This is a genomic window from Actinomadura parmotrematis, assembly GCF_019458805.1.
In the GTDB taxonomy this organism is placed as follows: Bacteria; Actinomycetota; Actinomycetes; order Streptosporangiales; family Streptosporangiaceae; genus Spirillospora; species Spirillospora parmotrematis.
In genome coordinates this window covers 54,767-109,849 of sequence record NZ_JAIBOA010000022.1, presented here as the reverse complement: position 1 = coordinate 109,849, position 55,083 = coordinate 54,767, and the positions used below count along the sequence as shown (strand labels likewise).

The window sequence follows — 55,083 nt, the reverse complement described above, 5'->3', positions numbered from 1 at the left end:
GGTGAGCTTCGTGCCCTCCAGGTCGCGGAACACGGCCCGCACGGGCATCCCGTCGCCGTCCACGGTCACCAGGACGTTCTGCAGGTGCGGCTCCAGGACCACGCCGTGGTCGAGGAAGGCCCGCAGGACGGGCCGGGCGACGAGCCGCACGTACCGCTCCCACCACGCCTGCGCGCCGTCGGCGGAGGCCAGCGCGGGCAGTTCCGGCAGCAGCGTCCCGTAGGGGTCGGCGAGCGCCGCCGACAGCAGCGGCGTGCCCGGCAGGCCCCGCACGCCCTCGCGCAGGATGACGCCGAGGCCCTCGTGCAGGCGCCGGTCGGCGAGCGCGACGCTGCGGTAGGCGGGCTCGGCGAGCAGCGTGCAGTCCTCGAAGCGGGCGAAGACCGGGCCGAGCAGCCGGTCCAGCGCGACCGCGCCGGCCAGCTCGTACCAGGCGTTCTTGCGGACGCAGTTGGTGATCCGCACGTCCAGGCTGAACTTGCAGAACACGTCGGCGTCCGGCAGGTAGGCGGTCCGCACCGACGACGTCGGCGCCGCCTCGGGCCCGCACGGGCCGAGGTCGTGGACGATCCCGGCGGCGACGGCGCGCCGGTAGACCGGCAGGTCGGCCAGCAGCGCGAGCTGCCAGGGGTGGGCGGGCAGCAGCGCGTGCCCGGCGCGCAGGTGCTCGGGCAGCGGCGGCGCGCCGAGCCGCGCGAACGCCCGCGGGTCGCCCTCCTCCACGACGGCGTCCGCGCGGACGGCGAGCCAGTGCGGCTTGAAGCGGGCGCGGGTCTCGGGCGAGTAGGGCAGCCAGTCGGCGGGGTCGCCCTGGCGGGCCTTCGGGGACGGGTGGAACCGGTGCCCGGCGAGCAGCGACTGCTCGGACTCGATGTAGGGGTCGCCGCCGGGGACGTCGGGGCGGGCCTCCAGCAGCGCGGCGAGGGTGCGGCGGCTGCCCGCGACCTGCGCCAGGAACTCGGGGTTGGCGTGCCCGGCGGCCAGCTCCAGCTCCCCGGCGACCAGGTCGGCGAGCCGCTCCCAGCCGGCCTCGATCCAGCCGTCGTCGCGCCGCTCCTCGAACGGCGCGGTGATCCGGTAGGTCGGGCCCGCGGGCGGGCGGGCCAGCCCGGTGCGCAGCGCGACGCCGACCCGCGGCAGCCGCATCAGCAGCCGCGGGCCGTCCACCCACAGCTGCTGCTCGGGCGCGCAGACCTCGCGGACGAGGCAGTTGAGGAGCGCGGTGGCGGTGGCGTCGTCGGCCGACAGGGCGCGACTGGTCAGGAGCACGATCCGTCCCGTGGGTAGTCGAGGCGCAGGTAGTTGGGGCACGGCGGCCCGTAGTGCTTATTGACGTCGGCGGCGCCGGTGCGGTCCTTGCCGACGAGCGTCCCCGCGGTGACCATGGCCTTGGCCGGCAGGGCGGCCGCGTCCAGGGTGCGGGCGCGCAGGAGCGCGTCGCCGGGGCCGAGCAGGCCGTCCAGCCGGTCGCGGATCATGGCGAGGCCGCGGCGGCGCGGCAGCAGGCCGCGCGCGGCGAGGCCCTCGGCGAGGGCGGCCGCGCCGAGGTGCAGGGTGATCGTGGTGAACACGCGGGCCATCGCCTCGGGGTCGCGGGCGCGCATCCGCTCGTCGGCGAACGCGGGGTCGGCCCCGGGGAGGGCGGCGGCGAGCCGGACCGGATCGACCATGGCCCCGTCATTGTCCTTGAGGAGCAGCCGGAGGTCACCGTCCCGCAGGACGAGCGCGACGTTCTGCTGGTGCGCCTCCAGCACGATCCCGTACCGGAACAGCGCGACGCCGAAGCCGAGCAGCGCGTCCAGGTAGGCGCCGAACAGCTCCTCGACGTCCCAGCGCTCGATGACGGCGCCGCCCTCGGGGTCCTCGGCGAGCAGCGCCGCGACCGGCACGACCTCGGCGCCCGCCAGCCCGGCGGGGAAGCGCCGCACCAGGTAGCCGAGCAGCGGGGAGCCGGCGTGCCCCCAGGTCTGCTCGTCGGCGAGCAGGACGGGCAGGCCGGGCTCGGCGGCGAGGACGCGGCGCAGCAGCCTTTCGGCGAGCGCGCCGTCCGGCAGCGTGCGCGGGACGATCGTGCGCTTGTTGCGCAGGCCGAGGGTGCTGGTCGGCAGCGGCGTCTTCAGGTGCGTGAAGGGCGCGGCGGCGACCGTCCGCATCGACAGCGTGGGGGAGACGTGCAGGTAGGACGCGGGCACCAGGTGCTCGCGGACGTGCGGCGCCATCAGCGGGTGCACGGGGAACAGGACGTCGCCGGGGTCGTCGGCCTCGGGCCACCAGAGCGGCGGCGTGCCCGCCGACGTGACCCGCTCGCGCGGGATCCGCGCCCAGCGCATCTCGAACGACGGCGCGAACTCGGGCGCGTAGCGTTCCAGGTCGTCGCGGGTCAGCCCGGCCCGGCCGAGGCTCGTCGGGTAGACGGGGTGGCCGTTGAACGCCGCGAGCGTGTCGTAGAACGTGCCAGGCCCTTTGCGCGGCCGTCCCGCCAGCCGCGCGAGCGTTCGGGGGCGGATCTCCTCGTGCACGCGCGCGGCAGCGAGCGCCTCGCGGCACTCGGTCTCGAACCCCGCGACGTCGTCGCGGGGGTCGGCGAGGCGGCGGACGGCGCCCAGCACCACGTCCAGGGTCAGGCCCGCATCGGGCGCCACCACCTGCGCGGCCAGGAACCCCGGGCCGGTCAGCGGGACCGGCGTCCCGAACAGGTCGAGGACGCCGCCGTCCGCGCGGCTGCGCAGACCGCCGTAGTCCTCGCGCAGCAGCGCGTCGACGACCCGCGCCGCGAGCGCGCCCTCCTCACCGGGATCGGTCACACGATCACCCATTCGCGGGCGGACCAGAAGCGGGCGATGGCGGCGTCGACGGCGGCGGCGTCCGGGCCGATCGCGCGGACCGAGCCGAGGTAGTCGCGGTTGGTGCCGGTGAGCTCGGCGGCCGTGCCGACGGCGCGCTGCGGCAGATAGGACAGGCGGACGCCGCCGTCGGTCAGCTCCACCGCCCCCGGCGCCGCCGCCAGCGTCCCGGACGCCGTCGCGAGGCGCGGCTCGACGACGGCGTGCAGGCCCGGCGGCGGGACGGGCGCGGGCAGCGGCTCGCCGAGGTGGACGCGCAGGATGTGCTCGAACAGCGGGACGCCGAGCAGGTCGGCGAGCAGGAAGTCGGCGTGGTCGCCGACCGCCCGGTAGTTGACCTCGATGAGCCGGGCCCGGCCCCCGTGCACGACGAACTCGGTGTGGCAGGCCCCGAACCCGACGCCGAGCGCCGCGAGCTGGGCGAGGACGGCGTCCGTCCCCGGCGGGGGCGGCGCCCACTCCATGCGCTCCTCGACGAAGCGCGGCGGCGGCGAGATCCGCGTCCGGAACGAGCCGAGGACGCGCAGCTCGCGGCCGTCCCCGAGGGTCTCCAGGGTGTGCAGGTCGCCGGGCAGGTACTCCTCGGCGACGAGCGCGCCGCCGCGCCGCGCGGCGATCTCGGCGCGGCGGGCGGCGAGCTCGGCGGCGTCCGCGACGAGGTAGACGTCCTCGCTCGCCACGCCCTCGCGGGGCTTCAGCACGAGCGGGTAGGGCGCGTCCGCCGGGACGTGCGCGGCGTCGGCGCTGAACACCGGGTCGAGGGCGGCGAGGTGGCGCCGCATCAGGCCCTTGTCCTTGGTGCGGGTCGCGGCCTTCCAGTCCTTGCCGGGCAGCCCGAGGTAGTCGGCGGCGAGCGCGACGGGCGCCTGGAGCCAGTCGCTGTTGGTGAACAGCGCGCTCCCCGGGGCGACCCGCGGGATGATCCGCCGGTAGTCGGTGACGTCGCAGGTCTCGACCCGCCCGCCGAACACCGCGGCGTGCTCGTCGGGGTGGTCGGTGAGGACCGTGACGTCCAGCCCGAGCGCCGCGGCGGCGGGGAGGAAGCCGCGCGTCACCGCGTCCGTGGCCTTGCCGGCGACGAGGGCGAGCGCGGCGGGCAACGGCCACTCCTTGCGGGTGAGGTAAGGCTTGCCTAAGTGTCGATCAGCATAGTGGCCGGGCGCTCCGCCCCGTGCAAGAACGATGGCACCGCGTGTCCCCGCGCGTCACCCGATCGGCCAGGATGGGCCGCATGGACCGCCGCACCGGGGACGCCGGCCCCGATCTCGCCGCCCGCTGGACCGCCCTCGCCGGGGAGCAGACCCGGCACATCGGGGAGGCCCTGGACGCCCGCTACGCCGAGCCGCACCGCCGCTACCACACCCGCGCCCACCTGGCCGCCGTCCTCGACCTGGTGGACGAGCTCGCCGGGCACGCCGACGACGCCGACGCCGTCCGCCTCGCCGCCTGGTTCCACGACGCCGTCTACGACCCGCAGCGCGGCGACAACGAGGAGCGCAGCGCCCGCCTCGCCGCCCGCATGCTCGGCGACACCGACCTGCCCGCCGCGTCCGTCGAGGAGGTCGTCCGGCTGGTCGAGCTGACCGCCACCCACGACCCCGCGGACGGCGACCGCAACGGCGCGGTGCTCTGCGACGCCGACCTGGGCGTGCTCGGCGCCGACCCCGCCGGGTACGCCGCCTACGCGGCCGCCGTCCGCGAGGAGTACGCCTTCGTCCCCGAGGAGATCTTCCGGGCGGGCCGGGCCGAGGTGCTCACCAACCTGCTGGCGCTGCCGGCCCTGTTCCACACCCCGCAGGCGCGCGACCGCTTCGAGGCCGCGGCCCGCCGTAACATGGAAACCGAGCTCACGCTCCTGAGGGCTTGAACTTGCGGCGGCGCAGCCCCGCGCCGGTCAGCCGGGCCAGCAGCTCCTGGCAGCCGACCTGCTGCGCGCCGAGCGCCACCGCCGCCTGGTAGAGCTCCTCGGGGACGTCGTAGTGGTCGCGCTCGAACGCCCGGGGCGGCATCCCGAGGTCGGCCGCGAACGCGTGCAGCTCGGCGAACGACGCGTCACTGACCATGTGCGACCACACCCGGCCGCGCGCGGGCCAGAGCGGCGGGTCGATCAGGATCATGTCGGCTCCCGGGGACGAGGGCGGCGGGTCCTTTACAGTGCCAGACGGACGGACGTGCGAAGGAGCATGCCAGGTGGACGTGGCCGGATACATCGAGGACGACCGGGAGCGGTTCCTCGCCGCGCTCAAGGAGTGGCTGGCGATCCCGTCGGTCTCCGGCGACCCGGCGCGGGCGGGCGACGTGCGCCGCTCCGCCGAGTGGCTCGCCGCCTACCTGCGCGGGCAGGGCTGGCCGACGGTCGAGGTCTGGGAGACCGGCGGGCTGCCCGCCGTGTTCGCCGAATGGCCGGCCGCCGACCCCGCCGCGCCGTCCGTCGTCGTCTACGGGCACCACGACGTGCAGCCCGTCGAGCCGCTGGAGGAGTGGGACACCGACCCGTTCGAGCCGGTCGAGCGCGACGGCCGCCTCTACGGGCGCGGCACCTCCGACGACAAGGGCCAGGTGTTCTTCCACACCCTCGGCGTGCGCGCCGGGATGGCCGCCTCCGGCGCCGCCGCGCCGCCCGTCACGGTCAAGCTGCTGGTGGAGGGCGAGGAGGAGTCGGGGTCGGTGCACTTCGCCGAGCTGCTCCGCGCCCACCGCGACCGGCTCGCCTGCGACGCCGTCGTCATCAGCGACACCACCATGTGGAGCGCGGACGTCCCGTCCATGTGCACCGGCATGCGCGGCCTCACCGAGGCCGAGCTGACGCTGCACGGCCCCGACACCGACCTGCACTCGGGGTCGTTCGGCGGCGCCGTCCCGAACCCCCTGCACGCGATGGCGGCCCTGCTCGCCGCCCTGCACGACGAGCAGGGCCGCGTCACGCTGCCCGGCTTCTACGACGACGTGATCCCGCTGACCGGCGAGGAGCGCGAGCTGTTCGCGCGGCTGCCGTTCGACGAGGCGTCCTGGCTGGAGACCGCCGGGAACAGCCTCGCCGCCGCGGGCGAGGCCGGCTACACCACCCTGGAGCGCATCTGGGCGCGCCCGACCGCCGAGGTCAACGGCATGTGGGGCGGCCACACCGGGCCCGGCGGCAAGACGATCGTGCCGCGCTCGGCGCACGCCAAGCTGTCGTTCCGCCTGGTCGCCGGGCAGGACCCGGTGAAGGTCCAGGCCCAGTTCGAGAAGTGGGTCGAGGCCAACACCCCGCCCGGCGTCCGCGCCCAGGTGACGATCCCCGGCGGCGGCGTCCGCCCGTGCTTCTCGCCGATCGACTCGCCCGGCGTGGCGGCCGCCCGCCGCGCCATGGAGCGCGCCTTCGGCACCGAGGTGCTGTTCACCCGCGAGGGCGGCAGCGGCCCCGAGGCCGATCTCGCCGACATTCTGGACGCACCGCTCGTCTTCGTCGCGGTCGGCCTGAACGACGACCGGATCCACGCGCCGAATGAGAAGGTCGAGACGCGGCTGCTGCTCAAGGGCGCCGAAGCCGCCGCCTACCTCTGGGACGAACTGTCCGAAGCCCTGCGCTAAGGAGCACACCGCACGTGACCGAACCCCCGCTCGAATGGCTGGCCCTGGCCCGCGGCACCCTGGACCGGGCCGCCGAACTGCGCCGCGACGAGGCGTTCCTCGCCTCCGCCTGGACCGACCCGCGGACCCGCGTGCTGGTCGTCGAGCGGGGCAAGGCCCTCGTCTCCGACGGCGACGCCCCCGCGCTCGCGCTGCTGCCGCCCGCGCAGGCCCCGGCGGGCGAGCGCTGGCTGATGGGCCAGGACGCGTCCGGCGCCGCCTACTTCACGGTGCCGGCGCCGCTCCCGGCCGTCGAGGGCACCCGGCCCGCCGGGCTCCGCGAGGTCGGCGCCCTGCTGGACGACCTGGAGTCGGGCCTGCTCACCCAGTCCGTCGCGCTGGAGCACTGGCACGCCACCCACGGGCACTGCCCGCGCTGCGGCGCCCCGACCGAGGTCCGCGCCGCCGGGCACGTCCGGCGCTGCCCGCAGGACGGCGCCGAGCAGTTCCCCCGCCTCGACCCGGCCGTGATCATGCTGGTCCAGGACGACGACGGCAACGTGCTGCTCGCCCGCGGCCCGCAGTGGCCCGCCGACCGCCGCTCCATCCTCGCCGGGTTCGTCGAGCCCGGCGAGTCCCTGGAGCAGGCCGTCGCCCGCGAGGTCAAGGAGGAGGTCGGGATCCCGGTCCAGGACGTCCACTACCTGGGCAGCCAGCCGTGGCCGCTGCCGCAGAGCCTCATGCTCGGCTTCTTCGCCCGCACCCCCGGCTCCCGGCCCCCGCTCTACCCCGACGACGACGAGATCACCGACGCCGCCTGGTACAGCCGCGACGAGCTGCGCGCCGCCGTGGACGCCGGCGACATCGTCGCCCCCGGCCCCCTGTCGATCGCCGCCCAGCTCATCATGCGCTGGTTCGGCGGCCCGCTACCGAAGATGCCGGCGTTCTAGACGTGCGGAAGGGCCGCGCCGATATCGGCGCGGCCCTTCCGCACGTCCGGGGGAGCGTCAGACGCCGAGGAGGCGCTTCACTTCCTTCGCGCTGGGGTTGGTCAGCACGTGGCGGCCCGCCTCGGGGGTCTCCAGGACGACCGTCGGCACCGTCTGGTTGCCGCCGTTGACGCTCATCACGAAGTCGGCGGCGGCCGGGTCGCGCTCGATGTCGACCTCGACCATCTCGATGCCGTCCCGGGCGAGCTGGCTCTTCAGGCGGCGGCAGAAGCCGCACCAGGTGGTGGTGTACATGGTCAGCTCGCGCTTGGGGGTCGCGGTCTGGTCCGCGGTCGGCGTCGCCATGGGTGCGTCGTCTCCCTGGATTGTCGAAAGGTCGAAGGGCAGCGATCACAAGAACAGCGGCGGGCGCCGGGACATTCCGCCGCCGTCCACAAGCGCGGGGATCGGCGGATCCGGTCGGGCGCGGCTGCCAAGATGGGGGGATGGACGCTGAGGGGGTGCTGGCCGGGCTCGATCCGGAGCAGCGCGCGGTGGCCGAGGCCGTGCGGGGACCGGTCTGCGTGCTCGCCGGCGCCGGCACGGGCAAGACCAGGGCGATCACGCACCGGATCGCCTACGCGACGCTGACCGGCGTGGTCGCCCCGCAGCGGGTGCTCGCCGTGACGTTCACCACCCGCGCCGCCGGCGAGCTGCGCGGCCGGCTGCGCCGCCTCGGCGCGCCCGGCGTGCAGGCCCGCACCTTCCACGCCGCCGCGCTGCGGCAGCTCTCCTACTTCTGGCCGCGGGTGATCGGCGGCGATCCGCCGCGCATCCTGGAGTCCAAGATCGGCCTGGTCGCGGACGCCGCCAAGGCGTGCCGGCTGTCGTTCGGCCGCACCGAGCTGCGCGACGTCGCCGCCGAGATCGAGTGGGCCAAGGCCACCCAGCACCGCCCCGAGGAGTACGCGGCCGCCGTCACCCGCGCCGCCCGCAAGACCCCCGCCGACGTCGTGGACGTCGCCCGCGTCTACGTCATGTACGAGGAGCTGCGCCGCGAGCGCAACCTGCTCGACTTCGAGGGCATGCTGGAGCTCACCGCCGCCGTCCTCACCGAGCACCGCGAGGTCGCCCAGCAGGTCCGCGAGCAGTACCGGTACTTCGTCGTCGACGAGTTCCAGGACGTCAACCCGCTGCAGAAGATGCTGCTGGACGCCTGGCTCGGCGACCGCGACGACCTCTGCGTCGTCGGCGACCCCCACCAGACGATCTACTCCTTCACCGGCGCGACCCCCTCCTACCTGCTGGACTTCACCCGCGACCACCCCGGCGCCAAGGTCGTGAAGCTGGTCCGCGACTACCGGTCCACGCCGCAGGTCGTCGGCCTCGCCAACAACGTGATCGGGCAGGCCCGGGGCGAGGCCGCCCGGCGGCACCGGCTGGAGCTCGTCGCGCAGCGCCCCGCCGGGCCCGAGCCGGAGTTCACCGAGTACGACGACGAGGTCGCCGAGGCCGACGACGTCGCGCGCCGCGCCCGCAAGCTCATCGAGGAGGGCGTCCCGGCCCGCGAGATCGCGGTGCTGTTCCGGATCAACGCCCAGTCGCAGACCTACGAGTCGGCGTTCGCCGCCGCCGGCGTCCCCTACGTGCTGCGCGGCGCCGAGCGGTTCTTCGAGCGCGCCGAGGTCCGCGAGGCCGTCGTCCGGCTGCGCGGCGCGGCCCGCGCGGGCGCCGACGCCGAGACCGACGGCACCGGCTTGATACTGACGGTGCGGCACGTCCTGTCGGGCGCGGGGTTCACCGACGCGCCGCCCGAGGGCACCGGCGCCGTCCGCGCCCGCTGGGAGTCGCTCGCCGCGCTCGCCCAGCTCGCCGAGGACATGGCGATCGAGAACCCGGGGGCGGGCCTGCCGGAGTTCGTCGCCGAGCTGGAGGAGCGCGCCGCCCTCCAGCACGCCCCGCCGCTGGAGGGCGTCACCCTCGCCTCGCTGCACTCGGCCAAGGGCCTGGAATGGGACGCGGTGTTCCTCACCGGCCTCGTCGAGGGCACCCTGCCGATCATCTACGCCGAGACGCCCGAGCAGGTCGAGGAGGAGCGGCGGCTGCTGTACGTCGGCGTCACCCGCGCCCGCGTCCACCTCGCCCTGTCGTGGGCGCTGTCGCGGTCGCCGGGCGGCGCCCGCAAGCGGCGCCCGTCGCGGTTCCTGGACGGGGTGACGGCGAAGACGTCCACGGCGACGCCCGCGCGGTTCGACCGGTCGCAGCGCCGCCCCGCCAAGAGCGGCCCGCAGCCCTGCCGCGTCTGCGGGCGGCCGCTCACCGCCGCCGTCGAGCGCAAGCTCGGGCACTGCGAGAGCTGCCCGATCGAGCTCGACGAGGCGCTGCTCGCCGCGCTGCGGGACTGGCGCGCCGCGACCGCCGCCGAGCAGAAGGTCCCCGCCTACGTGGTGTTCACCGACGCGACCCTCCAGGCGATCGCCGAGCGCAACCCCGGCAGCGCCGAGGACCTCGCCCGCATCTCCGGCGTCGGCCGCGCCAAGCTGGCGCGCTACGGGGAGGCCGTCCTCGCGCTCTGCACCGGCTGACCGGGGGTGAGAGCGCGCTCACACCCCCGCCGTTTGGCAGGATGACCTCCGTGAAGGAGTCTCTGAAGGCACTGCTGGATCTGCTGGATCTGGAGCAGATCGAGAACGACATCTTCCGCGGCCGCAGCCCCGAGGACCGCCAGCAGCGCGTCTTCGGCGGGCAGGTCGCGGGCCAGGCGCTCGTCGCCGCGGGCCGCACCGTCCCGGTGAACCGGCCCGTGCACTCGCTGCACGCCTACTTCATCCGCCCGGGCGACCCGCTCGTCCCGATCGTCTACACCGTCGACCGGGTCCGCGACGGGCGGTCCTTCACCACCCGGCGCGTCCTCGCCATCCAGCACGGCAAGGCGATCTTCAGCCTGTCGGCGTCGTTCCAGGTCGAGGAGGGCGGCGTCGCCCACCACGCGGCGATGCCGGACGCGCCCGCGCCCGAGACGCTGCCGACGCAGCGCGAGCGGCTGCTGCCGCTGTTCGGGGAGCGGTTCGCCGAGGAGTTCACCAGCCGCCGCCCCATCGACGTCCGGCACGCCACCCCCCTCACCTGGGAGGCGGCGAAGGACCCCGCGCTCACCACGCCCGAGTCCAAGGTCTGGCTGAAGGTCGACGGCGAGCTGCCCGACGACCCGCTGCTGCACGTGTGCCTGATGACCTACGCCTCGGACATGACGCTGCTCGACACCGTCCTGCTGAACCACGGCCTGGCCTGGGGCGACAAGCGCACCATGGGCGCGAGCCTGGACCACGCCATGTGGTTCCACAAGCCGTTCCGCGTCGACGACTGGCTGCTGTACGCGCAGGACACCCCGTTCGCCGGCGGCGGCCGCGGCCTCGCCCACGGCCAGGTCTTCACCCGGGAGGGCGACCTGGTCGTCTCGGTCATGCAGGAGGGCCTCGTCCGCGTCGTCGACGCATGATCCACCGGCGCCCCGGGGAGGAAGATCGTTACTCGGGGTGAGCGGAGGGTCGCGGTGGAGGACGGCGCGCGGGCGGCGGGGTTCCCGCCGATCGGGTCCTACGGGTTCCTGTCGGACTGCCGGACGGCGGCGCTGACGGCGCCCGACGGCGCGGTGGAGTGGATGTGCGCGCCGCGGTTCGACGGGCCGTCGGTGTTCAACCGCATCCTCGACCGCGGCCTCGGCGGCTCGTTCACCCTCGCCGTCGAGGGCGCCGGGCCGCCCGAGCGCGCCTACACCCGCGACGGCCTGGTGCTGGAGAGCCGCTGGCGGGGACGGCACGGCACGGCCGCCGCCGCCGACTTCCTCGCCGTCCGCTACGACGACGACGGCGGCATCCGCCCGGTCGGCGCGCTGGTGCGGATCGTGCGCTGCGAGCAGGGCGAGGTCACCGTCCGCGGCCGCGTCGCCGCCCGCCCCGACCACGCGCGCCGCGCCCCCGTCTGGCGCGCCCGCGACGAGGGCCTGCTGGAGGCCGACGCCGGCCTGCGCCTCACCGGCCTGCCCCGGCCCGCCGTCGGCGGCCACGGCGACCCGGAGATCACCGCCGAGCTCGCCGAGGGCGGGACCGCCGTCCTGATCCTGGACTACGCCGGCGCCTGGACCGACCCGCGCGCCGCCGACGACCTCCTCGCCGGCACGCTGGACGCCTGGCGGCGCTGGTCGGCGCGCAGCGACCGCTACGACGGGTACGCCGCCGACCGGGTCCGGTTCAGCGCGATCGTGCTGCGCGGCCTCATCCACAGCGAGAGCGGCGCCCTCATCGCCGCGCCCACCACCTCGCTGCCCGAGTGGATCGGCGGCGAGCGCAACTGGGACTACCGCTACGCCTGGCACCGGGACGCCGCCCTCGCCCTGCTGGTCCTCATGCGGCTCGGGCACCGCGAGGAGGCCGCCCGCTACCTGCGGTTCCTGCTCGGCAGCCCCGCCATGGACGGCGACCGGCTGAAGCCGATGCTGACCCTGGACGGCGGCACCCGCGTCGAGGAGGAGATCCTCGGCCACCTGTCCGGCTACGCCCGCTCGGCGCCCGTCCGCATCGGCAACAAGGCGTTCGACCAGTTCCAGATCGACGTCTACGGGCAGGTCCTGGACGCCGCCCTGGTCTACCAACAGGTCGAGGGCGACCTCACCCGCGAGCAGCTCGGCCGGCTGTTCCGCGTGGTGGACGCCCTGGTCCGCGTCCGCCACGAGCCCGACGACGGCCTCTGGGAGGCCCGCACCGACGGATCGCGCTGGACGAGCTCGACCATGTACGCCTGGGTCTGCCTGGACCGCGGCGTCCGCCTCGCCGAGCTGACCGGCGACGACCGGCCGCCGCTGGAGGAGTGGCGCCGCGCCCGCGACGACGTCCACGCCGAGCTGCTGCGGGAGGGCTGGGACGAGGAGCAGGGCGCGTTCGTCCAGGCGTACGGCTCGACGGCCCTGGACGCCTCGCTGATCCGGCTGCCGCTGCTGCACGTCCTGCCCGGACCCGACCCGCGCGTGGTGTCCACCCTGGACCGCATCGACGCCCGCCTCGGCGACGGCCCGCTCGTCCACCGCTACGACACCGGCGAGACCGACGACGGGCTGGACGGCCCCGAGGGTGCCTTCCTGCTCTGCTCGTTCGACATGGCCGCCGCGCTCGTCCTCGCGGGCCGCGCGGACGAGGCCCGCGACCGGTTCGAGGCGCTCTGCGCCCGCGCCGGCGACCTCGGCCTGTACGCCGAGGAGATGGACGCCGGGGGCGCCATGCTGGGAAACTACCCGCAGGCGTTCACCCACCTCGCGCTCATCGAGGCGGCGCTGAACATCGACCAGGCCGGCGACGGCGAGGCGCTGCACCGCTGGGCGTCGCGCGGCGGGCACTGACCCGCCGCCGGGGAAGCGGCGAAGTTCCGTGCAGAATTCCACAAAGTCGCAGGTCAAAAATATCTTGCCGATCTCAGTCGGCTCCCCGTACGCTCAACCCAAGCGATGACACGGCCGGTCGCGGGCGGATCTTCGATCCGCCCGGCCGACGGCCCCGAAGCCAGAGAGGTGGTGTCCAGTCCGGTGATCAGCATGATGACGAAATCGCAGCGGTCCTGGACGGCCGCCTGCTCCGGCGTGTCCGTGATCTCCCTCTGCCCGCAGCCCGCCCCGCTGGGTCTCAAGCCCGGCGCGCCGGCGTCCGGCGGCAGTGGCCACGGCGCCCACGGCGGCACCGCGCTGCTCGGCACCTTCCTCGGCAAGGGCGACCTGCGAGGAACGTGGCGTCTGCGCGGCGGCATGCCCGTCGAGCAGCTGTCCGAGGACGCGCAGGGGCGCAGTGCCATCGCCGAAACCGGTGACGGCGCGATCGCCCACGTCCCGGCCACGACCAACGCTTACGAGCCGGCCGACATGGCCCTGGCCCACGTGCGGGAGTCGGGTCCGTACCCCTGGTGGCAACCGGTGTAGCACAGCACCGGCACAGCCCCCAGGCCGCGGATCCGAAACCGGATTCGCGGCCTTTCTCATTTCCACCACCACACCGACGCACCCGTTGAGATCCAACGAAGGGAACAAGGGTGACTGTGATGCAGGGGGCTCTCGCCGCGAGCGAGCTGGACCTCACCCTTCCGTGCCGGACCGACCCCGAGCTGTTCTTCGCCGAGGCGCCCGCCGACGTCGAGCTCGCCAAGGCGCTCTGCCTGGAGTGCCCTCTCCGCCAGGAGTGCCTCGCCGGCGCGCTGGAGCGCCGGGAGCCCTGGGGCGTCTGGGGCGGCGAGCTGTTCGTCCGCGGCGTCGTCGTGCCGCGCAAGCGGCCCCGCGGCCGCCCGCGCAAGCACCCGCTGCCCGGCGACGTGACCGTGTGAACGACGCGATGACCAGCACCGTCCCGGCCGCCGGCCGGACCGACCCGGGGGCCGCGGGCCCCGCCCAGGGGACGCGCCCCCGGGTCACCGAGGAGATCATGATGAGATCGCTCGACCAGGAACCGTCCGGGGAGCGAATACCGGAGGCGGAGCTGCGGCACGCCGTCGCCCGCGTCCGGGCGCTCCGCCGGGCCCGCAGGGACGCGCGGACGCGGGCCGCCCGCGTCCGGCGCGCCCTGCTGCTGGGCCCGTCCGCGCCGGGGGAGGTCTTCGTCCCGCGGCAGCGCGGGCGCTGACCTCCACCGTGCACGATCCGGCCCGCCCCCGCCAGGGGGCGGGCCGGCACCAAGACCACGCGACCGGCGGGTCGCAGGTGCCGCCCGTCCTTTCCGGGATGGTTCGACGGGGGCCGCGCACCTCCCCGCCGGTCCACCCGTGCCCCGGCCCTCACCACCCGGGGCACGACGAGAGCGGGGCCGCGCACCTCATCAGCGCGCGGCCCCGCTCGTCACGTCCGGGACGGGACGGTCAGCCCGCCGATCCGGCGGCGTCCGGCTCGTCCTCGTCGGCGAAGCCGGGGATCCACTTGACCGACTCGGCGCGGGCGGGGATCTCGCACTCCAGCTGGCAGAGCACGCCGGTGCCCGCCGACAGCACCCGGTGCACGATCACGTAGTCGGGCGGCAGGTTGAGCTGGCGCACCACGTTGGTCGGCCGCAGGTCGGTGACGCGGGCGGCCATGTCGCGCAGCCACTCGCGGTTGAACTTGAACGAGTCGGTGACGAACGGCTCGGTGATCGGCGCGAGGAACGCCTGCAGCGACTCGGCGTCGATGTCGACGCCCGCGCGGATGAAGTCCTCGTCGCGGAGGGCCTGCTCGACCTCGTCGATGTCGGCGAGCGTGCCGATGTGCAGCAGCCGCCCCATCCGGTGCAGGAACTCGGGCCGGATGCGGTCGACGGCGCCGAAGTCCAGGACGCCGAGCCGGCCGTCGTCCAGCAGCCGGAAGTTGCCGGGGTGCGGGTCGCCGTGCAGCAGGCCCGACCGCTTCGGGCCCGACAGCAGGAACCGGCAGTACAGCAGCGCCGCGCGGTTCCGGGTCTCCTGGTCGCCGTCGCTGATGATCTTCGAGAGCGGGACGCCGTCGATCCACTCGGTGACCAGCACGTTCCCGGCCTGCGCGACGACCTCGGGGATGTAGAAGTCGGGGTCGTCGGCCGGGTAGGCGGCGCGGACGTCGCGCTGGGAGTCGGCCTCGATCGTGTAGTCGAGCTCCTCGACGACCCGCTCCTTCAGCTCGGCCAGCATCGCCTTGACGTCGAGGCCCGGCATGAGCACCCCGAACAGCCGGCCGAGCCGGGCGAGCTGGTTGAAGTCGCTGATCAGGGCCTTGCCGGCGCCCGGGTACTGGACTTTCACCGCGACCTGGCGGCCGTCCGCCCAGACCGCCCGGTGCACCTGGCCGATGGACGCGGCCGCGGCGGGCCGGTCGTCGAAGGAGGCGAACCGGTCCCGCCAGTCCGGGCCGAGGCCCTCGGCCAGCACCTTGTGCACGGCCGAGACGGGCAGCGGCGGCGCCGCCTCCTGGAGCTTGGTGAGGGTCGCCCGGTAGGGGCCGGCGATCTCCGGCGGCAGCGCCGCCTCGAAGATCGACAGCATCTGGCCGAGCTTCATCGCGCCGCCCTTGAGCTCGCCGAGCACCTTGAAGAGCTGCTCGGCGGTGCGCGTCTGGATCTCCATGGCCACCGCCTCGGCGGGCCGCCCGAACGTCCTTTTCCCGACGCCCAGGGCGGTGCGCCCGGCGAACCCGAGCGGGAGGGACGCCAGCTTCGCGGACCGCGTCACCGCGCGGCGGGGAAGATCGCTCACAGGTTCCATTGTCGGCCATGCGGGATCGTTACCGCTACAACGATCGTGAAGTGTCCCACGTCCACAACCGGCTGTACGGCGCCTGCCTGCGGGTTCGTGGTAAGTGTGCGCTTTCTCACCCTCGGTGGCGGGCCGCCGCGGACCGGGCCGGTAGCGTGCGGGCCATGCCCGACACCGAATCCGCCCCCGCTCCGCTGCTGGTCGAGCGCCGCGACGACGGGACCGCCGTGGTCACCCTCAACGACCCGGCCCGGCGCAACGCCATGGCCGACGAGATGACCGCCGCCTGGAAGGACGCCATGGCGGCGCTCCGCGCCGACGCGGACCTGCGCTGCGTCGTCGTGACGGGCGCCGGGACGGCGTTCACCTCCGGCGGCGACCTGTCGTGGCTCGCCGACACCAGCGCGGTCGCCGTCCCGCCGCTCCGCGACCGGATGCTGGAGTTCTACCGGACGTGGCTGGCGATCCGGGACCTGGAGGTGCCGACGATCGCGGCCGTCAACGGCCACGCCGTCGGCGCCGGGTTCGCGCTCGCGCTCGCCTGCGACCTGCGCTACGCGGCCGAGGACGCCAAGATGCTCGTCCCCTTCACCGCCCTCGGCCTGCACCCGGGCATGGCCACCACCTGGCTGCTGCCCGAGGTCGCCGGGCTGCCGGTCGCCCGCGAGCTGCTGTTCACCGGCCGCGCCGTCACCGGCACCGAGGCGGCCGCGCTCGGCCTGGTCAACCGCGCCGTCCCGCGCGGCCAGGTGCTGGACACGGCCCTGGAGGCGGCCGGGCAGATCGCGCGGTGCGCGCCCGTCGCCACCCGGCTCACCAAGGTCGCCCTGGCGGGCGGCGGCCACGCCGACGTCGAGGCCGCGCTCCGCTGGGAGTCGCTCGCGCAGCCCGTCACCATGTCCACCCGGGACATGGTCGAGGGGCTCGCGGCGCAGCGCGAGAAGCGCCGGCCCCGCTTCACCGGCGACTGACGCCCCGGCCGGTCCCCGCGGCCTCAGCGGGCGAGCGCCTTGCCCCTGGTGGCGACGCTCCGCGCCGACCGCGTCGCCTTCTCGGTGTGCGCGGCGCGCTTCGCCCGCATGCCGCCGATCTTGGAGACGGCGACCGACACCACGACCGGCGCCGCCACCTCCACCACCCGCGCCAGCGTGCGCGCGGGGACGCCGAAGCGGGCCGCGGCCCTGGTGATGGCCGGCCGGAGGGCGCGGCTCGCGGCCCGCCCCGCGAGGGCGCCGCCGACGCCCCCGGCCAGCCGCCCGGCGAGCCCGGCGGACGCCTTCCGGTCCGTTGCGGTCCTGTTCTCGCTCACTTTGGTTTCCTTCCGGAATTCGATTGTGACGGTACGTACCCGCGCCTATGCGAAGTGAAGCGGAGAGGGGTCCTGGTGAAGGGCTGACCGGTGGGGTGGAAAGGGGGTGGTGTTTTAGTGGAAGGGCAATGCGCAAAGGTAAAAACATCCGTGCTGACCTGGGAAAACGGCAAACGCCCCCTGTGGCGGGGACAAATTTTTGGGTACGGTTCGAGCGTGCCCCCTAACGTTGAGGTCCGCCGCAGCAGCAGGCGTCGGCGGACGGTGTCCGCCTACCGGGACGGGGACAAGGTCGTCGTGATGTTGCCGTCCCGGTTGAGCAAGGCCGAAGAGGAACGCTGGATCGCCACCCTCTTGGAGCGCCTCGCCGAACGCGAGCGCCGCCGCAGGCCGAGCGACGCCGACCTGGAGACCCGCGCCCGCGAGCTGTCGCGCCGCTACCTGGCGGGCGGCCCGCAGCCGGCGAGCGTCCGCTGGGTGGACAACCAGCGCACCCGCTGGGGGTCGTGCACGCCCGACGACGCCACCATCCGGCTGTCCACCCGGCTGCGCGGGATGCCGGCCTGGGTCGTCGACTACGTGCTGGTGCACGAGCTCGCCCACCTGGAGATCCCCGGGCACGGCGCCGACTTCTGGGCCCTGGTCGGCAACTACCCGAAGACCGAGCGCGCCCGCGGCTACCTGGAGGGCGTCGCCGCCGCGGCGCACCTGCCGATGGCCGAGGACGGCGACCTCGCCCACGGCGATCTCGACCACGGCGATCTCGACCACGACGGCCTCGATCACGACGGTCTCGACCGGGGCGACCTGCAGCCCGCGGGCGGGCTGCGGCACGAGGCCGCCGGGTGACCGAGGCCCGCTGGGTCGCGGTCCTGTCCATCCCCGAGGGCGGTTCCGCCGCGCCGCCGGGCACCGGCCCCGACGCGTTCCGCCTCGCCCTGCTGGAGGACGCCTACGAGGTCGCGGCCGGGCTCGCGCTCGTCACCGCCGCGCTCGTCCTCGACCCGCCCGACCAGCCCGACGCCGAGGCGGTCACCTGGCCGGGCACGCCGGTCGTCCGCGCGTCCGGGCTGCCCGCCGCGTTCGCCGCCCTGCACGGGCTCGGCGCCGCCGAGGCGGTGGTGCTGGCGGGCGACGCCCCCGACCTGCCGCCGCTGCACCTCGGCAAGCTGTTCCGGGCGCTCGGGAGCGCGCCCGCGGCCGCCTGCCAGGCCGCCGGGGGAGGGCTCGTCGCGCTCGCCGCCCGGCTGCCGCTGCCGGAGTGGCTCGCCGGCGCCCTCCAGGACGTCGATCTCGACACCCCCGACGCGCTCGGCCGCCTGCGCGCCGCCGCGCCGAAGCCCGGGTCGGTGCCGCAGGGCCCGTCCTGGCACCGCCTGCGCGCCCCCGCCGACCTGCGCCTCCTCGACCCCGGCCTCGAAGGCTGGGAGTGCACCCGCGCCCTCCTCGAAGGCCACTGACCCCCGGTCACGGAAAGTTGAGATGCGGCGTGTTGGGCACTTTGGAGATCCAAAGTGCCCAACACGCCGCAAGTCGACGAGTGGCGACCGCCTGGTCACACCTCCGTGCGGGGGGTGGCGCGGGCGACGAGGCGGCGCAGGGCGGCGTCGGCCGACTCGGGCAGCGCGTCCACCGGGAACCAGCGCAGGTCGTCGGACTCGTCGCTGATCGCGGGCTCGGCGCCCGCCGGGGCGCGCGCCGCGAACTGCACGTCCAGATGCCAGGAACCGCCCGGATGGCAGGGCACCCGGTGCCGGTCCAGGGCCACCGGGACCGGGTCCAGGCGGAGCCCCGGGACGCCCGACTCCTCGGTGGCCTCGCGCAGCGCGGCCGCCGCGAGCGTCACGTCGCCCGGCTCGCAGTGGCCGCCGAGCTGCAGCCACATCCGCAGCTTGCGGTGCAGCGTGAGCAGCACCCGCGCGCCGTCGTCGCTGAGGACGGCGGTGCTGGCGGTGATGTGCCCGGGGACGCACTCGCGCCACATGCCGTCGGCGTGGGCCGCCAGATGCGCGAGGAACTCCCCGCGCAGCACGTCCTGGCCGGGGTCGGGCGCGGGCCACGCCTCCAGCAGCCCCACGGCGTCGGCGTGCAGGACGCCGGGCGGAGCGGGGTCCGGCGTCATGTCCGCCCGACGCGCGGGTACCGGGAGTTGTACGCCGAGTGCCGGCGGCGGCGCTCCTGGTCGAGCGGCCGCTCCCAGCAGAGCCCGGAGCGGGCCAGCCGGCGCCGGACCACGACGGTGGCGGACGCCGGCTCCAGCAGGCAGCCGCTCACGTGGGACCTCGGCCGCGGGTTCACGGCCGCTTCCCCGGGTCGCCGCCGGCCTCGCCGGGATCGTCGCCGTCCCCGTCCTTCTCGTCCCTCTCGGCGGCCGGGCCGCCCTCGGACAGGTCCTTGGCCAGCTGGTCGATGTCGAGGTCGCCGATGGCGTCGAGCTCGGGCCTGCCGTGCGCGAAGCCGGACGGGTCGTTCAGGTCGTCGGCGGTCGGCAGCAGGTCGGGGTGCTCCCAGAGCGCGTCCCGCCCGGACGTGCCGCGCGCCTTGGTGAGCTCCTGCCACAGCGTCGCGGCCTCGCGGAGGCGGCGGGGCCGCAGCTCCAGGCCGACGAGCGTGGCGAACGTCCGCTCGGCGGGGCCGCCGGTGGCGCGGCGCCGCCGCACCGCCTCGGCCAGCTTCACCGCGTTCGGCAGGCGCCCCTCGGCGGCCTGGTTGACCACCGTGTCCACCCAGCCCTCGACGAGCGCGAGCGCCGTCTCCAGGCGGGCGAGCGCCGCCTTCTGCTGCGGGGTCTCCTCCGGCTGGAGCGAGATCTCGCCGCCGAGCGCGCGCTGCAGCGCCTCGGGGTCGGCGAGGTCGACGCCCTGCACGGCGTCCTCGATGCCCGACAGGTCGACGGTGATGCCGCGCGCGTAGTCCTCGACGGCGCCGAGCAGGTGGCTGCGGATCCACGGGACGTGCGCGAACAGCCGCTGGTGGGCGGCCTCGCGGAGCGCCAGGTAGAGCCGGACCTCCTCCTCGTCGACCTCCAGGCCCTTGCCGAACTCCGCCACCCCGGACGGCAGCAGCGCCGCCACGCCGTCGGGGGCGAGCGGCAGGCCGACGTCGGTGGACCCGACGACCTCGCGGGCCAGGGCGCCGAGCGCCTGCCCGGCCTGCCCGGCGACCATCGCGCCGGCCATCTGCTGGACCATGCCGATGAGGGGCCCGGCCATCGCCTGCATCTCGGCGGGGATGTCGGCGCCGAGGCCGCCGCCACCGAGCGCGCCGCCCATCGACTCGACCATGCGGGCCGCGATCGGGTCGCAGACCTTGGCCCAGACCGGCAGCGTCTGCTCGACCCACTCCGAGCGGCTCCACGCCTGCGGGGTGCGGACGCCCGCGGGCAGCGTGCTGTGCTCGTCCAGCCAGAGGTCGGCGAGGCGGAGCGCCTCGGCCACCTGGCGGCGCTCGACGTCCACGATGGACGGGTCGCCCTGCTCGGCCACGGTGTGCCGGGCGATGTTCTTGGCCATGTCCCAGTTGACGGGTCCGCCGCCGGACGCCGGCCCCTGGCCGCCGATCATGTCGGCGAACCGGTGCAGCATCTCGGCGAACTGGGACATGTCGCCGCCGCCCATGGCGCCGAACGGGTCCTTGGGCCGGTCGTCGTCCCCGTCGCCCGGCCGGTTGAAGCCGAAGGGAGTGTCACTCATCGGTTTGCCCCTGGGATGCATGATGGGCTCATATCCGCAACGTTAGCCGGTCCCGGCGAAGTCGCGTACACATGGAAGGGGGCACCCCGGTGGCAACGGGCAAGGTTCGCCCTCGGCGTAGCAAGGGCCCGGTCGTGGCCGTCACCGGAGCCGCCTCCGGTGCGGGGCGGCTGCTGGCCGCCCGGCTCGCCGAGAACGCCGGCGTCCGCAAGGTCGTCGCGATCGACGCGCAGCGCGGGGACGTGCCGGGCGTCACCTGGCGGGTGACGGACGTCCGCGACCCGCTGCTGTCCGGGCGGCTCTCGGACGTGGACGTGATCGTCCACCTCGACCTGGCCCGCTCGCCCGACCTGGACCCCCGCGAGCGCCGCACCCACAACGTGCGGGGCGCGCAGACCGTCGTGACGGCCGCCGCGGCCGCCCGCGTCCGCCGCGCTGTCCTCGTGACGAGCGCCATGGTCTACGGGGCGGGCCCCGGCAACGCCGTCCCGCTGGCCGAGGACGCGCCGCTGCTCGCCGAGGCCAACGAGAGCATCGCCGGCGACTACCTGGAGATCGAGGACCTGGCGGCCGGCGCCGGCGCCGTCCACCCGGGCCTGGACGTCACCGTGGTCCGCCCGGCGGCCCTCGTCGGCCCCGGCGTCGACACCGTGATCACCCGGCACTTCGAGGCGCCCCGGCTGCTGTCGGTGAAGGGCTCGGCCCCCGCCTGGCAGTTCTGCCACATCGAGGACCTCGCCGCCGCGCTGGAGGTCGTCGTCACCGCGGGCCTCGCCGGCCCGGTCGCGGTCGGCTGCGAGGGGCGGCTCGGCGCGGACGAGGTCGCCGAGATCACCGGCAAGCGCACCTTCGAGCTGCCCGCCGCGCTGACCTTCGGGATGGCGCAGCGCCTGCACCGGCTCGGCATGACGCCGGCGCCCGCCACCGACCTGCACTACGTCGCCTACCCGTGGGTCGTGGACGCCGCGCGACTGCGCGCGGCGGGCTGGAAGCCGGTCTACGACAACGCCACCGCGCTCCGCGTCCTCATGGAGGAGACCGCCGGGCGGCACGCCGTCGTCGGGCGCCGCGTCGGCGGCAAGGAGGCCACGATGGCGACGGCCGCGGGCGCCACCGTCGCCGCGATCGGCGCCGCCGCCGCCATCCGCCGCGCCCGCAAGCGCCGCCGCTGACCCTGGCCGGGCCCGTCAGCCGGGGGAGGGCGACGAGCTCGGCGACCCGCTGGGCGACGGCGCGGGCGTCGCGCCGGGCGCCGGTGCGGCCGCCGGGGCCTGCTGCTGGAGGGCGGCGAGGGCGTCCTTGGCCTTCCGCAGCCGCGCCCACGCCTCGCCCATGGCCGGGTAGTCGCCGCGCTTCTGCGCCGCCTCGTAGTCGGTGAACGCCTGCTGCAGCTCCTTGACCGCCTGCTGGGTCCGCGCCGTCAGCGAGCCGCCGCCGGCCGCCGTCGCCGGCTTGCCCGTGATCGCGAAGAGCTGGTCGAGCGCCGTGGTGAGGTCCTTGCCGGACGCGACGTCGTTGTTGTACTTCACCAGGACGTGCTGGAGCGTCGGGTACGGCTGCTGGTTGCCCTGCGAGCTCTGCGTGAACACCGGCTCGACGTACAGCAGGCCGCCCGCGAACGGCAGCGTCAGCAGGTTCCCGAGCTTGGTCACCGTGCCGGAGTTGCGCGTCGGGTACAGCAGGTTCTTGATCTCCGGATCGGACTCGAAGGCGTTCTGCACCTGCCCCGGTCCCTGCGGGCGCGGCACCGCGGCCTTCTCCGTCGTCGTCATCTCCAGCAGCCGCAGCCGGCCGTAGTCCGGGTTCGGCTTCCCGGCGGCGTCCACCGGCGCCGAGTCGGCGGCGAGGAACGCCGCCAGGTACCCCTGCCGCGGCGGCGTGAACGAGCTGGTCAGCGAGAAGCGCGGGGCGCCGTCCGGCTCCGGCATCCGCAGGCTGAGGTAGGCCGGCGGCTGGATCTTGCCGCGGTTCACCGGGTTCGGGTCCTCGGGGACGTCCCAGAAGCCCTGCCCGTTGTAGAACGAGTCGGCCTGCGTCACGTGGTAGCGGGCGAGGATGCGGCGCTGCACCTTGAACAGGTCCTCGGGGTAGCGCAGGTGCGCCAGCAGCTCCGGCGGGATCGCCGACTTCGGCTCGACCGTCCCCTTGAACACCTTCATCCAGGTGCGGGCGACCGGGTCGGCCTCGTCCCACTGGTAGAGGTGGACGGTGCCGTCGTAGGCGTCCACCGTCGCCTTCACCGCGTTGCGCAGGTAGTTGATCCGCTGGTCGGACTGGCGGGCCACCGCCGACCGGGTGTCGGTGACGGTGTCGCGGGTCGCGTCCTTCAGCCCGACGGTCTCGGCGTAGGGGTAGCCGCTGGACGTCGTGTAGCCGTCGACGACCCACAGGATGCGGCCGCCCACCGCCACCGGGTAGGGGTTGCCGTCCAGCGTCAGCCAGGGCGCGGCGCGCTGCACCATCTGGCGCGGCGTCCGGTCGTACAGGATCCGGGCGTCCTTCTTGATCGCGCCCGACAGCAGCAGGTTCTTGTCCTGGAAGCGCGTCGCGTACAGCAGCTTGTGGAAGGCGGTGTCGATCGGCACGCCGCCGGTGCCGGTGTAGGTGTGGTCGGCCTGCCCGGCCGCGAGGTCCTGGTCGGGGTAGTCCAGCTCGCGCTGCCCCCGGCCGCCGACGATCGAGTACTGCGCCGACCGCTCGCCGAAGTAGACCTGCGGGCGGGCGAGCGCCGGCGTCCCCTCCTGCGGCATGTCCTGCTGCTTGAACGCCGGCTTGCCGCCGTCCAGCTGGTCGCCGGCCGCCCGCACGAACCCGTACCCGTGCGTGTAGATCAGGTGGTCCTTGACCCAGCCCTTCTGGTCGCGCGGCGCCCCCGACAGCTCGCGGACGGCGACCACCGAGTCCTGGCCGCCGTAGCGGTCGACGTCCAGGGTGTCGGGGAAGCGGTAGAACTCGCGGATCTGCTGGAGCTGCTGGAACGTCGGCCCCACCACGGCCGGGTCGAGCAGCCGCACCCCCGACAGGGTGTCGCGCTGCGCGGCCAGCCGCGTCCCGTCGGTCTCGGCCGCCGACCCGTACGGCTCCGGCTTCACGTCCTGGACGCCGTAGGCGGCGCGCGTCGCGTCGATGTTGCGCTGGATGAACGCGCGCTCCTTCGCCTGCTCGTCCGGGCGCACCTGGAACTGCTGGATGAGCAGCGGGTACACGCCGCCGACCAGCACCGCCGACAGCACCAGCAGCGTGAGGCCCGCGCCCGGCAGCACCATGCCGCGCCGCACGATGTTGACGAAGAACAGCACCGCGCAGATCAGCGCGATGACCGCCAGGATCGTCTTCGCCGGCAGCAGCGCGTTCACGTCGGTGTAGGACGCGCCCGTCGTCACGCCCCGCTCGGAGTGCACGAGGCCGTACCGGTCGAACCAGTAGGCGAACGCCTTCAGCAGCACGAACAGGCCGACCAGCACCGACAGGTGCGCGCGCGCGGGAAGGCTCGCCTTCTCGCCCGGCCCCTGGATCTGCAGGCCGCCGTACAGGTAGTGCACCATCACCGCCGCGACCAGCGACAGGATCACCGTCGCGAACACCACGCCGAGCAGCAGCCGCAGGAACGGGTAGGTGAAGACGTAGAACGACACGTCCTTGTGGAACTCCGGGTCCTCCACCCCGAACGGCGTCCGGTGCAGGAACGCCAGCCACACCGGCCACCGCCCCGCCACCGACGACCCCGTCAGCAGTCCCAGCAGCAGCAGCGCGCCCCCCGTCACCAGCCGCCGCCGCGGCTCGATCAGCGCCCGGTAGCGGTCCAGGCCGCGCTGCTCCACCGACAGCGGCCGGTACACCGGCCGCAGCCGGTAGGCGATCACCATGTTCGCGCCGACGACCAGCGCCATCAGCAGCCCCGCGCCCGCGAACAGCACCGCCTGCGCCCGCAGCCGGGTGGTGTACACCGAGCCGAACCGCGCCGCCGGCGTCCCGATCGAGCGGTACCAGAGCAGGTCCGTCCAGATCGCGGTGAACACCAGGTAGGCGGCGACCAGCACCGTCAGGGCCACGAGGACGGGCAGCGCCGTCCCGCGTCGCCCGGTGCCGGCCCGCCGCCCGAGTCCAGGAGTCCGGAAGGTCAAGGAGGGCCCCTCCGTTCAGGGTCGCGCCACCGGCGCGCGCCGGTGCACTGGTAGCAACTTATCGACTTGCGCAGGGGTTCCCGCATCCTCCCGGGACGGCAGCGGGGAAGATGGACCCGTGAGCCTTCTGGAAGAAGTCGTCCTCGATCTCGAACGTCACGCCGCGCAGCAGGGCTGGGACGCGCCGCCCCGCCTCTACGCCCTGGTGCGGAGCGGCGAGCTCCTCACCGCCGAGCCCGAGCTCGCCGCCGAGCTCGGCCTCGACGCCGGCACCGACACCCTCGCCGCGCTGGAGCAGGAGGAGCTGCCGGACGGCGCCGGCGTCGAGGACGCCCTCGCCGGCATCGCCTGGCCGGACACGGTCGCCGGCTGCGCCCTCGTCATGGAGCGCGTCGTGCTGCCGCCCGAGGTCGAGGACGAGATCCCCGACGACGAGGAGGAGGCCGCCCGCTGGGCCGCCGAGCACCCCCAGCGCGAGGACGTCCGCATGGTCGTCGGCGTGCTCCGCGACGGCGTCCGCCACTCCGCGCTCCGGCTGCGCCGCCACGACGCCGACGACGAGGTCCTCGTCGGCCCCGAGCTCGTGCCCGCCCTCGCCGACGCCCTCGCCGCCACCCTCGAACCGGACGAACCGGTCGCCTAGATCGCGGCGGGCCGGGGTCCGGGCGGGTAACCTGCGCCTGTGAGCGACGTCATCAGGCTGGCCGATGTGAGGGAAACGCCGCTGTCGGTGGACGAGGTGTTCGCCGCCGTCGGCGACCCGGCCGCGGGCGGCACCGCCGTCTTCGTCGGGACCGTCCGCGACTCCGACCACGCCCGCGCCGTCCGGCGGCTCTCCTACAGCGCCCACCCGAGCGTCGGCGCCGAGCTGCGGACCGTCATGGAGAAGGTCGCCGCCGACTTCCCGGTGACGGCGCTCGCCGCCGTCCACCGCGTCGGCGACCTGGAGATCGGCGACCTCGCCGTCGTCGTCGCCGCGGCCTGCCCGCACCGCGGCGAGGCGTTCGACGCCTGCCGCCGCCTCATCGACGACCTCAAGGCGCAGGTCCCCATCTGGAAGCACCAGCTGTTCGCCGACGGCGGGGACGAGTGGGTCGGCGCCTGCTGAGGCGCCGGTTCGGCATAGAGTCTCCGCCATGTCCCGTCGCACCGTCACGCTCACCCTCGCGAGCGTGCTCGTCCTGGCGTTCGCCCTCGTGGGCTCCTTCCTGCCCGTGCCCTACGTGGCGCTGATGCCCGGACCGACGAGCAACACCCTCGGCGTCAACGCCCGGAACGAGCCCCTCATCAAGATCGAGGGCCGGCCGACGTACCCCGACCAGGGACACCTCAACTTCACCACCGTCACCTACCGGGGCGGGCTCGGCAACCGCATCGACCTGTTCACCGCGCTGCGCGGCTGGATCGAGAACGACGTCGCGATCGTCCCGGAGGAGACGCTCTTCCCCAAGAACGAGTCGCAGCAGCAGGTCGACGCCGAGAACACCCGGCAGATGCAGGACTCCCAGCAGAACGCCGAGGCCGCCGCCCTGAAGGAGCTCGGCATCGCCGTCGGCACCGAGGTCACCGTCGACACCGTCCAGCAGGGCAAGCCCGCCGCCGGGAAGCTGAAGCCCGGCGACCGCGTCGTCGCCGTCGACGGCACCGAGGTCACCGGCGTCGAGCAGGTCACCCGCCTCATGGGCGACCGCAAGCCCGGCACCACCGTCAAGGTCGAGTACCAGCGCGAGGGCAGGGACGCCACCGCCACCCTCACCACCGTCGCCGCCGACGACGACCCGGCCCACGCCGTCATCGGCATCGTGCTCGGCGAGCGCTACAGCTTCCCCTTCAAGGTCGACATCAGCGTCGGCGACGTCGGCGGCCCCTCCGCCGGACTGATGTTCTCCCTCGCCATCGTCGACAAGCTCACCCCGCAGTCCCTCACCGGCGGCCGCTTCATCGCCGGCACCGGCACCATCACCCCCGAGGGCAAGGTCGGCCCCATCGGCGGCATCCAGCAGAAGATGGTCGCCGCCCGCCGCGCCGGCGCCACGATCTTCCTCACCCCCAAGGACAACTGCGCCGACGCCGCCCCCGCCGCCCCCAAGGGCCTCCGCCTCGTCCGCGCCGACACCCTCCACGACGCCCGCCAGGCCCTGGAGTCCCTCAACGCCGGCAAGCCCGAGACCGGCCTCCCCACCTGCACCGCCCCCTGATTTGCGCAACGCCCGAGCACCCCATACAGTTGAGACATCGCCGCGGGGTGGAGCAGTTCGGTAGCTCGCTGGGCTCATAACCCAGAGGTCGCAGGTTCAAATCCTGCCCCCGCTACCAATACGCCTGGTCGAAGCTTTTGGCTTCTTCCAGGCGTCTTTGCTTTTCCCCTGGGGGGCGACCCCCAGACCCCCGGACCGGGGGTTTCCCCCGGACCCCCTGCGGGGGTCGGGGTCTGTGCGGACCTTTACTTCATCGGCTGAGGCTCACCCGTGCGGGGCTGGGGGCCGCGCGGACCTTTGCTCACCGGCTTTGGTTCACCCGTGCGGGGCCGGGGCTGTGCGGACCTTTACTTCATCGGCTGAGGTTCACCCGTGCGGGGCTGGGGCGGGGTCAGGAGGCCAGGGTGGTGCGGGTCTCCTGCAGCCATTCGGCGGGGAAGATCTGCATGAGCCTCTCCTGGGTGGCGGTCGAGATCACTTCGCCGGACAGCGGATCGAGGCAGTTCCGGGCGACGGCGGCATGGTGCTCGGGCGCCTTGCAGATGAGGACGGCCAGTATCCGGACGGCCCGGATGAGATCGTCCAGCCGCGCGGCGAAGGAGACTCGCTGGACGACCTCCCAGGTCGCGTGGACGGCGGCCCTCGCCACGGTGTCCGCCAGAAGGGAACGTTTGTAAGCCTGGCGTGAAGCCAGGATTTCTCTGGCGACGAGGCCCGGCGCGAGGTCGAGCTGTTCTTTCACATCGCTCAGGACCCGTGCGAAGCAGGCGAGCAGCTCGCACCAGAAGTGATCGGTCATGGCCTTCATGCAGGCCGTCCGCCCGTGCGCTTCGAGTTCGGGCGCCAAAAGGGGCGGTGCCTCACCCGCGATGGCGGTGCCCAGCTCTTCGACCTGCTCGATGGCGCGCCCATTCGCTGCGAGCCAGTCGACGATGTCCGCGATGGCGGTATCGGTGGCCGCAGCCTTGCCGCGTTCGCTCGGTTCGGGCCGCTTCCGCCTGGTGGCGGTCGACCAAGCCGCGTCGGCCCTGGCTCGGAAGGCCGCACGGTCCGCGGGCGGCGCGACGGCGAGCCGCAGATGCCCGCGCCAGCCGTGTTCCAGGCCGCCGCATCCGCCGCAAACGCACTTGTGTTTTTGCGCTTCCGCACAACCGCTCGTATGGGCCATGGCATCTCCCGCGTTCCGTCTGCGGCCGGAAAAAGTCGATCCGGTGTCTCGACCGTTGGTGGCGAGAGAAATGCTCAAGGATTGCGCGTCGGCTGTAAATGCAAGAATGCACACTTCTCGATTGCGGACGCTTTCGTCAATGGATGTCCGTAAATGGTGCCCGTGTGCTTTCGGGGGCGGGTGTGGAAATGCTTTTCCCGCTGAAAAGGGGTGGTGGCCGAGCTTGGTTGTCCTGGGCGGTTCGTTCAGGACCCGTTCAGGTGGGGGGAGAGGGTGAGGGCCAGGTGGAGGGTGAGGCGGTCCTGGCCGTTGGTGAGGGTGAGGCCGGTCAGGGACTCGATGCGGTGCAGGCGGTGGTAGAGGGTCTGGCGGTGGACGGCGAGGGCGCTCGCCGTGGCCTGGGCGCTGCCGGCGTGGTCCAGGTAGAGGCGCGCCGTCGCGGCCAGGTCGGGGTGGGCCAGCAGGCGGGCGATGCCGGGGGACAGGACGGCGTCGGAGAGGGCGGCGTCGCCGGCCACGCGGAGCAGGCGGAGGGCGCCGAGGGACGACCAGTCGCGGGTCTCGCCCGGCGCGGCGGCGCGGGCGGCGACGCGGGCGCGGAGCCAGCCCTCGCGGACGGCGGCGAGCGAGGTGACCGGCGTGCACAGGCCCGCGGCGGACGGGGCCGGGCCGCGCTCCTCCAGGAGGCGCCGGGCGCGCTCCACGGCGGGCAGCGGTGACGCGGCGGAGGCGACCAGGACGTGGTCGCCCTCCCAGACCGCCGTCAGGATCGAGCGGGGCAGCAGCCACGGATTGAGGGGCCGCGGGTCCGGGCCGGGCGCGCGGAGGACGGCGACGGCGAGGGGCGGTTCCAGCGCGCCCGTCTCGGCCAGCTCGTCGGCGGCGGCGGCGCGGACGTCGGGCTGGGACGACAGCAGGTCGGCGAGCTTCCAGCCGAGGTCGTCGCGCTCGCGGGCCTGGCGGGCCATGAGGAGGCCCGCGCGCTCGCAGAGCGGCGCCGCCTCGGCGGCGAGGGCCGGGGTGATGCGCTCCTCGTCGTCCAGCAGCCACAGGTAGCCGTAGGTGACGTTGTTCCAGCGGACCGGCAGGCAGAGGCGGCCGAGGACGCCCGCGGCGTGGTCGGCGGGGATGCGGACGGGCCCGGTGGCGCGGGCGATCCCGTAGTGCTCGAAGCGGCTGCGGACGGCGTCGGTGGAGCGGCGGTGCAGGATCGACTCCATCCGCACCGGGTCGATCGTGTCGCCGTGCGCGGCGTAGGCGACGAGGTGGAAGTCGCGGTCCTCCAGCGTCGCCGGGGCGCCGAGGAGGTCGGCGGCGTCCTCGGCCAGGGACTGGAGATCGGCGGGCACGGCTCCTCCGTTGGACAGATGTATGAAGAAGGCGGGGTGGTGAAGCGACATCTGACTGTAGCCGGGTGGCTACAGTTTTTCTAACCTGGAGGGGTATCACTGTTCGGGGGAGGTTCTCATGCCCAATGCGCTGCTCCTGGCGTCGGCGCGCAGCGAGAAGCTGCGCGACCTGATCACCGCCGTGCCGGTGACGCGCGGCGTCGTCGACCGGTTCGTGGCCGGGGAGAACCTGGAGGCCGCCGTCCGCGCGGTCCGCGAGCTCACCGGCGACGGCCTGAAGGTCACCCTCGACCACCTCGGCGAGGACACCACCGACCGCGCGCAGGCCGACGCCACCCGCGACGCCTACCTCGCGCTGTTCGCCGCGTTCGCCGAGCACGGCCTCACCGAGGACGCCGAGGCGTCGGTGAAGCTGTCGGCCGTCGGCCAGTTCCTGCCCGGCGGCGAGGCCATCGCGCTCGACAACGCGCGGGCGATCGCCGCGGCCGCCGAGCGGCTCGGCATGACGATCACCCTGGACATGGAGGACCACACGACCGTGGACTCCACCCTCGGCATCCTCGCCGAGCTGCGCCGCGACTTCCCGCGCACCGGCGTCGCGATCCAGGCGATGCTGCGCCGCACCGAGGGCGACCTGAAGGACCTCACCGGCGAGGGCTCGCGCGTCCGCCTGGTGAAGGGCGCCTACGCCGAGCCCGCCTCGGTCGCCTTCCAGTCCCGGCACGACGTCGACAAGGCGTACGTGCGGGCGCTGCGGATCCTGATGGAGGGCGACGGCCACCCGATGGTCGGCAGCCACGACCCGCGCATCATCGAGATCGCACTCGACCTCGCGCACCGCAACGGGCGCGAGCCCGGCGGCTACGAGTTCCAGATGCTGTACGGCATCCGCGCCGCCGAGCAGCGCCGCCTCGCCGCCGAGGGGCAGGCGATGCGCGTCTACGTGCCCTACGGGGGCGACTGGTACGGCTACTTCATGCGCCGCCTCGCCGAGCGCCCCGCCAACCTCGTGTTCTTCCTCCGCTCCTTCCTGAACCGCTAGGAGGCCCTTGATGGACGCTGTGACCACCGTGCCCGCACCGGTCAACGAGCCGGTCCGCGGCTACGCGCCCGGCAGCCCCGAGCGGGCCCGCCTGGAGGACGCGCTCGCCGCCCTCCAGGACGCCGCGCCGCTCGACCTGCCCATGACGATCGGCGGCCGCCGCCGCCTCGGCGCCGGCGCCAAGGTCGACGTCGTGCAGCCGCACGCGCACGCCAAGGTGCTCGGCACCTTCGGCACCGCCACCGAGGACGACGCCCGCGACGCCGTCGAGGCCGCGCTCGCCGCCGCCCCCGGCTGGCGCGCGCTGTCCTTCGACGACCGCGCCGCGGTCTTCCTGCGCGCCGCCGACCTGCTGGCCGGCCCGTGGCGCGAGCGGATCCTCGCCGCCACCATGCTCGGCCAGTCCAAGACCGCCCAGCAGGCCGAGATCGACAGCTCCTGCGAGCTCGCCGACTTCCTGCGCTTCAACGTGCACTTCGCCCGGCAGGTCATCGCCGAGCAGCCGGTCAGCTCGCCGGGCGTGTGGAACCGCACCGACCACCGGCCGCTGGAGGGGTTCGTCTACGCGATCACCCCGTTCAACTTCACCGCCATCGCCGGGAACCTGCCGACCGCGCCCGCCCTCATGGGCAACGTCGTCGTGTGGAAGCCGTCCCCGACGCAGACGCTGTCGGCCGTGCTGTTCATGCGGCTGCTGGAGGAGGCGGGGCTGCCCGCCGGCGTGATCAACCTGGTCACCGGCGACGGCATCGCGGTGTCGGACGTGGCGCTCACCCACCCCGACCTCGCCGGCATCCACTTCACCGGCTCCACCCCGACCTTCCAGCACCTGTGGAAGACCGTCGGGGAGAACATCGGCCGGTACCGCACCTACCCGCGGCTCGTCGGCGAGACCGGCGGCAAGGACTTCGTCGTCGCGCACCCGTCCGCCGACCCGGCCGCCCTGAAGACCGCCCTCGTCCGCGGCGCCTTCGAGTACCAAGGGCAGAAGTGCTCGGCGGCGTCCCGCGCCTACGTCCCGCGCTCGCTGTGGGAGGGCGGGCTGAAGGACGCGCTCGCCGCCGAGGTCGACGGTCTCACCATGGGCGACGTCACCGACCTGTCGAACTTCATGGGCGCCGTCATCGACGAGCGGTCCTTCGCCAAGAACAAGGCCGCCCTCGACCGCGCGAAGGCCGACCCGACGATCGAGGTCGTCGCGGGCGGCACCTACGACGACTCGACCGGCTACTTCGTCCGGCCGACCGTCCTCGTCTCCACCGACCCCGAGAACGAGATCTTCCGGACCGAGTACTTCGGCCCGATCCTCGGCGTCCTGGTCTACGACGACGCGCGCTACGACGAGATGCTCGACCAGATGGAGGCGGTGTCGGACTACGCCCTCACCGGCGCGGTCATCGCGACCGACCAGGCCGCGATCGCCCGCACCGCCGAGCGGCTGCGGTTCGCCGCGGGCAACTTCTACATCAACGACAAGCCGACCGGCGCCGTCGTCGGGCAGCAGCCGTTCGGCGGCGGCCGGGCGTCCGGCACCAACGACAAGGCCGGCTCGGCGCTGAACCTGCTGCGCTGGACGTCGCCGCGCTCCATCAAGGAGACGTTCGTCCCGCCGACCGAGTACGGCTACCCGCACATGGGCTGACGCCCGCCCGAACCCCCCGCCTGAACACGGGCCGCCCCCGCTGAACGGTCTCAGCGGCGGCGGCCCGTCCCCATCCCCGTCGCGGGGAGGGTCCTCCAGCCTCGGGTGAAGGGGGAGGCGATGCGTTCGGCGCGGTCGAGGTCGACGCCGACGCGGGGGTGGGCGCGGAGGAGCTCCTCGAAGGCGACGCGGGCCTGGAGCTTGGCGAGGTGGGAGCCGATGCAGAAGTGCGGGCCCGTCGCGAAGCCCAGGTGGCGGGGGATGTCGCGGGTGACGTCGAGGCGGTCGGCTTCCGGGCCGAACTCGCGCTCGTCGCGGTTGGCCGAGCCGTAGAGCATCATCACCTTCTCGCCCGCCGGGATCTCCACGCCGTGCAGCACGACGGGACGCGTGGTGGTGCGGCCGAGGGACTGCACCGAGCCCTCCAGGCGCAGGAACTCCAGCAGCGCGTTCGGGATGAGGGACGGGTCGGCGGCGAGCCGCTCGCGCTGGGCGTGGTCGCCGTCCAGCAGCGCGACGCCGTGCGAGATCAGGTTGCCGGTGGTGTCGTTGCCGCCGGCGATCATGACGAAGACGAAGCCGAGGACGTCCCAGTCGGTGAGCCGCTCGCCGTCCGCCTCGGCGGCCGTCAGCGCGCTGATCAGGTCGTCGCCGGGGTCGGCGCGGCGGGCCGGGATCAGCTCGCTGAAGTAGCCGAACATCTCGGCGATCGCCGCGACGCCGGGGCCCGAGGTGAGCGCGCGGGCGTCGAAGCCGTCGTCCTGGAAGGTGGTGAGCGCCGACACCCACGGCCCGAACCGGTGCCGGTCGGCCTCGGGGACGCCGAGCAGGTGCGCGACGACGAACGTCGGCAGCGGCGAGGAGAAGTCCAGGTGCAGGTCGGGGGTGCCGCCGTCGGCGGCGGTGCGCTCCATCGCGGCGATCCGGTCGCGGACGAACGCGCGCAGCCGGTCCTCCAGCGCGGCGACCCGGCGCGGCGTGAACCCCGAGCTGATCAGGCGGCGCAGCCGGGTGTGGCGGGGCGGGTCGAGCATGACGATCGTCGGGGCGAGGCCGAGCTCGCCGATCTCGTCCGGGTAGAAGGTGAGGCCCTGCGCGGACGAGAACGTCGCGGTGTCGCGGACCGCGTCCCAGATGTCGGCGAAGCGCGACAGCGCCCAGTAGGCGGGGGCGCCGTCGTGGCGGTGGACGGGGTCCTCGTCGCGGAGGCGCCGGTAGACGGGGTAGGGGTCGGCCTGGAACGCCGGATCGAACGGATCGTACATAGTGACGACCTCCGTTAATAACGTGCCCTGTTAGTATCACCGGCGTGCCGAGAGACGCAAGGGCCACCCGCGCCAGCCTGCTGCGGGCCGGCGCGCGGCTGTTCGCCGAGCAGGGCATCGACGCCGCCCGCACCCGCGACATCGTCGCGCTCGCCGGGCAGGCCAACGACTCGGCCGTCACCTACCACTTCGGGTCGCGGCAGGGGCTGCTCGCCGCCATCCTGCGCGCCGGCGTCGCCCGCATGGAACCGGCCCGCGCCCGCGACCTCGCCGATCTGGACGGCACCGACCTCGACGCCCTCGTCGCCGCGATCGTGCGGCCCCTCGCCGACGAGGCGCGCAGCGAGGAGGGCCGCGACTTCCTGCGGATCGTCGCGCAGGTGGCGGGCCTCGCCGGCGTGCGCCGCCACGCCCTCCCCGAACCGGTCGCCGGGACGGCGCTCGCCCGCCAGCTCGACCTGCTGGAGAAGCACCTCACCGCCCGGCTGCCCGAACCGGTCGCGCTGGAGCGGATGGCGGCGCTCATCGCGTTCCTCACCGCCGCGCTCGCCGACCGCACCGCCCAGAGCGCGCCGCTGCTGCCGCACGACGCCTACACCGCCGAGCTCACCGCCATGCTCGCCGCCGCCCTGCGCGCGCCCACGCCCTGGCCGGCCTGACGCGCGCGGCGGGCGCGGCCCGCGGCGTCAGCGCACCACGGCGGGGGAGAAGGCGTCCGCGATCAGCTTGCGCGGAGCGCCCGACCCGTCCGCCGGGACCGCCCACACGTCGGTCGAGGTCCCGTCCGCCCGCCCGTACATGACCGTCCGATCGTCCAGCCACGCCGCCTGGTCGTCGACGCTCGCCCGCTCGGCGAGCGCCGTCTCCCGCATCGTCCCCAGATCGAGGACGTGCAGCCGCCACGGCCGCGACCGCACCCCCGTCGCCTTCTTGAACGCGAGCCGCGTCCCGTCCGGCGACAGCGACGGGCACTCGGCGTTCGCGCGGAGCGCCCGCATCGACCGCCCCGACATCCGCCCCACCACCAGGTACGCGACGCCGCGCGTCTTCGCCGTCGCGTAGAACCGGTCGTCGTCGGCCGCGAACGTCACGCCCCAGTAGTTGAGATCCGCCGACCGGTCCGGCGCCCCGTCGCGGATCAGCTTGAACGACTCCAGCGACGACAGCGTCGCGCCCGTCCTCGTGTCCAGCACGCCCGTGCGCGTCGACATGCCCCGGCCCGTGTACGCGTCACCGGTGACGAACACCGTCCACGACACCATCCGCCCGCTCGGCGACACCCGCGCCCGGCTCGGCAACCCCGTGATCGGCACCCGCTGCTTCTCGCGCAGCGAGCGGTCGAACACCACCAGGTCCGTCACCGGCGTCCCCCCGCGCCGCATCGTCAGGCACACACCCGTCCCAGCGGCCGCGTACACCCGCACGCAGTTCAGGGAGCCCACCCGCCGCGGCCCGTCCGGCGCCCCGACCGCGCTCGACGCCACCATGCCGTTCCCCGCACCTGCCCGCGCGTTACGGAACAGCAACTCGCCCGGCTCGATCACCACCCCGCCGGCCGCCGGCGCCCTCCCCCCGCACCCGCACACCACCCCGGCCGCCACCAGCACCGCACCCGCCCGCACCCACCGCCCACGTCTCCTCATCAGCGCGCCAACCTAATGAGTTTGCGTAGCGCCCCGCCACCTCATACAGTTGAGACATCGCCGCGGGGTGGAGCAGTTCGGTAGCTCGCTGGGCTCATAACCCAGAGGTCGCAGGTTCAAATCCTGCCCCCGCTACCAATACGCCTGGTCGAAGCTTGCGCTTCTTCCAGGCGTCTTTGCTTTTCCCCTGGGGGGCGACCCCCAGACCCCCGGACCGGGGGAATCCCCCGGACCCCCTGCGGTGGCCTGGGTCTGTGCGGACCTTGACTTCATCGGCTGAGGCTCACCCGTGCGGGGCTGGGGGCCGCGCGGAGCTTTGCTTGCCGGCTTTGGTTCACCCGCTGTGGTCGGGGCGGGGTGGGGGCGTGCGGGGGGCTCCCTATCCTGGGGGCATGGGGAACCGGGTCGCGGCTGTTGCGGACGTGCTGTGCGTGCTGGTGTTCGTCGGGATCGGGCGGGCCAGCCACGACGAGGCGGGCAGCGTCACCGGGTTCCTCGGGACCGCCTGGCCCTTCCTCGCCGGGCTCGCCGCCGGGTGGGGGGTCACCCGGGCCTGGCGGCGGCCGCTGGCGGTCTGGCCCGTGGGGGCGGGGGTGTGGGCCGCCACCGTCGCCGGCGGGATGGCACTGCGGGCCGTCTCCGGGCAGGGCGTCGCGGTCGCCTTCGTGATCGTCGCCTGCCTGTTCCTCGGCCTCGCGCTGCTCGGCTGGCGCCTCGCCGCCCTCGGCGTCCGGCGGCAGCGGGCGGCTTGAGCTGTTCCCCCGTGCTTGTAGCTTCATGTCCTGGTTGACGGGAATGCCGGGCCACTGGTGAAGTTACCCACTAGTCACGTGTGTGACGGTGAGCACGGTGTGAAGGGAACACGATGGCAACTGCGCTTCGGGACTGGCTGGACAAGCCGAACACCGGACGCGGCGTCCGCTTGGCCGCCGACGACGGGTCCTGGGAGTTCCGCGACTACGGAGCGCTCGCCTCCGCCGCCCGGCGGTCGGCCGCCACGCTGATCGAGGACGGCGTGCGTCCCGGCGACGTCGTGTGCGTCGTGCTGCCCACCGACTTCACCTGCATCGAGACCTACTTCGGCGTCTGGGCGGCGGGCGGCACCGTCTGCCTCATCACCCCGCCGCTGTTCCAGAACGGCGACGACTACGTCGCGCACGTCGCGGCGATCCTGCGGCAGGCCAAGCCGGTCCTGACGATCGCCTCCGCCGGGCTCACCGACCTGGTGCAGCGGGCCATGACCGACGCCGGGCTGGCGGGCGGGCCGCGCGAGCCGCGCCTCGCCGACGCCGAGGCCGACGTGCGGCCGGCCGGCGAGCTCGCGCTGCTCCAGTTCACCTCCGGGTCCTCCGGCGCCCCCCGCGGCGTCATGGTCACCTGGGAGAACCTGGAGGCCAACTGCGAGCTCATCGCCCGCATGGCCGGCTACGAGGACGGCGACGTCGTCGCGTCCTGGCTGCCGCTCTACCACGACATGGGCCTGATCGGCGCGTTCATCACCCCCATCGCCCGCCAGGGCGAGCTGCGGCTGATGCGCCCCGACCACTTCATCCGCGACCCCGCGAGCTGGATCCGCTGCTTCGCCGAGGCCCGGCACACCGCCGCGCCGCCGTTCGCGTTCGCCTACACCGCCCGCAAGGTGAAGCCCGAGCAGCTGGAGGGCATCGACCTGTCCGGCTGGAAGATGGCGCTGGCGGGCGCCGAGCCGATCGACCCGCACTCGCTGGAGACCTTCGCGCAGCTCCTGGAGCCGTTCGGGTTCGACCGCAAGACGTTCAAGCCCGGCTACGGCATGGCCGAGACGACCCTGCTCGTCACCATGGACCACGCGCAGCGGCCGCCCGTCGCGATCCGCCCCGACGGCGAGTCGCTGGCGTTCGGCGAGCCCGTCCGCATCCTGGAGCAGCACTCGCTCGGCCCGGAGTCCCTCGGCGCCAAGTCCGGCTGGATCGTCGGGTGCGGCACCCCGGAGGAGGACGTCCCGGTCTGGATCGTCGACGACGACGGCACCGTCCTGGAGCCCGGCCGCCTCGGCGAGATCGTCGTCGGCGGCGCGTCGGCCTGCCAGGGCTACTACGCCGGCGCCGAGGGCAAGTCCACCCGCTTCGGGACCGACCCGGCCGGCGAGGGCTGGGCCGTCTACACCGGCGACGCCGGGTTCTTCCACGAGGGCCAGCTGTTCGTCCTCGGCCGGATGGGCGACAGCATCAAGGTCCGCGGCCGCTCGGTCTACGTCGAGGACCTGGAGGCCAAGCTCGCCGAGGTCACCCGCCTCGGCAAGGGCCGCCTCACCGTCGTCGCGGTGCCCGGCGCCGGGCAGAAGGGCCTCGCGCTGTTCGCCGAGACCAACGACGCCCCGTGGGCCGAGGAGGTCCGCGAGGTGCTGCGCCGCCGCGTCGGCGAGGACGTCGAGGTGACGCTCGTCGTCGGGCACGGCCTCATCCAGCGCACCTCCAGCGGCAAGCCGCGCCGCCGCTACATGTGGGAGCAGTACCAGGCGGGCCGGATGGCCGGCGCCCGCCCGGTGGAGTAGCCACCCCCGGAGGACGCCCGCCCGCGCACCACCCCCCTCGGCGCGGGCGGGCGTCCCACCCTCTCTGACCGGGAACGCCGCACTTTGTCAGTGTCCTGATTGATAATCCGGACGTTCTTGGACACGATGTCGTTGACGCGCTGAGAGGTCGACGATGCCCCCCGTAACGAAAGCCCTGTGGCGCCTCGGCTCCCGCCTGGGCTCCACCGCCCAGAACGCGCTGGAGGTGGCGCGCTTCGGCGGCCTGGACACCGGCGACGACGCCACGCCCCACGAGGTGGTGACCGAGCAGCGGGTGTACCGGCTGCGGCACTACTTCCCGGACGCTGCGCCGGGCGACCGCCCGCCGATGGTCCTGGTCCCGCCGCTGATGATCAGCGCGGAGGTGTACGACATCTCCTCGCGGGTGAGCGCCGTCGCCGAGCTGCACCGGCGCGGCGTCGACCCGTGGGTGGTCGACTTCGGCGCGCCCGAGCGCGAGCCCGGCGGCCTGGCGCGGACCGTCAGCGACCACGTCCTCGCCGTCAGCGACGCGGTGGACCGGGTGCGCGCGGCGACCGGCCGGGACGTGCACCTCGCCGGCTACTCGCAGGGCGGCATGTTCGTCTACCAGGCCGCCGCCTACCGGCGCAGCGCGGGCGTCGCGTCGCTGGTGACGTTCGGCAGCCCCGCCGACACGAGCGTCGGCCTGCCGTTCGGGCTGCCGTCCTGGCTCGCCGGGGACGTCGCCGAGCGCATCCCGGACGCGCTGCTCGGCGGCTTCGCCGTCCCCGGCTGGGTGACGCGCACCGGGTTCCAGCTCCTCAGCCCGGTGAAGTCGGTGCGCAGCCGCGTCGAGTTCGTGCTCGCGCTGCACGACCGCGAGCGGCTCGCGCCGCGCGAGCGGCAGCGCCGGTTCCTGGAGCGCGAGGGCTGGGTGTCGTGGCCGGGCCCCGCGCTCGCCGAGTTCATCCGCCAGTTCATCCAGCACAACCGGATGCTGACCGGCGGGTTCGTCATCGGCGACCGCCTCGTCACCCTCGCCGACATCACCTGCCCGGTGCTGACGTTCGTCGGCGAGGTCGACGAGATCGCCTCGCCGGTCATGGTGCGCGGCATCCGGCGGGCCGCACCGGGCGCGCAGGTGTACGAGGCCGCGCTCCGCGCCGGGCACTTCGGCCTCGTCGTCGGGTCGCTGGCGATGGCGCAGACCTGGCCCGCGGTGGCGGGGTGGGCGCGCTGGCGCGACGGCGACGGGCAGCTCCCCGAGATCGTCGGCCGGGTGGCCGGCGACCTGGAGACCGCGCCCGCGGCCCTGCCGGGCGGGCTGCCCGGCTACGGGCTGCAGCTCGCCCTCGGCATCGGGTCGAGCGCGGCGCGCTCGGCGGCCGGGACGGCGGCGTCGGTGCTGCGCGGCACCCAGGCCATCGCCCGCGAGGCGACGCAGAACCTGCCGCGGCTCGCGCGGCTGGAGCGCATCCACTCCAACACCCGCATGTCGCTCGGGCTGCTGCTGGAGGAGCAGGCCCGGCAGCGGCCCGCCGAGGTGTTCTTCCTCTGGCAGGGCCGCGCGCACACCTACACGCAGGGCGAGCGGCGCATCGACGCGATCGTCAAGGGGCTCGTGCGCATCGGCGTCCGGCAGGGCGACGAGGTCGGGGTGCTGATGAACACCCGGCCGTCGGCGCTCGCGCTCGTCGCGGCGATCAGCCGCCTCGGCGCCGTCGCGGTGCTGCTCCGCCCGGACGGCGACCTGGCGGGGGAGCTCGCCCTCACCAAGGTCCGCAAGGTCGTCGCCGACCCGGAGAACGCCGAGTGCGCCGCGTCGGCCGACGGCGTCGAGGCTTATCTGCTGGGCGGGGGCGGCGCCGACCGGAAGCTGTCGGAACTCGGGCTCGTGGACATGGAGCGGATCGACCCCGACGAGGTCGAGCTGCCCGGCTGGTACCGGCCGAACCCCGGGCGCGCGGGCGACGTCGCGTTCGTGCTGTTCACCGGGGACGGCGCGCGGCTGCGCGCGAGCCGCGTCACCAACCGGCGCTGGGCGCTGTCGGCGCTCGGCACCGCCTCGTCGGCGTCGCTGTCGCCCGCCGACACCGTCTACAGCGTGAGCCCGCTCCAGCACCCGTCGGCGATCCTGATGACGTTCGGCGGCGCGATCGCGTCCGGGGCGCGGCTCGCGCTCGCCACGTCCTACGACCCCGAGACGTTCTGGCACGAGGCGCGCCGCTACGGCGTCACCGTCGTGTCCTACACCTGGTCGCAGCTCCGCTCGCTGGTGAACGCGCCCGAGCAGCCGGGGGAGCGGCACCACGCGGTGCGGCTGTTCATCGGCGCGGGCATGCCGCGCGGCCTGTGGCGCCGCGTCGAGGACCGGTTCGCGCCCGCCCGGGTGCTGGAGTTCTACGCCTCCACCGCGGGCGAGGCGATCCTGGTGAACCTGAGCGGCCGGAAGCCCGGGTCGCTCGGCCGCCCGCTGCCCGGCAGCGCCGAGGTGCGGCTCGCCCGCTACGACCTGGAGCGCGCCGCGCTCGCGACCGGTCCGGACGGCCTCGCCGAGGAGTGCGCCCCCGGCGAGATCGGCATGCTGCTCGCCCGCATCCGCCCCGCGATGATCGCGTCGGCGGCCCGCCCGGTGCGCGGGGTGTTCGCCGCCGAGGACGCCTGGGCCGTCACCGGCGACCTGTTCCGCCGCGACGAGGACGGCGACTTCTGGCTGGTCGGCCGGGACGCCGAGCTCATCCGCACCGAGGAGGGCATCGTCCCGCCCGGCCCGATCCGCGACGCGCTCGGCGACCTGCCGTACGTGGACGCCGTCGCGGTGTACGGCGTCCCGGCGGGCGCCGCCGAGCTCGCCGCCGCCGCGATCAGCCTGCGCGAGGGCGGCGAGGTGAAGCCGGTGGACCTGTCGGAGGCGCTGCTCCGCGTCGAGCCGGGCCTCCGCCCGTCCCTGGTGCGGGTCGTGGACGAGGTCCCGGTGACCGGCGGGCACCGCCTGGACGTCGCGCCGCTCCGCGCCGAGGGCGTGCCGCGCCCCGGCGACGGCCGCGCCTACGTCCGCGACGACACCGGCGCCTACCGCCCACTCACCGCCGAGCTCCGCGAGGCGCTCTAGCCGCGGACGTGGACGGGGGCGCCGTTGCGGACGAGGCGCGGGAGCAGGTCGGCGGTGTGCATCGGGATGCGCACGCAGCCGTGGGACGCCGGGTGGCGCGGCACGCTCAGCGAGCCGTGCATGGCGTAGCCGGAATGGAAGTACAGCGGCTTGTACATGTAGCCGAGGTGGGAGTGCCGCCAGCCGTTGACGCGGCGGGTGACGTGGAAGTCGCCGGCGGGCGTGCGGCGGCCGGGCGAGCCGGTCGAGATGTGGCTGATCAGCACGGGACGGCCCTTGCGGTAGGCCACGAGGAGCTGCCGCTTCAGGTCGATGTCCACGCGGGCGCTCTCGTGCGCGCGCGTCAGCGCCCGCGGCGTGCGCGGGTGGGCGAGCGCCTTCCAGACGGGCCCGTCCACGACGCCGTCCGGCCGCATCCGCTGGACCTTCTGGAACGCCCAGACGGCGGTGCGGGTGTCGGACCGGAAACGGCCGTCGGCGGCCCCCGGGTCGTAGTGCAGGGCGCGCAGGCGGAGCTGCAGGGCGCGCACCCGGGCGCCGGTGTCGCCGGGCCGCAGCGTGCCTGGGGCCGTCGCGGCGGGCCGGACCGGCGCGGGCGCGGGCTGCATGATCACAACGGGCATGTCCCCGACGGTAGGCGGCGCCGCGCACCCCCTGCCGGACGCAGGCCGAAGGAGGGCGGAACCTTTACCCCGGTGCCGTGCAAGTATGGACTTACTGCCGTCGCCTGCGCTAGAACGAAGCTACACAAATCGTCCCTTTGTTCCCCCGGGGAGGGTCCATGGCCCCGAGCGTCCTCGCCCCACCGCCGCCCGGCAGCGGCCTGAAACCGGTCCCCGGCGTGCCGGGGCTGCCCTACCTCGGCGGCACCCTGGCGGCCATGCGCCGCCCGTTCGAGCTCGCCCGCGAACGCTACGACGCCTACGGCGCGGTGAGCTGGGACTGGCTGCTCGGCCAGCGCACCGTGACCGTCCAGGGCCCCGAGGCCACCGAGGCCGTCCTGGTGAACCGGGACAAGGCGTTCGCCAACGGGCCGGCCTGGAGCTACTTCATCGGCCCGTTCTTCTACCGCGGGATCATGCTGCTCGACTTCGAGGAGCACCTGCACCACCGGCGCATCATGCAGCAGGCGTTCACCCGCGACCGGCTGCGCTCCTACATGGACGCGATGGCGCCGGGCATCGCGGCGGGCCTCGACGCCTGGGAGCCCGGCCGCGACTTCCGCTTCTACGACCACGTCAAGAAGCTCACCCTCGACCTCGCCACCGACGTGTTCATGGGCGTCGAGCTGGACCGCGCCGAGGCCGACCGCGTCAACGGCGCGTTCATCGACGCCGTCCGCGCCGGCACCGCCTACGTGCGCGCGCCCGTCCCGGGCCTCCGCTGGCACAAGGGGCTGAAGGCGCGCAAGGAGCTGGAGGCGTTCTTCTACCGGCACCTGCCGGCCAAGCGCCGCGACGGCGGCGACGACCTGTTCGCGGCGCTCTGCGCGGCCGAGACCGACGACGGCCACCGCTTCACCGACGAGGACGTCGTCAACCACATGATCTTCGCGCTGATGGCGGCGCACGACACCACCACCATCACGCTCACCACCATGGCCTACTACCTGGCCAAGCACCCCGAGTGGCAGGAGCGGCTGCGGGACGAGTCGCTGGCGCTCGGCAAGCCCGTCCTGGAGTTCGCCGACCTCGACGCCCTGACCGGCGTCGACATGGCGATGAAGGAGGCGCTCCGGCTGGTCGCGCCGGTGCCCGCGCTGCCGCGCCGCGTCGTCAAGGACACCGAGATCCTCGGCTACCACGTCCCGGCCGGGACGACCGTCGTCGTCACGCCGCTCACCAACCACCACATGGCCGAGTGGTGGCCCGACCCCGAGCGGTTCGACCCCGAGCGGTTCGCGCCCGGGCGCCGCGAGGACAAGGTGCACAGGTACGCCTGGCACCCCTTCGGCGGCGGCGCGCACAAGTGCATCGGCCTGCACTTCGCCGGGATGCAGGTGAAGAGCATCCTGCACCAGCTCCTGCTGAAGCGCCGCTGGAGCGTCCCCGGCCGCTACACCTGGCCCCTCGACACCACCTCCCTGCCCTCGCCGAAGGACGGCCTGCCCGTCCGCCTCGACCTCCTGGAGAACCGATGAGCAAGGTCATCGCCATCACCGGTGCCGCGCGCGGCATCGGCCTCGCCACCGCCCGCGCCGTCCAGGCCAAGGGCGCCACCGTCGTCATCGGCGACATCGACGAGACCGCGGTCAAGGAGGCGGCCGCCGGGATCGGCGCGACCGCGCTGCCGCTCGACGTCACCGACCGCGCGTCCTTCAGCGCCTTCCTCGACGCCACCGGCGACGTGGACGTCCTCGTCAACAACGCCGGGATCATGCCGATCGGGCCGGTCACCGCCGAGTCCGACGAGGACGCCCGCCGCTGCCTGGACATCAACGTGCACGGCGTCATGCTCGGCACCAAGCTCGCGCTGGAGCGGATGCTGCCGCGCGGCCGCGGCCAGATCATCAACATCGCGTCGGTGGCGGGCCTGCTGCCGACCCCCGGCCTCGCGCTCTACAACGCCAGCAAGGCCGCCGTCGTCGCGTTCACCGAGTCGACCCGGCTGGAGGTGCTGGAGTCGGGCGTGAAGGTCGGCGCGATCCTGCCGACGTTCACCAACACCGAGCTGATCTCCGGCACCCGCAGCCCGAAGGGGCAGCGCAACTGCGAGCCCGAGGAGATCGCGGCCGCCGTCGTGCAGATGATCGGCAAGCCGCGGTCGGCGCTCACCGTCCCGGCCAAGTACGGCCGCCAGGTCCGGTTCGGGGCGCTGCTGCCCGACCGCGTCCGCGAGGCGACGATCCGCCGCTTCGAGCTCGACAAGGTCTTCCTGGACTACGACGCCGACGCCCGCAAGGGCTACGACGCGCGCATCCGCGGCTAGCGGGCGGATCCGCCCCGCCGCCGCGGCGATGGTCATGGCGCGTTCCGCATCACTCCCGCTTCTTCGGGTAGGCGCCGTTCGTACGAGACCGACGGAACGGGAGGAACGTCATGGCAGACCTCGGCGGCTGGGCGGACAAGGCCCAGGACTTCGCGAAGGACCACCCCGAACAGGCCGACAAGGCGTTCGACAAGGCCGGCGACTACGCCGACGAGCGCACCGGCGGCAAGTACGGCGAGCAGATCGACTCGGGCGTCGGCGCCGCCGAGGACCGCCTCGGCGTCCCGCGCGACGCGAGCGGCGCCCAGGACGACCAGGGCGACCAGAACGCCCAGGACGAGCAGGGCCGCTAGCCCGCGCCCGCACGGATGGCCGTCCGGCCATCCGTGCGGGCGTCAGTCGGTGGCGTCGGTGACGCCGAAGACCACGGAGGAGACCTCCAGGTAGAGCTGCTCGGGGTAGGGGATGTAGTCGACGTTGCGGAGCGCCTGCTTCTGGCCCGCCGACTCCATGATGAACTCGCCGTACCCGAGCAGCCGCCCGCGCGCCGACCGGTTCAGCGCGATGTCGGTGACCTGCGCGAGCGGCATCATCGCGACGGTGCGGGTGATGATCCCGTGGATCAGCATGATCCGGTGCTCGGTGACGACGAAGAACTCGTCCGACCACTCGTAGACCTTGCCGAGCAGGTAGACCAGCGACAGCGCCCAGAGGACCCACACCCAGGCGAAGCCGGTGAAGCCCTGCACGAGGCCGCAGAGGATCAGCAGGCCGACGGCGAGGAGCAGCGCGTTCAGCAGCACCGCCGGATGCCGGCGGACCGCGATGACGTGGCCCTCGTACGACATGAGGTACTTGCCCACGGCGTGCTCGGTGTCGCCCCGGAAGACGACCATGTCCTGCATGTTCACCTTGGCCACCTTCGTCGGCCCCTGGGGGGCTCAAGCTAGCCGACCGGCCGAGCGGCACGCAGCGACCGCCACGCCCGCCCCAATGGCCGTTCCCGGCCACTCTGCCCTTTCCGTGCCGCTCTAATCGGGTGGTCCGGGAACGTCCGTGCGTTCCGTCGCGCCTCCGTACCACCGGCTCCGGCGACGCGACCCTCACTGCCGCTGTGGCAGCGTCACGAGAAATCCGGTCGCCGAAGCGGCGCCAGGTCGGCGAGGGCGGGCCGGGAGGCACCGGGGCGGTCGTGCGCACCACCGCGAGACGGAAGTAATCGAGTACTTATGCCCGGTACCGGCCGCCGCCCGCCCCCGGCTACTGTCGGGTACATGACCGGCCACCTGACGCTGGACGCCGGCCTGCTGGCCGCCGCGCCCGCCGCCGACGCCCTGGACACCCGCATCCTGGACGCCGCCCTCGGCGAGTTCGCCGCCCACGGCCTGCGCCGCGTCAGCGTGGAGGACGTGGCGAAGCGCGCCGGCGTCGCCCGCACCACCATCTACCGGCGGTTCGCGGGCAAGGACCAGCTCATGCAGGCGGTCATCCTGCGCGAGGTGCGGCGCTTCCTGCTCCGCATCGCGGCGGCGACCGAGGGCCTCGCGGGCCCGGCGGACGTCGTCGTGGAGGGCTTCGTCGTCGGGCTGAGCGCCGCCCGCGCCCACCCGCTGCTCGCCCGCGTCGTGCAGAGCGAGCCGGAGGTGTTCCTGCCGCAGCTCACCATGAACGGCGACGCCGTCATGGTCGCCGCCCGCGACATCCTCGCCGACCGGCTCCGCCGCGCCGACCCCGCCGGCGGCGACGACTACGCGACGGTCGCCGAGGTGCTGCTGCGGCTCGCGTTCTCGCTGCTGCTCGTCCCCGGCGCCGGTCTCGCGCTGGACGGCGAGGACGAGATGCGCGCCTTCGCCCGCGACCACCTCACCCGGATGCTCCGCCGCCCCTGACGGCGGCCCCTGTGGCGGGGCCGCGCCGCCGGCCGGGGCGGTTGTGGCGGGGCCCGGGACTTTCACCGGGCGGCCGGCGTCCCGTACGCTGCGAATCTCGAATCACGTTCTAGAACGGTGGTGGCGCGATGGAGGCGGCGCGGGTCGTCCGGACGGCGTACGGCGAGGTCGGCGGCAGGGTCGAGCAGGGCGTGTCGGCCTACCTCGGCATCCCCTACGCCGCCCCGCCGTTCGGCCCCCGCCGCTTCCAGCGGCCGCAGCCGCCCGAGCCGTGGGACGGCGTCCGCGACGCCACGGCCCACGGCCCGACGGCGCCGAAACCGCCCTACCCGCACGCCTTCGCGGTGCTGCTGCCCGACCCCGACATCGAGGGCGAGGACTGCCTCAACCTCAACGTCTGGACGCCCGACCCCGGCGCCTCCGGCCTGCCCGTCCTGGTGTGGATCCACGGCGGCGCGTTCCGCAACGGCTCGGGCGCGATCGACGTCTACAGCGGCGCCCGCTTCGCCCGCGACGGCGCCGTCTGCGTGACGATCAACTACCGGCTCGGCGTCGAGGGCTTCGCGCACCTGCCGGGCGCGCCCGCCAACCGCGGCCTGCTCGACCAGATCGCCGCGCTGGAGTGGGTGCGCGACAACATCGCCGCGTTCGGCGGCGACCCCGGCGAGGTCACGGTGTTCGGCGAGTCGGCCGGCGCGATGAGCGTCGTCACGCTGCTGTCCCTCGACCTCGGCCTGTTCCGCCGCGCCGTCGCGCAGAGCGGCGCCGGCCAGGTCGTGCAGACCGCCGAGGACGCGCTGCTGGTCACCAGGGAGACCGCCGCGCGGCTCGGCGTCGAGCCGACCGCCGAGGGCTTCGCCGCCGTCGCCCCGCGCGACGTCCTGCGGGTGCAGGCGGCGGTCGCCGCCGAGGTCACCGCGATGCCCGACCCCGCCCGCTGGGGTGTCTCCACCTGCCGCAACGGCATGTCGCTGACGCCCGTCCTCGACGGCGAGCTGCTGCGCGAGGTCCCCGCCGACGCGATCGCCGCCGGCGCCGGCCGCGACGTGGACCTGCTCATCGGCTGCACCGCCGAGGAGTTCCGGCTGTTCCTCGTGCCGACCGGCCTCGCCGCCGCCGTCACCCCCGAGCTGGTCGGCCCCATCGCGGCCGGCATGGGCACGCCGCAGCGCGTCGTCGAGGCCCACCTCGCGGCGCCCGGCGACGCGACGCCCGGCGACCGGCTCGCCGCGATCATCACCGAGACGCTGTTCCGGACGCCCGCCGAGCGCGTCGCGCTCGCGCACGGGCCGCGCACCTGGTTCTACGAGTTCGCCTGGGCGTCGCCCGTCGAGGGGCTCGGCGCCTGCCACGCCCTGGAGATCGGGTTCGTGTTCGACACCCTCGACCTGCCCGGCAACCGGCCGCTCGGCGGCCCCCACCCGCCGCAGGAGCTCGCCGACGCCATGCACGGCGCCTGGCTCGCGTTCGCGCGCGGCGAGGGGCCCGGCTGGGAGCCGTTCGACGCCGGCGCCCGCCGCGTGAAGGTGTTCGACGGCGAGAAGAACCCCGTCGTCGAAGACCCGCGGCCCGAGCGCCGCGCCCTGTGGGCCGAGGACTGACCCTCACAGCTCCCGGACGATGTGCTCGGCGATGGCCAGCGATGACGTCGCGGCCGGGGACGGGGCGTTGCGGACGGTCGTGACCGGCCCGAGCCGCCCGATCCGGAAGTCGTCCACCAGCGACCCGTCCGGATCGACGGCCTGCGCCCGCACCCCGGCCGGCGCGGGCACCATGTCGGACGCGCGCAGCTCCGGCACGAACGCGCGGGCCCGCGCGGCGAACGCCCGCTTCACCGCCGACCCGTACAGCTCGCGCGCGCCCGTCCGCCAGTGCCGCCGCGCCAAGTGCCGGAAGCCCGGCCGGCGCAGCGTCTCCAGCAGGTCGGCGGCGCGCGCGTCGCGCCACCGGTAGCCCTCGCGGGCGAGGGCGAGCACCGCGTTCGGGCCGACGTCCACGCCGCCGTCGACGCGGCGGGTGAAGTGCACGCCGAGGAACGGGTAGCGCGGGTCGGGCACCGGGTAGATGAGGCCGCGCACGAGACCGGCGCGCTCGGGGACGAGCCGGTAGTACTCGCCGCGGAACGGCACGACCGCCGGGTCCGGGGCGTCGCCCGCGAGGCGCGCGACGCGGTCGGCGTGCAGGCCCGCGCAGACGATCAGCCGGTCGAACGCCAGCTCCTCGTGCGGGGTGCGGACGGCGACGCGCCCGCTGGCGCGGCGGAGGCCGGTCACCTCGACGCCGAGCCGGACGGTGCCGCCCGCCGCCCGCACGTCGTCGGCGAGCGCGCGGGCGACGGCGGGGTAGTCCACGATCGCGGTGCTGGGGGAGTGCAGCGCCGCCGCCCCGGCGGCGTGCGGCTCGACCTCGCGGAGCTCCGCGCGGCTCAGGCGGCGGAGCCCCGGCACGCCGTTGGCGAGGGCGCGCCGCTCGATCTCCAGCAGCGGCTCCAGCTCGGCGAGGTCCCGCGCGACGACGACCTTGCCGCACTCCACGTACGGCAGGCCCTTCTCGGTGCAGTAGTCCTTGAGCAGCCCGATCCCGCGGCGGCAGAGCGACGCCTTCAGCGAGCCCGGCGCGTAGTACAGGCCCGCGTGCGCGACGCCGCTGTTGCGGCCGGTCTGGTGGGCGGCGACCCGGTCCTCCTTGTCGAGGACGGTCACCTCGACGCCGGGGCGGGCGCGCGCGACCTCGCGCGCCACCGCCAGCCCGAGGATGCCCGCGCCCACCACACCGATCCGCGTCTCGCCCACGCGCGGGAGACTACGGCATACGTCCCTTACCTGACGTTCAGCGGCCGCTGCCGAGGCGCTTGCGGCCCTGCGCCCGCAGCCGCCGGCGCTGCGACGGGTCGAGCATCAGGTAGCCGGCCGCGGGGAGCGCGATGATCCCGAGCACCAGCAGCCCGACGAGCCAGCCGGGGATGGGGAGCACGAGCACCACCACCGCGGCGATGACCATCCCGATGATCACTTTGGTCTGGGTGGACATGGTTACCTCCGAAACGGCCGCCCTGACATGGACAACGGCCGGACCGCGACCGCCGTTCCACGATATGTCGCGAGTTGCCGCGGGGCCACCCGCCGGGCCGCCGGAGATCGCTCCGTATGCGGGGGGGCGCTCAGATGCGCAGGGAGAGCCGGCCGCCGCCGAGCGCGCGCAGCGTCTCGGCGTGCAGCCGCCCGTTGCTGCACACCACGCTGCCGCCGTCGGGGCCGGGCACGCCGGACAGGTCGGTGAACATGCCGCCCGCCTCCTCGACGATGACCTGGAGGGCGGCCAGGTCCCAGAGCGACGCCACCGGCTCGGCGGACACGTCCACCACGCCCTCGGCGACCATCATGTGCGACCAGAAGTCGCCGAACGCCCGGGTCCGCCAGACCGCCCGGGTGAGGTCCAGGAACCGGTCGAGGCGGCCCTGCTCCTCCCAGCCGTCCAGGCTGGAGTACGACAGCGACGCGTCGGCGAGCCCGGCGACCTGCGACACCTGGATGCGCTGCGCCCGGTTGATGTTGCGGCCCGTCCAGGCGCCGCCCTCGCGCGCCGCCCACCAGCGCCGGTTCAGCGCGGGCGCCGACACGACGCCGACGACGACCTCGTCATGCTCCATGAGCGCGATGAGCGTCGCCCACACCGGCACGCCCCGCACGAAGTTCGCGGTGCCGTCGATCGGGTCGACGATCCAGCAGCGCTGCCCGTAGCCGGTGCGGCCGTACTCCTCGCCGAGCACCGCGTCGCGCGGCCGGGCCCGCTTCAGCGTGCCGCGGATCTGCTCCTCGACGCTGCGGTCGGCGTCGCTGACGGGGGCCGGGTCCGGCTTCTCCCCGACACCGAGGTCCAGGGCGCGGAAGCGCTTCGTCGTGATGTCGTCGGCCCCGTCCGCGAGCACGTGCGCGAGACGCAGGTCATCGGAATAGCCCGCCACGGGGCGCCACGCTACCGCGATCACGGGTGGGGCCGATATGGATACGGCGCGGAAACCGGCCGGGCGGCGGTGCGTTGCGCCCGGTCGGAGCGGTCGGGGGTGACAGCATGGGGGAATGGCGCACGACCTTCCCGGCTGGGTGGCCGAGCTCACCGACCCGCGGCGCGCGGGCACGCTGGACGAGCTCGCCGACCGGCTCGTCCCGCTCGCCGAGCACGCCATCGACGTCTCGCGGCGGCTCCAGACCCAGCTCAGCGAGCTGAACGACCCCTTCAAGCGGGAGGCCCTCTACGAGCGGGTCGAGCGGCTCAAGGTGCGGGCCGGGGAGGCGCTGGCGGAGATCGCCGGGCAGCTCGCGGCGCCCGGCACCGAGCGCATCGACCGGATCTGCGCGGCCTGGGCGCGGCGCTCGGGCCGCGAGGTCGGCGCCGACCTGCGCCGCCGCCTCGACGCCGAGGTCGGCCCGGCGCTCGCCCGCCACCACGAGCGGATCGCCGCCACCGTCTCCGCCAGCACCTCGGCGGCGCTGGAGGAGGCGACCGGGACGCTGCTCGGACGCGTCGAGGAGCTCGCGGCGGCCGTCACCGAGCTGATCCACGACGTGCTGCCGCTCGCCCGCGAGGGCCTGACGCTCGCCAGCCGCATCTCGGCGCTGTCGCTGCGCGCCCGCCAGGGCGGCCGCGGCCCGGTGCCGCCGCAGATGCGCGAGGCCGGGACGGAGACCTCGCAGGCGTTCGAGGAGGCCGTCGGCCGGCTGGAGCTGGAGTGGGCCGCGCTCGGCGCCCGCTCGGCGACGGTGCGCGCCGCGCTGCGCGGCGCCGAGGAGACCGCCTACAGCCAGGTCACCGCCGCGATGACGCGCAGCGTCGAGGAGCTCGCGCCCGAGCACACCCGCGCGCTGGCCCAGGCCGAGTCCCGCGCCTACGCCCTCCTCGACGGGGCGCTGTAGCCGGGCGGACGCGGGTCATTCGGGTTCGCCCTCGCGGGCGCGCAGCAGGCGGCGCAGCGAGTCGAGGCGGGCCCGGCTCGCGTGCCCGTCCTCGACCCAGGAGTCCAGGCCGCAGTCGGCCTGGAGGTGGTCGCAGCCGGGCGGGCAGCGCTCGGCGGCGCCCTCGGCGAGGTCCTCGAACGCGTTGATGACGTTCTCGGGCTTGATGTGCGCGAGCCCGAAGCTGCGCACGCCCGGCGTGTCGATGATCCAGCCGCCGCCGGACGGAAGCTCCAGCGCGAGCGCCGACGAGGAGGTGTGCCGGCCCCGGCCGGTGACGGCGTTGACGTGGCTGACGGCCCGCTCGGCGTCCGGGACGAGCGCGTTCACCAGCGTCGACTTGCCGACGCCCGAGTGCCCGACGAGGACGCTGGTGTGCCCGGCGAGCAGCCCGCGCAGCGCCTCCAGCTCGGCGCCGCGCTCGGTCACCACGTACGGCACGCCGAGCGGGGCGTACTCGGCGACGAGCGCGTCGGGGGAGGCCAGGTCGGCCTTGGTGAGGACGAGCACCGGCTCCATGCCGGCGTCGTAGGCGGCGACGAGCTGCCGGTCGATCATGCGGGGGCGCGGCTCGGGGTCGGCGAGCGCGGTGACGATGACGAGCTGGTCGGCGTTCGCCACGATGATCCGCTCGAACGGATCGGTGTCGTCGGCGGTGCGCCGGAGCGCCGAGCCGCGCGGCTCGACCCGGACGATGCGGGCGAGGGTGTCGGGCGTGCCGGTGGTGTCGCCGACGAGCGCGACCCGGTCGCCGACGACGACGCCCTTGCGGCCGAGCTCGCGGGCGCGCATCGCGGTGACCTGCCGCTCGCCCGCGCCGCCGGCGTCCACCAGGCACCGGTAGCGGCCCCGGTCGACGGCGACGACGAGGGCGGCGTCGGCCTCCTCGTGCGCCGGGCGGATCCGGGTCCGCGGCCGCGAGCCCTTGCGGCTCGGCCGGATCCGGACGTCGTCCTCGTCGTAGTCGCGTGCGCGGCGTGCCAGTGGTCCTACCCCCGTCGTGCGGCGGGCGCCGCCAGCATGGCCGCCCACATCGTGGTGAAGTCGGGAAGTGTCTTGCCCACCGTGGCGGGGTTCTCCACCTGCACGCCGTCGACGGCGAGGCCGAGCACCGCGCCCGCCATCACCATCCGGTGGTCGTCGTAGGTGCGGAACGTCCCGCCGTGCAGGGGCCGCGGCCGGATCTCCAGGCCGTCGGGCAGCTCGCGGACGTCGCCGCCGAGGCCGTTCAGCTCGGTGACGAGCGCGGCGAGCCGGTCGGTCTCGTGGCCGCGCAGGTGGGCGATGCCGGTGAGCCGCGACGGGCCGTCCGCCAGCGCGCAGAGCGCGGCGAGCACGGGCGTCAGCTCGCCGACCTCGTGCAGGTCGGCGTCCAGGCCGCGGAACGCGCCGGTGCCGCGGACGGTGAGGGCGCCGCCGGACGCCTCGACGTCCGCGCCCATCCGCGCGAGCAGGCCGCGCAGCGCGTCGCCGGGCTGCGTCGTGTCCGGCGGCCAGCCGGGGACGGTGACGCGGCCGCCGGTGACGAGCGCGGCGGCCAGGAACTGGGCGGCGTTGGACAGGTCGGGCTCGATGTCCCAAGTGCGGCCCGCGACGGGGCCCGGCGCGACGCGCCACACGTCGTGCCCGGTCTCCACGGCGGCGCCCGCCTCGCGCAGCATCCGCACCGTCATCTCCAGGTGCGGCGCGGACGGCACCGGCGGGCCCTCGTGGCGGACCTCGACGCCCTTGGCGAACCGGGGCGCGGCGAGCAGCAGCCCGGAGATGAGCTGCGAGGAGCCGGACGCGTCGATGGTGACGACGCCTCCTTCGACGGCGCCGCGCCCCCGCACGGTGAACGGCAGCGCGCCGCGCCCCTCGTCGTCGACGCCGGTGCCGAGCGCGCGGAGCGCCGCGATGATCGGACCCATCGGGCGGCGGCGCGCGTACGGGTCGCCGTCGATCGCGACGTCGCCGGCGGCGAGCGCGGCGACCGGCGGCAGGAAGCGCATGACCGTCCCGGCGAGGCCGACGTCCACGCTCGCCGGGCCGCGCAGCTCGCCCGGGACGACGCGCCAGCCGGCGCCGTCCTCGGCGACGCCGGCGCCGAGCGCGCGCAGGGCGCCCGCCATCAGCTCGGTGTCGCGGCTCCGCAGCGGGGCGGCCAGGGTGGACGGCCCGTCCGCGAGCGCGGCCAGGATCAGGGCCCGGTTCGTCATCGACTTGGAGCCGGGCAGCCGGACCGTCGCGTCGACCGCGCCGGGCGCGACGGGCGCCGTCCAGGGCTGAGAGGTCATGCGGCCAGGGTATCGGGCCGCGCCGGCGCGGGTTCGGGACAAGCCTTGGGCAAGCCGCGAGATGGCCGTGAAGCCCGGCCGGGAAGGGGTTCCACGTCCGCCCCCGAGCGCGCCCGCAGGAGGATCGCGTGTCACTGCCGGACCTGTGGTTCACCGCCATCGCGGCGCTCTGGGCGGGCTACCTCTTCCTGGAGGGCTTCGTCTTCGGCGCCGGCGTCCTCACCCGGGCGCTCGCCCGCGACGCCGCCGAGCGGCGGCTGCTGATCGGCACGGTCGCGCCGGTGTGGGCCGGCAACGAGGGGTGGCTGCTCGCCGCGTGCGCCGCGACCGCCGCGGCCTTCCCCGCCTGGGCCGCCGCCCTGGCGGGCGCCTTCGCCGTCCCGCTGCCGGCGATCCTCGCCGCGCTCGTCCTGCGCGCCGCCGCGTTCGCGTGCCGGGACCGGCGCGACGGCGAGCGGTGGCGGCGCGGCTGGGACGTGTGCGTCTTCTTCGGGTCGCTGGCGCCCGCGTTCCTGTGGGGCGTGATCTTCGGGAACGTCGTGCGCGGCGTCGAGCTGGACGCCGCGCACCGCTACACCGGCGGGTTCTGGGCGCTGCTGAACGTGCCCGCGCTGGCCGGCGGCCTCACCACGCTGCTGCTGTTCCTCTTCCAGGGCGCGGTGTTCGCGGCGCTGCGGACGTCCGGCGGCGTCCGGGAGCGGGCGCGGGCGATGGCCGGCACCCTCGGCGGCGGCGCGATCACCGTCACCGCCGTGGCGCTGCTCTGGACGCAGGCCGCGCGCGGGTCGGCGTGGACGGCCGCCACCGCCGCCGTCGCGGCGGCCGCGCTGCTCGCCGCCGCGGCCCTCGTCCGGGCGGGCGGCCGCGACGGCGCGGCGTTCGCGGCCGCCGGGACGTGCGTGGCGGCCGCGACGATCACGCTGTTCGCGTCGCTGTACCCGGTCCTGCTGCCGGCGGTCCCGAACCCGGCCGACGGCCTCACGGTCGCGGGCGCGGCGGCGCCGCATCCGGCCCTCGTCGCGATGACCTGGACGGCCGCGGTCGCCCTGCCCGCCGTCCTGCTCTACCAGGCCCGCACGTGCCGGGCGTTCCGGCGCCGCGTCGCGCCCGTCGCGCCCGTCGCGCCCGTCACGCCCGGGTGACCGGGACGCGCAGCAGCGTCCCGCCGTCGTCCGTCCTGACCTCCAGCCGGTCGATGTCCTTGAGGGGCGTCGCCGTCCCGCCCATCGTGACGAGCGCCGGCTTGGCCGCCCCCGGCACGCCGTAGCCCTTCGGCGGCACGGCCCAGCCGGTCACCACGCTGCGCTCGCCGGTCCGCGACACCGCCTCCAGCCGGCACCGCAGCGGGCCGCGCACGCCCTTGAGCTGGAGCGACACCTGCGTCCCCCACCCCATGCCGACCAGCTCGACCTCCCCGGACACGCCCGTCTTCGGATCGGTCGCCGCGTACTGGTCGCCCGCCAGCATCGACGCCCCGCCCGCGTGGCCGTGCTCGACGGGCGCCGCGTCCCCGCCGCCGAGCGCCGTGCCGGCGACGGCGCCGGTCGCGAGCAGCGTCGCCGCCGCCACCGTCCCGATCACGTAGGTGCCGCGCCGCGAGCGGCGGTCGGCCCGCTGCCGGTCGCGGACGCGCCCGAGCAGCTCGGCGGGCGGCTCCCCGTCGCCGGTCTCCTCGGGCTCCAGCCCGCGCAGCGCGTCCGCGACGCCCGCCATCGGCACCAGCTCGGCCCGGCAGCGCGGGCAGCCCCGCAGGTGCGCCTCGAAGGCGCGCCGGTCCGGTTCCTCCAGCAGCCCGAGGGCGTACGCACCGACGTCGGTGTGCTCGGTAGTGCGGTCGGGACTCATGCCGAGACCCCTCTTTCTTCCAGCGCGACCCGCATCGCGCGCAGGGCGTAGTAGACACGTGACTTCACCGTTCCGACCGGGACGCCGAGGACCGCCGCCGCCTGGTCCACCGTCCGGTCGCGCAGCACCGTCTCCACCAGGACCCGCCGGTGCGCCGGGGACAGCGCGCGCAGCGCGTCGGCGACGACGACCCGGCCGAGCACCCCGTCGAACCGGTCCTCGGCGGCGGCCCGCTCCACCGGCCCGCCCCCGACCTCGGCGGGCCGGGCGCTCCGGCGCCGCCGGTCGTCGATGACGACGCGCCGGGCCACCGTGGCGAGCCACGGCATGAGCGACGCCGCGTCCGCGTCCAGCCGGTCCGCGCCGCGCCAGGCCCGGATCATGGTCTCCTGGACCACGTCCTCGGCCCACGGCCGGTCGCCCCCCGTCAGCCGCAGCACGAAGGCCAGCAGGGGGCGGTGGTAGCGGCGGTACAGGCCCGGAACAGCCGGACCGCCGGTGGTTCCGGGTGCTGCCATGGAAGGCAGTACGGCCCGGACCCGACCGGCGGTTCAACGCCTTTGAGGGTCTCTTAAGGCGGC

At 74.7% G+C, this 55,083-nt stretch carries 53 protein-coding genes and 2 tRNA genes (1 of these 55 running past the window's edge); 31 read left to right on the top strand and 24 right to left on the bottom strand.

Features of this window, described 5'->3' with window-relative positions; all coding sequences use genetic code 11:
- The 3 genes in view from K1Y72_RS28420 to K1Y72_RS28410 are tightly spaced (each overlapping or abutting the next) and all read right to left on the bottom strand, a layout consistent with a single transcriptional unit that may run on beyond the window.
- A protein-coding gene (locus K1Y72_RS28420; protein ID WP_220169556.1) for an IucA/IucC family protein crosses the window boundary here: on the bottom strand, window positions 1-1,269 show its 5' portion. Its footprint begins 375 nt before the window's first position; 1,269 of the gene's 1,644 nt are visible here — the first part of the coding sequence; its start codon is at window positions 1,267-1,269; its stop codon lies beyond the left edge, outside the window.
- Complete coding sequence (locus tag K1Y72_RS28415) at window positions 1,260-2,804, bottom strand: IucA/IucC family protein (RefSeq protein WP_308287265.1); 1,545 nt, start codon at window positions 2,802-2,804, stop codon at window positions 1,260-1,262. The genes K1Y72_RS28420 and K1Y72_RS28415 overlap by 10 nt, the downstream gene beginning before the upstream one ends.
- The gene (locus K1Y72_RS28410; protein ID WP_220169554.1) at window positions 2,801-3,943 is read right to left on the bottom strand and encodes an ATP-grasp domain-containing protein; all 1,143 of its coding nucleotides are present in this window, start codon (window positions 3,941-3,943) and stop codon (window positions 2,801-2,803) included. The genes K1Y72_RS28415 and K1Y72_RS28410 overlap by 4 nt, the downstream gene beginning before the upstream one ends.
- A gap of 131 nt (window positions 3,944-4,074) precedes the next feature.
- Between K1Y72_RS28410 and K1Y72_RS28405 the strand changes: the two genes are divergently transcribed.
- Complete coding sequence (locus K1Y72_RS28405) at window positions 4,075-4,710, top strand: HD domain-containing protein (protein WP_220169553.1); 636 nt, start codon at window positions 4,075-4,077, stop codon at window positions 4,708-4,710.
- On the opposite strand, the gene K1Y72_RS28400 is transcribed toward K1Y72_RS28405, so the two are convergent.
- Entirely contained in the window at window positions 4,691-4,960 is a 270-nt protein-coding gene (locus K1Y72_RS28400) for a DUF4031 domain-containing protein (RefSeq protein WP_220169552.1), read from the bottom strand. The genes K1Y72_RS28405 and K1Y72_RS28400 overlap by 20 nt on opposite strands.
- Before the next feature lie 73 nt (window positions 4,961-5,033).
- Here K1Y72_RS28400 and K1Y72_RS28395 point away from each other — a divergent pair, with 73 nt between their 5' ends.
- Entirely contained in the window at window positions 5,034-6,416 is a 1,383-nt protein-coding gene (locus K1Y72_RS28395) for a dipeptidase (protein ID WP_220169551.1), read from the top strand.
- A 14-nt stretch (window positions 6,417-6,430) separates the two neighbouring features.
- Window positions 6,431-7,345, top strand: a complete 915-nt coding sequence (gene nudC, locus K1Y72_RS28390; RefSeq protein WP_220169550.1) for an NAD(+) diphosphatase — start codon at window positions 6,431-6,433, stop codon at window positions 7,343-7,345.
- A gap of 57 nt (window positions 7,346-7,402) precedes the next feature.
- On the opposite strand, the gene K1Y72_RS28385 is transcribed toward nudC, so the two are convergent.
- Entirely contained in the window at window positions 7,403-7,690 is a 288-nt protein-coding gene (locus tag K1Y72_RS28385) for a mycoredoxin (RefSeq protein WP_220169549.1), read from the bottom strand.
- Between the two features lie 140 nt (window positions 7,691-7,830).
- On the opposite strand from K1Y72_RS28385, the gene K1Y72_RS28380 reads away from it, so the two are divergent.
- The 6 genes from K1Y72_RS28380 (at window position 7,831) to K1Y72_RS28355 (ending at window position 13,980) form a co-directional block, all read left to right on the top strand.
- The gene (locus tag K1Y72_RS28380; RefSeq protein ID WP_220169548.1) at window positions 7,831-9,909 is read left to right on the top strand and encodes an ATP-dependent DNA helicase UvrD2; all 2,079 of its coding nucleotides are present in this window, start codon (window positions 7,831-7,833) and stop codon (window positions 9,907-9,909) included.
- Window positions 9,910-9,959: 50 nt separating this feature from the next.
- On the top strand, window positions 9,960-10,823 hold the full coding sequence (gene tesB / locus K1Y72_RS28375; RefSeq protein ID WP_220169547.1) for an acyl-CoA thioesterase II: 864 nt from the start codon (window positions 9,960-9,962) through the stop codon (window positions 10,821-10,823).
- Between the two features lie 54 nt (window positions 10,824-10,877).
- A complete protein-coding gene (locus tag K1Y72_RS28370; RefSeq protein ID WP_308287263.1) occupies window positions 10,878-12,716 on the top strand; it encodes a glycoside hydrolase family 15 protein in 1,839 nt (612 codons plus the stop codon).
- 192 nt (window positions 12,717-12,908) lie between these two features.
- Window positions 12,909-13,286 (top strand): hypothetical protein, encoded by a 378-nt coding sequence (locus K1Y72_RS28365; RefSeq protein ID WP_220169546.1) that lies wholly within the window; start codon window positions 12,909-12,911, stop codon window positions 13,284-13,286.
- 119 nt (window positions 13,287-13,405) lie between these two features.
- Window positions 13,406-13,684, top strand: coding sequence for a WhiB family transcriptional regulator (locus K1Y72_RS28360; protein ID WP_220169545.1), 279 nt, complete (start codon window positions 13,406-13,408; stop codon window positions 13,682-13,684).
- Window positions 13,681-13,980, top strand: a complete 300-nt coding sequence (locus tag K1Y72_RS28355; protein ID WP_220169544.1) for a hypothetical protein — start codon at window positions 13,681-13,683, stop codon at window positions 13,978-13,980. The genes K1Y72_RS28360 and K1Y72_RS28355 overlap by 4 nt, the downstream gene beginning before the upstream one ends.
- A 232-nt stretch (window positions 13,981-14,212) precedes the next feature.
- Here K1Y72_RS28355 and K1Y72_RS28350 read toward each other — a convergent pair whose 3' ends face one another.
- Window positions 14,213-15,553 carry an ABC1 kinase family protein gene (locus tag K1Y72_RS28350; RefSeq protein WP_308287262.1) on the bottom strand — a complete coding sequence of 447 codons (1,341 nt, stop codon included), beginning with the start codon at window positions 15,551-15,553 and terminating at the stop codon, window positions 14,213-14,215.
- Between the two features lie 164 nt (window positions 15,554-15,717).
- On the opposite strand from K1Y72_RS28350, the gene K1Y72_RS28345 reads away from it, so the two are divergent.
- On the top strand, window positions 15,718-16,524 hold the full coding sequence (locus K1Y72_RS28345; protein ID WP_220169542.1) for an enoyl-CoA hydratase/isomerase family protein: 807 nt from the start codon (window positions 15,718-15,720) through the stop codon (window positions 16,522-16,524).
- A 23-nt stretch (window positions 16,525-16,547) separates the two neighbouring features.
- On the opposite strand, the gene K1Y72_RS28340 is transcribed toward K1Y72_RS28345, so the two are convergent.
- Complete coding sequence (locus K1Y72_RS28340; protein WP_220169541.1) at window positions 16,548-16,862, bottom strand: hypothetical protein; 315 nt, start codon at window positions 16,860-16,862, stop codon at window positions 16,548-16,550.
- Window positions 16,863-17,126: 264 nt separating this feature from the next.
- Here K1Y72_RS28340 and K1Y72_RS28335 point away from each other — a divergent pair, with 264 nt between their 5' ends.
- A complete protein-coding gene (locus K1Y72_RS28335) occupies window positions 17,127-17,711 on the top strand; it encodes a M48 metallopeptidase family protein (protein WP_220169584.1) in 585 nt (194 codons plus the stop codon).
- Window positions 17,708-18,322 carry a hypothetical protein gene (locus K1Y72_RS28330; protein ID WP_220169540.1) on the top strand — a complete coding sequence of 205 codons (615 nt, stop codon included), beginning with the start codon at window positions 17,708-17,710 and terminating at the stop codon, window positions 18,320-18,322. Before K1Y72_RS28335 ends, K1Y72_RS28330 begins: the two co-directional genes overlap by 4 nt.
- Before the next feature lie 95 nt (window positions 18,323-18,417).
- Here the strand turns inward: K1Y72_RS28330 and K1Y72_RS28325 are convergent, their stop codons facing one another.
- The 3 genes from K1Y72_RS28325 to K1Y72_RS28315 are packed head-to-tail and all read right to left on the bottom strand — an operon-like array spanning window position 18,418 to window position 20,554.
- The gene (locus K1Y72_RS28325; RefSeq protein WP_220169539.1) at window positions 18,418-18,984 is read right to left on the bottom strand and encodes an NUDIX hydrolase; all 567 of its coding nucleotides are present in this window, start codon (window positions 18,982-18,984) and stop codon (window positions 18,418-18,420) included.
- Window positions 18,981-19,136: a hypothetical protein gene (locus tag K1Y72_RS28320; protein WP_220169538.1), complete on the bottom strand. Its 156-nt coding sequence runs from the start codon at window positions 19,134-19,136 to the stop codon at window positions 18,981-18,983. The genes K1Y72_RS28325 and K1Y72_RS28320 overlap by 4 nt, the downstream gene beginning before the upstream one ends.
- Before the next feature lie 20 nt (window positions 19,137-19,156).
- Entirely contained in the window at window positions 19,157-20,554 is a 1,398-nt protein-coding gene (locus K1Y72_RS28315) for a zinc-dependent metalloprotease (protein WP_220169537.1), read from the bottom strand.
- A gap of 71 nt (window positions 20,555-20,625) precedes the next feature.
- On the opposite strand from K1Y72_RS28315, the gene K1Y72_RS28310 reads away from it, so the two are divergent.
- A complete protein-coding gene (locus tag K1Y72_RS28310; RefSeq protein ID WP_220169536.1) occupies window positions 20,626-21,726 on the top strand; it encodes an NAD-dependent epimerase/dehydratase family protein in 1,101 nt (366 codons plus the stop codon).
- A gap of 15 nt (window positions 21,727-21,741) precedes the next feature.
- On the opposite strand, the gene K1Y72_RS28305 is transcribed toward K1Y72_RS28310, so the two are convergent.
- The gene (locus K1Y72_RS28305; protein WP_220169535.1) at window positions 21,742-24,678 is read right to left on the bottom strand and encodes a UPF0182 family membrane protein; all 2,937 of its coding nucleotides are present in this window, start codon (window positions 24,676-24,678) and stop codon (window positions 21,742-21,744) included.
- Window positions 24,679-24,796: 118 nt separating this feature from the next.
- Between K1Y72_RS28305 and K1Y72_RS28300 the strand changes: the two genes are divergently transcribed.
- The 4 genes from K1Y72_RS28300 to K1Y72_RS28285 all read left to right on the top strand — a co-directional run bounded on the left by K1Y72_RS28300 (window position 24,797) and on the right by K1Y72_RS28285 (window position 26,994).
- Entirely contained in the window at window positions 24,797-25,321 is a 525-nt protein-coding gene (locus K1Y72_RS28300; protein WP_220169534.1) for a PPA1309 family protein, read from the top strand.
- A gap of 39 nt (window positions 25,322-25,360) precedes the next feature.
- Window positions 25,361-25,786, top strand: coding sequence for a molybdenum cofactor biosynthesis protein MoaE (locus K1Y72_RS28295; protein ID WP_220169533.1), 426 nt, complete (start codon window positions 25,361-25,363; stop codon window positions 25,784-25,786).
- 28 nt (window positions 25,787-25,814) lie between these two features.
- Window positions 25,815-26,876: a YlbL family protein gene (locus tag K1Y72_RS28290; protein WP_220169532.1), complete on the top strand. Its 1,062-nt coding sequence runs from the start codon at window positions 25,815-25,817 to the stop codon at window positions 26,874-26,876.
- A gap of 41 nt (window positions 26,877-26,917) precedes the next feature.
- Window positions 26,918-26,994 (top strand) — tRNA-Met (locus K1Y72_RS28285).
- A 273-nt stretch (window positions 26,995-27,267) separates the two neighbouring features.
- Here K1Y72_RS28285 and K1Y72_RS28280 read toward each other — a convergent pair.
- Together K1Y72_RS28280 and K1Y72_RS28275 are read right to left on the bottom strand one after the other, a co-directional pair.
- On the bottom strand, window positions 27,268-28,044 hold the full coding sequence (locus K1Y72_RS28280; protein ID WP_220169531.1) for a hypothetical protein: 777 nt from the start codon (window positions 28,042-28,044) through the stop codon (window positions 27,268-27,270).
- 245 nt (window positions 28,045-28,289) lie between these two features.
- Window positions 28,290-29,393: a PucR family transcriptional regulator gene (locus K1Y72_RS28275; protein ID WP_220169530.1), complete on the bottom strand. Its 1,104-nt coding sequence runs from the start codon at window positions 29,391-29,393 to the stop codon at window positions 28,290-28,292.
- A gap of 118 nt (window positions 29,394-29,511) precedes the next feature.
- Between K1Y72_RS28275 and K1Y72_RS28270 the strand changes: the two genes are divergently transcribed.
- On the top strand, window positions 29,512-30,435 hold the full coding sequence (locus K1Y72_RS28270) for a proline dehydrogenase family protein (protein WP_220169529.1): 924 nt from the start codon (window positions 29,512-29,514) through the stop codon (window positions 30,433-30,435).
- 10 nt (window positions 30,436-30,445) lie between these two features.
- Window positions 30,446-32,077, top strand: coding sequence for an L-glutamate gamma-semialdehyde dehydrogenase (gene pruA / locus K1Y72_RS28265; RefSeq protein WP_220169528.1), 1,632 nt, complete (start codon window positions 30,446-30,448; stop codon window positions 32,075-32,077).
- A gap of 50 nt (window positions 32,078-32,127) precedes the next feature.
- On the opposite strand, the gene K1Y72_RS28260 is transcribed toward pruA, so the two are convergent.
- Window positions 32,128-33,342, bottom strand: a complete 1,215-nt coding sequence (locus K1Y72_RS28260) for a cytochrome P450 (RefSeq protein WP_220169527.1) — start codon at window positions 33,340-33,342, stop codon at window positions 32,128-32,130.
- A gap of 44 nt (window positions 33,343-33,386) precedes the next feature.
- On the opposite strand from K1Y72_RS28260, the gene K1Y72_RS28255 reads away from it, so the two are divergent.
- Entirely contained in the window at window positions 33,387-34,001 is a 615-nt protein-coding gene (locus tag K1Y72_RS28255) for a TetR/AcrR family transcriptional regulator (protein WP_220169526.1), read from the top strand.
- A gap of 27 nt (window positions 34,002-34,028) precedes the next feature.
- On the opposite strand, the gene K1Y72_RS28250 is transcribed toward K1Y72_RS28255, so the two are convergent.
- The gene (locus tag K1Y72_RS28250) at window positions 34,029-34,985 is read right to left on the bottom strand and encodes a TolB-like translocation protein (protein WP_220169525.1); all 957 of its coding nucleotides are present in this window, start codon (window positions 34,983-34,985) and stop codon (window positions 34,029-34,031) included.
- A gap of 61 nt (window positions 34,986-35,046) precedes the next feature.
- Between K1Y72_RS28250 and K1Y72_RS28245 the strand changes: the two genes are divergently transcribed.
- The 4 genes from K1Y72_RS28245 (at window position 35,047) to K1Y72_RS28230 (ending at window position 40,612) form a co-directional block, all read left to right on the top strand.
- A tRNA-Met gene (locus tag K1Y72_RS28245) sits at window positions 35,047-35,123 on the top strand.
- 254 nt (window positions 35,124-35,377) lie between these two features.
- A complete protein-coding gene (locus tag K1Y72_RS28240; RefSeq protein ID WP_220169524.1) occupies window positions 35,378-35,737 on the top strand; it encodes a DUF3054 domain-containing protein in 360 nt (119 codons plus the stop codon).
- A gap of 113 nt (window positions 35,738-35,850) precedes the next feature.
- Entirely contained in the window at window positions 35,851-37,518 is a 1,668-nt protein-coding gene (locus tag K1Y72_RS28235) for an AMP-binding protein (protein WP_220169523.1), read from the top strand.
- A 154-nt stretch (window positions 37,519-37,672) separates the two neighbouring features.
- Window positions 37,673-40,612: an AMP-binding protein gene (locus tag K1Y72_RS28230; RefSeq protein ID WP_220169522.1), complete on the top strand. Its 2,940-nt coding sequence runs from the start codon at window positions 37,673-37,675 to the stop codon at window positions 40,610-40,612.
- Here K1Y72_RS28230 and K1Y72_RS28225 read toward each other — a convergent pair.
- Window positions 40,609-41,235: a L,D-transpeptidase family protein gene (locus K1Y72_RS28225; RefSeq protein WP_258574014.1), complete on the bottom strand. Its 627-nt coding sequence runs from the start codon at window positions 41,233-41,235 to the stop codon at window positions 40,609-40,611. The two genes, K1Y72_RS28230 and K1Y72_RS28225, sit on opposite strands and share 4 nt — an antisense overlap.
- Before the next feature lie 158 nt (window positions 41,236-41,393).
- Here K1Y72_RS28225 and K1Y72_RS28220 point away from each other — a divergent pair, with 158 nt between their 5' ends.
- The 3 genes from K1Y72_RS28220 (at window position 41,394) to K1Y72_RS28210 (ending at window position 43,893) form a co-directional block, all read left to right on the top strand.
- The gene (locus K1Y72_RS28220) at window positions 41,394-42,752 is read left to right on the top strand and encodes a cytochrome P450 (RefSeq protein ID WP_220169521.1); all 1,359 of its coding nucleotides are present in this window, start codon (window positions 41,394-41,396) and stop codon (window positions 42,750-42,752) included.
- Window positions 42,749-43,540, top strand: a complete 792-nt coding sequence (locus K1Y72_RS28215) for an SDR family oxidoreductase (RefSeq protein WP_220169520.1) — start codon at window positions 42,749-42,751, stop codon at window positions 43,538-43,540. The genes K1Y72_RS28220 and K1Y72_RS28215 overlap by 4 nt, the downstream gene beginning before the upstream one ends.
- Window positions 43,541-43,650: 110 nt before the next feature.
- Window positions 43,651-43,893, top strand: coding sequence for an antitoxin (locus K1Y72_RS28210; RefSeq protein ID WP_220169519.1), 243 nt, complete (start codon window positions 43,651-43,653; stop codon window positions 43,891-43,893).
- A gap of 42 nt (window positions 43,894-43,935) precedes the next feature.
- On the opposite strand, the gene K1Y72_RS28205 is transcribed toward K1Y72_RS28210, so the two are convergent.
- Window positions 43,936-44,445, bottom strand: a complete 510-nt coding sequence (locus K1Y72_RS28205) for a PH domain-containing protein (RefSeq protein ID WP_258574046.1) — start codon at window positions 44,443-44,445, stop codon at window positions 43,936-43,938.
- A 369-nt stretch (window positions 44,446-44,814) separates the two neighbouring features.
- Here K1Y72_RS28205 and K1Y72_RS28200 point away from each other — a divergent pair, with 369 nt between their 5' ends.
- Both K1Y72_RS28200 and K1Y72_RS28195 read left to right on the top strand, forming a co-directional pair.
- Window positions 44,815-45,429 carry a TetR/AcrR family transcriptional regulator gene (locus tag K1Y72_RS28200; RefSeq protein ID WP_220169518.1) on the top strand — a complete coding sequence of 205 codons (615 nt, stop codon included), beginning with the start codon at window positions 44,815-44,817 and terminating at the stop codon, window positions 45,427-45,429.
- Window positions 45,430-45,557: 128 nt separating this feature from the next.
- A complete protein-coding gene (locus K1Y72_RS28195; RefSeq protein ID WP_220169517.1) occupies window positions 45,558-47,030 on the top strand; it encodes a carboxylesterase/lipase family protein in 1,473 nt (490 codons plus the stop codon).
- A gap of 3 nt (window positions 47,031-47,033) precedes the next feature.
- Here K1Y72_RS28195 and lhgD read toward each other — a convergent pair whose 3' ends face one another.
- The 3 genes from lhgD to hisN form a co-directional block, all read right to left on the bottom strand.
- Window positions 47,034-48,221, bottom strand: coding sequence for an L-2-hydroxyglutarate dehydrogenase (lhgD, locus tag K1Y72_RS28190; RefSeq protein ID WP_308287261.1), 1,188 nt, complete (start codon window positions 48,219-48,221; stop codon window positions 47,034-47,036).
- A 37-nt stretch (window positions 48,222-48,258) separates the two neighbouring features.
- Window positions 48,259-48,459, bottom strand: a complete 201-nt coding sequence (locus tag K1Y72_RS28185) for a tail-anchor membrane protein (protein WP_220169516.1) — start codon at window positions 48,457-48,459, stop codon at window positions 48,259-48,261.
- A 130-nt stretch (window positions 48,460-48,589) separates the two neighbouring features.
- Complete coding sequence (gene hisN, locus K1Y72_RS28180; protein WP_220169515.1) at window positions 48,590-49,393, bottom strand: histidinol-phosphatase; 804 nt, start codon at window positions 49,391-49,393, stop codon at window positions 48,590-48,592.
- A gap of 115 nt (window positions 49,394-49,508) precedes the next feature.
- Here hisN and K1Y72_RS28175 point away from each other — a divergent pair, with 115 nt between their 5' ends.
- On the top strand, window positions 49,509-50,342 hold the full coding sequence (locus tag K1Y72_RS28175) for a hypothetical protein (protein WP_220169514.1): 834 nt from the start codon (window positions 49,509-49,511) through the stop codon (window positions 50,340-50,342).
- Between the two features lie 15 nt (window positions 50,343-50,357).
- Here K1Y72_RS28175 and rsgA read toward each other — a convergent pair whose 3' ends face one another.
- The gene (rsgA, locus tag K1Y72_RS28170; RefSeq protein ID WP_220169580.1) at window positions 50,358-51,365 is read right to left on the bottom strand and encodes a ribosome small subunit-dependent GTPase A; all 1,008 of its coding nucleotides are present in this window, start codon (window positions 51,363-51,365) and stop codon (window positions 50,358-50,360) included.
- A 5-nt stretch (window positions 51,366-51,370) separates the two neighbouring features.
- On the bottom strand, window positions 51,371-52,657 hold the full coding sequence (gene aroA / locus K1Y72_RS28165; protein ID WP_220169513.1) for a 3-phosphoshikimate 1-carboxyvinyltransferase: 1,287 nt from the start codon (window positions 52,655-52,657) through the stop codon (window positions 51,371-51,373).
- A 128-nt stretch (window positions 52,658-52,785) separates the two neighbouring features.
- On the opposite strand from aroA, the gene cydB reads away from it, so the two are divergent.
- Window positions 52,786-53,799, top strand: coding sequence for a cytochrome d ubiquinol oxidase subunit II (gene cydB, locus K1Y72_RS28160; protein WP_220169512.1), 1,014 nt, complete (start codon window positions 52,786-52,788; stop codon window positions 53,797-53,799).
- On the opposite strand, the gene K1Y72_RS28155 is transcribed toward cydB, so the two are convergent.
- Complete coding sequence (locus K1Y72_RS28155; RefSeq protein ID WP_220169511.1) at window positions 53,786-54,502, bottom strand: zf-HC2 domain-containing protein; 717 nt, start codon at window positions 54,500-54,502, stop codon at window positions 53,786-53,788. The genes cydB and K1Y72_RS28155 overlap by 14 nt on opposite strands.
- Entirely contained in the window at window positions 54,499-55,020 is a 522-nt protein-coding gene (locus K1Y72_RS28150; protein ID WP_220169510.1) for a sigma-70 family RNA polymerase sigma factor, read from the bottom strand. Before K1Y72_RS28150 ends, K1Y72_RS28155 begins: the two co-directional genes overlap by 4 nt.
- Between the last annotated feature and the right edge of the window lie 63 nt (window positions 55,021-55,083).

Bases quoted from the DNA above. Each gene is read 5' to 3' on its own strand.
- K1Y72_RS28405 (WP_220169553.1), top strand. From the start codon at position 4,075: ATGGACCGCCGCACCGGGGACGCCGGCCCCGATCTCGCCGCCCGCTGG.
- K1Y72_RS28400 (WP_220169552.1), bottom strand. From the start codon at position 4,960: ATGATCCTGATCGACCCGCCGCTCTGGCCCGCGCGCGGCCGGGTGTGG.
- K1Y72_RS28385 (WP_220169549.1), bottom strand. From the start codon at position 7,690: ATGGCGACGCCGACCGCGGACCAGACCGCGACCCCCAAGCGCGAGCTG.
- K1Y72_RS28380 (WP_220169548.1), top strand. From the start codon at position 7,831: ATGGACGCTGAGGGGGTGCTGGCCGGGCTCGATCCGGAGCAGCGCGCG.
- K1Y72_RS28365 (WP_220169546.1), top strand. From the start codon at position 12,909: ATGATGACGAAATCGCAGCGGTCCTGGACGGCCGCCTGCTCCGGCGTG.
- K1Y72_RS28360 (WP_220169545.1), top strand. From the start codon at position 13,406: ATGCAGGGGGCTCTCGCCGCGAGCGAGCTGGACCTCACCCTTCCGTGC.
- K1Y72_RS28345 (WP_220169542.1), top strand. From the start codon at position 15,718: ATGCCCGACACCGAATCCGCCCCCGCTCCGCTGCTGGTCGAGCGCCGC.
- K1Y72_RS28325 (WP_220169539.1), bottom strand. From the start codon at position 18,984: ATGACGCCGGACCCCGCTCCGCCCGGCGTCCTGCACGCCGACGCCGTG.
- K1Y72_RS28315 (WP_220169537.1), bottom strand. From the start codon at position 20,554: ATGAGTGACACTCCCTTCGGCTTCAACCGGCCGGGCGACGGGGACGAC.
- K1Y72_RS28310 (WP_220169536.1), top strand. From the start codon at position 20,626: ATGGAAGGGGGCACCCCGGTGGCAACGGGCAAGGTTCGCCCTCGGCGT.
- K1Y72_RS28290 (WP_220169532.1), top strand. From the start codon at position 25,815: ATGTCCCGTCGCACCGTCACGCTCACCCTCGCGAGCGTGCTCGTCCTG.
- K1Y72_RS28280 (WP_220169531.1), bottom strand. From the start codon at position 28,044: ATGGCCCATACGAGCGGTTGTGCGGAAGCGCAAAAACACAAGTGCGTT.
- K1Y72_RS28270 (WP_220169529.1), top strand. From the start codon at position 29,512: ATGCCCAATGCGCTGCTCCTGGCGTCGGCGCGCAGCGAGAAGCTGCGC.
- pruA (WP_220169528.1), top strand. From the start codon at position 30,446: ATGGACGCTGTGACCACCGTGCCCGCACCGGTCAACGAGCCGGTCCGC.
- K1Y72_RS28260 (WP_220169527.1), bottom strand. From the start codon at position 33,342: ATGTACGATCCGTTCGATCCGGCGTTCCAGGCCGACCCCTACCCCGTC.
- K1Y72_RS28250 (WP_220169525.1), bottom strand. From the start codon at position 34,985: ATGAGGAGACGTGGGCGGTGGGTGCGGGCGGGTGCGGTGCTGGTGGCG.
- K1Y72_RS28240 (WP_220169524.1), top strand. From the start codon at position 35,378: ATGGGGAACCGGGTCGCGGCTGTTGCGGACGTGCTGTGCGTGCTGGTG.
- K1Y72_RS28235 (WP_220169523.1), top strand. From the start codon at position 35,851: ATGGCAACTGCGCTTCGGGACTGGCTGGACAAGCCGAACACCGGACGC.
- K1Y72_RS28230 (WP_220169522.1), top strand. From the start codon at position 37,673: ATGCCCCCCGTAACGAAAGCCCTGTGGCGCCTCGGCTCCCGCCTGGGC.
- K1Y72_RS28225 (WP_258574014.1), bottom strand. From the start codon at position 41,235: ATGCCCGTTGTGATCATGCAGCCCGCGCCCGCGCCGGTCCGGCCCGCC.
- K1Y72_RS28220 (WP_220169521.1), top strand. From the start codon at position 41,394: ATGGCCCCGAGCGTCCTCGCCCCACCGCCGCCCGGCAGCGGCCTGAAA.
- K1Y72_RS28215 (WP_220169520.1), top strand. From the start codon at position 42,749: ATGAGCAAGGTCATCGCCATCACCGGTGCCGCGCGCGGCATCGGCCTC.
- K1Y72_RS28210 (WP_220169519.1), top strand. From the start codon at position 43,651: ATGGCAGACCTCGGCGGCTGGGCGGACAAGGCCCAGGACTTCGCGAAG.
- K1Y72_RS28205 (WP_258574046.1), bottom strand. From the start codon at position 44,445: ATGCAGGACATGGTCGTCTTCCGGGGCGACACCGAGCACGCCGTGGGC.
- K1Y72_RS28200 (WP_220169518.1), top strand. From the start codon at position 44,815: ATGACCGGCCACCTGACGCTGGACGCCGGCCTGCTGGCCGCCGCGCCC.
- K1Y72_RS28195 (WP_220169517.1), top strand. From the start codon at position 45,558: ATGGAGGCGGCGCGGGTCGTCCGGACGGCGTACGGCGAGGTCGGCGGC.
- K1Y72_RS28185 (WP_220169516.1), bottom strand. From the start codon at position 48,459: ATGTCCACCCAGACCAAAGTGATCATCGGGATGGTCATCGCCGCGGTG.
- K1Y72_RS28175 (WP_220169514.1), top strand. From the start codon at position 49,509: ATGGCGCACGACCTTCCCGGCTGGGTGGCCGAGCTCACCGACCCGCGG.
- aroA (WP_220169513.1), bottom strand. From the start codon at position 52,657: ATGACCTCTCAGCCCTGGACGGCGCCCGTCGCGCCCGGCGCGGTCGAC.
- K1Y72_RS28155 (WP_220169511.1), bottom strand. From the start codon at position 54,502: ATGAGTCCCGACCGCACTACCGAGCACACCGACGTCGGTGCGTACGCC.
- K1Y72_RS28150 (WP_220169510.1), bottom strand. From the start codon at position 55,020: ATGGCAGCACCCGGAACCACCGGCGGTCCGGCTGTTCCGGGCCTGTAC.